Genomic DNA, 56,629 nt, shown 5'->3' with positions numbered 1-56,629 from the left:
TGCGGCCCCGCCCAATGCCCTGGCCCGCGAGCTCATCCGCCGCCAGAAGCTGACGCGCTTCCAGGCCGGGCAAATCTTCCAGGGTCGCGGGCGGACCCTGGTGTTCGGCGATTATCTCGTGCTCGACAAGTTGGGCGAAGGCGGCATGGGCCAGGTCTTCAAGGCCGAACATCGCCGCATGAAGCGGATCGTGGCCCTCAAAGTGCTGCCCCCGCAGGCCACCCATTCCAAAGGTCTGGTCGAACGGTTCTATAAAGAAGTCGAGCTGGCCGCCCGGCTCTGCCATCCCAACATCGTCACCGCCTACGATGCCGGCGAGTCGCACGGACTGCACTACATGGCGATGGAATACGTCGACGGTTGCGACCTGTCGAGCCACATCAAAGCCAGCGGGCCGCTGTCGGTCGAGCAGGCCATGAACTGCGTGGTGCAGGCCGCACGCGGGCTGGAATTCGCCCACGCCGAAGGAATCATCCACCGCGACGTCAAGCCCTCGAACCTGATCGTCAATTCGCGCGGCGTGGTCAAGCTGCTCGATCTCGGCCTGGCCCGCATCGAGCAATCGTTTGCCGCTCCGGTCGCCGCCGGTCAGGCCGAGCTGACCACCTCCGGCCAGGTGCTGGGCACCGTCGATTACATGGCGCCCGAACAAAGCTACGACAGCCGCACGGCCGACCACCGTTCGGACATCTACAGCCTCGGTTGCACGTTATATCGTTTGCTGATCGGTTCCCCGCCCTATGTGGGCGAGACGATGCTGCAGAAGCTGCTGGCCCACCGAGAGCAGCCGGTCCCCTCGTTGCGTGAGGCGCGCGGCGACGTGCCTCCCGCGCTGAACGAACTCTATCGACGCATGATGGCGAAGTCGCCCGACGAGCGGCCGCAGTCCATGCGCGAGGTCATCGTCGCGCTCGAAGCGCTGCTGTCCGGCGCCGCCGACGACGACTCCGCCGTCACGAATCTGGAAATACCTCGAACGGAGGACGACGGTTTAGACAGCTTTTTGCAGCGCATGGCGGGCAGCTCGGGCATCGGCTCCGCCGTGACCGGCGGCAGCAGCTCCGACACGCCGTCGCCGGACAGTTCCAAGACGCTGCGGACCGAGCCGGGGTCGGGAAGCGGCCGCGGGCGCGTTGCCAAAAAGCCTCCGGTGCCGGTGATCTGGGGCGCCGCCGCGGCCGGCGTGGCGGTCGTGTTCGTGGTGCTCGGCTTACTGATGTCGAAGCGCGGGCCGGACCTCGGCGAAAAGCAGAGCCTCGCCAAGGCGGGCCCGTCCGACGCGCCGTCAGCGAGCCAGAAGAATCGCACGCAACGCCCACTCGGCGAAATCCCCCCGACCGTCGCCGAGAAGACGGCTGCAAACCCTTACGGCAGCACCGCGCCCCCGTCGAGAACAACTTCGTCTGGACCGCCAACCGCGAGCGACGAAAACTGGTTGGGCGATCTATTCGCGTCGAAAGCGAAACCGAGCTCGCCGGAACCCCAACCATCGGCGCCGCCTGCCAATCCTGCCGCTCCAGCGACACCGGCGCAAGGGACACCCCTCAAGATCGATCCGCTTTCCGGTCCGCTCGACTTGCTGAAAAAGATCGACGCCACCGCCGCCGTCGGCGCGCCCACGCCGGGCGAGAAGGGCCTCTCGGGAGACGCCGTGCTGTGGTTCGACGTCGTACCGCCCGACGAATATGACCTGACGGCCGTCATCGACGACCTGAAGCTGGAAGGCGAGTGCGACTTCGGTCTGCCCGTTCAGGACCGGGCGACCACCGTCTCGATGTTCCGCACATCCACGGCCGGATGGTCGCTGGCAGTGAGCCAGCCGAACTGGCCGGTGCAACGGGCAATGACGCTGCCCGACGGCCCCCTGACGATCGTCTGCGCGGTGCGCAAGCACCGGGTACACGTGGCCTTCGAGGGGCAAACGGCGCTCGATTGGACCGACCAGCCGGGTGCGCCGCCGCTGGAATCGAAGCTGGTCGACGCCACCCACCGATTGGGTCTGCGAATCAGGTCGAAGTTTCACCTTGTCCGCCTCGACCTCGGGCCGCCGAGCGCACGCTTGCCCGCCTACGGGGTTGCCAATTTGCTGGCCCAGGCGGACGTCGCGCGCGATGCCGCCAGCGGCGCAGTCCACGCCGATCACGGTCGCCTGGTTCTCGACGCCACGACGGACAAGGCTGGGTCGTGCGTCGGCTTCTCGCACGAACGGCCGAGCGAGTATACGCTGACGGCGGTCGTCGAGCGCATTTCGGGCAGCGATCAATTCGACCTTGGCCTGCCGGTCGGCCGGAGCCGGGCGCTCGCCTCGCTGGACGAATTGACCGGCACGTCGGAGCTTGTTTCGCTTCAGGCCAATGCGAATATGCCCGACCGCGTGCTGTTGACGCCCTGGCGGCTGCACACCGTGACGTGCCGTGTGTCCGGCGGCGAGGTGTTGCACCTGGCCGTCGAGGTCGATGGCCGCGAACTGGTTCATTACGAAGGCCCGCTGAACCGGGTTCCCTTTTTCGAGGGCGCCAAAGATCCCGCGGCCTTCTTCGCGCGTTCGATCGCCACGTCGGCATTTCGCGTGCATCGCTTCGACGTGGCGCCCCTCGATTGGCACAAACCGCCTCGGCCCGCGTCGGACGCGTTGGACTCGGCCCGCCAGGCCGTTGAGTCGATGGTCTCGTCGCTGCGCAGCCAGCGTGTCAAGCCGGGCGAGAAGCCGTCGCCGGCCCACAAGCTGTGGCGCGAAGCGGCGCAAAACGTCGACGATCCGGCGCGGCATTGGGTGCTGCTCGACGCCGCGGTCCAGCAGGCCGCCGCGGAAGGCGACCTGGCGCTGGCCTGTCAGGCGGCAGCCGATCTGGCCCGCAACTTCGACGCGGATCTCGAATCGTGGAACGCGAAATGGCTGTCGACCGTACTGAAGAGCGCCAAGAATCCTGCCGCCAGAAAGGCCATCGGCATTGAACTGCTTCGCCAGATCGAGGTGGCGGTGGCGCTCGAAGAGTTCGCCTTGGCCGAGGCGCTGGTTTCGGCCGGCTCGGCCATGAAATCGTTGCCCGCCGAGGTGCTCAAAGAGCTGAAGATTCGTGGCGTGGAAATCGGCTTGTGGCGCGCTCAAACCGCGGCCGGACAAAAAGCGTTGGCCGCGCTGGCCGCGTCGCCCGACTCGCAAGACGATCATCGGGCCGCGGGGCTGTACTTGGCGGTCGTTCGGGGGGATTGGCCGGCGGCGGCGGATCACTTCGGGAAATGCGGCGAGGCCGACTGGGCCGGGCTGGCCGCTCAGGAGGCGAAAGCGGAAGGGGCCGACGAACCGGTCGCGGTCGGCGAACGGTGGTGGGGCCTTTCGGCCAAGGCGGAAGCGCCGCTGAAGTGGTGGTGCCTGGAGCGCGCCGCTCGCTGGTATCGCCTGGCGCCGCGGAACGTTTCAGCCAAGACCAAGGCCACGCTTGAGAACCGGGCCAAATCGCTGGGCCGGCAGCGAAAGACCGCGTCGGACGCCTTCCGCCCGCGGCATCCGCTCGACGCCCGGCGGATCGGCGACCGCTGGTACAAACTCTATGACTCGCCGGCCACCTGGGCCAGGGCCGCCTTCGCTTGCGGCGCCATGGGCGGGTCGCTGCCGATCGTCAAGACTCTGCAAGAAAATGAGGCCCTGGTGAGTTTGTTGGCGTCGGCCACCGGCGGCAGCGAGCGCCGCTGGTGTTGGCTGGGCTGCACCGATCAATTGATCGAAGGCGATTTTCGCTGGCCGGACGGTTCGGCCGTGGCCTCCGGCTTTGCCAATTGGCACCCCGGCGACCCGGACAACGCGGGCGGCGGCCAGGACGTGGCCTCCCTGTTGGTCGTTTTCGAGCAGGGCAAGATCAAATCGGAGTGGTACGACGAGGCCGAAACCACCGCCCACCCCTTCATCTGCGTCTGGGACGACTGAGCCGTGGCTTGGGAAGCTCAGCCGGGCTTCGCCATGGCTCTAAGGCCCGCGCCGATTGCCAACTCGACGACGCCAGGTTGAGGATGGTCCTCGGTGATGAAATCGCGAAAGGCGCAGAACGCCTCCAGCACGCGGGCCTTGGTCAAATAGGCGGGCACGTGCGTCTCGAAGTTGTACGCCGGCAGCTCGAACCGCGCCAGCAGATCGGCGGTGTTCGTCGCCGTCCGGGTAGCTGGGCAGGAAGAGGGGAAAAGCGGAAACTCTGCTCGCCCTCGAAGCCCAAGGTCGCTAGAATAATCTGATCCAAGTCAAGCAGAATGCAGTCCTTCACCCGGACGCGGCGCCAGATGGCGGGGCGAAGGCCGCGGAGCCGGAGGGAGAACTGGTAGGCCGAGAAGCGAGGTTTGAGTCGAGGCGGCATGACTCAAGATCCAACACTTATCGAATAAACGATTTGCCGCCACCCGCGGAGATTGAAGTAGCCGACGCAGAAGTCGGCACGCTCGGCAACGGCGAGGGTTTCGCGGAGCGCGGGCAGCATCGACGTCTCGATATTGTCGAAAATGCGAGGCATGGCGAGTAACTGGTTTTTCTCGTGCCTCTGGGCTTCCTGCGATGATCGCGCCGCTCGACGGTGCAGATCGTTTACGCAAAAAGTCTATCAGACGCTATTGGCGGCCGATAGTGGCAGCCCCTATCAAGGGTTAACTAAACTGGACTGCGCCAGTCAAGCAAATAAAGGGGCAAAGAGGGGAAAGCGCCGGTGAAAACCGGAGGAGAGTAGCGGATGAAAGAGCCGCACGAACAAGGAGCAGCGAGTCCCATGACCGCGACCGTGTTCGAAGGATAGGGCGAGCAACGTGGTCATTCCGCAGCAGTTCAAAACGCCCATACTATAGTCGGAGTGCCGAGGAGCCGGCAAGCCGGCCCGTGCGGTCGGCGGCCGTTTTGCTCGGCCCGCGGCGCTGGATAGGCTGGCTCAGCGCGGGTTCCCGATGAAAACACAGACGCAGGCGGCTGCGCAGGCGCCCATTGCTGCACGCGCATCGCACCGCGGTTCTCTGCCGACGCGGTACACCGTTTCGGGCGATGGTTTCGCTGTGCAGTGGGGCGGTGTGGCGGGAATCGAATCGAAAGCGACGCCAAGGCCCTCACCCCGCCCCGGGGCGCCCGCTCGCGGGGCGCGGAGGGAGAGGGAGCGTGCGAGTCGTGCGGGCCGATTTTCGCTTTCCGGGCCTTCGACCCGGCTCGCGGCGCGTAGTTCCCAAGATCGAGCTCGGGCCGTTCGCCGCGCTGGCGACGGGCAAAGAACGACTCGGCGATCCACTCGGGGCGCGTGTTGTGCCGTTGGCCAATTGATCCAGCCTCCGCTTAGCGCTCGGGCAGTTTCACGGTGTGGAGAGCGCGAAGGAGGATTTCGGCGCGCACGCTGGTCGGCAATCCGGGCCGTTCGGTCGGCGGCCGCCTTGCTCGGCCCGCGGCGCTTGACAGGCTGGCTCAGCGCGGATGCGCGATCTGGAACCGCCAGGGGATTGACCAAAGAGCAGTCCATCTGTACCCTGCCCCAAAGAGTGCGGTTGGCGTCATGAGTCGGGCTAAATGGACATCGAACGGCGGAAACAGCTTGGAGCCTATTACACGCCGGATGGCGTAGCCCGGTCGCTGGTCCGATGGGCCGTCGCCGCTCACACCGACCGGCTTCTCGATCCCGCATGCGGCGACGGCCGGTTTCTCGCCGCGCACACCAACAGCGTCGGTGTGGAGGGCGATCCCAACGCGGCCGCTGCCCTTCGAAAGCGGTCGCCCAAATCGCTCATCCACGCGGGTGATTTTTTCTCATGGGCGCTGGATACGAGCGAACGCTTCGAATGTGCCGCCGGCAACCCTCCCTTCATCCGATATCAGCGATTTAACGGTGCCGTGCGGTCGACGGCGCTCGCGCTGTGTGCCATGCGGGGCGCGAGGTTCAGTGCCTTGTCGTCTTCCTGGGCACCGTTCCTCGTGGCGACGGCGTCGCTCCTCAAGCCGGGAGGCCGCATGGCTTTTGTGGTGCCGGCCGAAATCGGCCATGCCCCCTATGCCGCGCCCTTGCTCGATTACCTGCTGCGAAGCTTCAGCACCGTTCATATCGTGGCGGTCCGAGATAAGCTGTTTTCCGATTTATCGGAAGACTGCTGGCTTCTCTATTGCGAAGGTTTCGGGGGGAAGTCAGGCGGCTTCTTGTTCAGCGCTCTGGCCCGGTTCGACGCTTGCGAGCATCCGCCGACCGGCGGCCGCCGCGTTAGCCTGGCCCAATGGCACCGCTCTGGGCGGCGGCTGCGTCCGTTTCTTTTGCCTGACCGCACCCTCGACGTTTACCGCGCGCTGGCGGAGTCTGACACGACGTTCCGCCTCTCGGATGTCGCGCGGGTAGGCATCGGCTACGTCACGGGTGCCAACGATTTTTTTCATCTCAGGCCGAGTGTCGCCAGGTTCCGCGGAATCGACGATCGGTTTCTGGCTCCGGCGGTCCGCAACGGCCGAGATCTTGTTGGATCGACCATCAATGCATCGACGGTCGAAAAGTGGTTGCGGAATGACTCGGCAAACTTTCTGCTGCGTCTTGATGCCGCACAAGAGGTTCCGCAGCCGGTCAGACGGTACCTCGACTCGGACGACGGCCACGCGGCGCGCGAATCGTACAAGTGCCGAAACCGAACGCCTTGGTACGCGGTGCCGGACGTTTGTGTGCCCGATGCCTTCTTGTCATATATGAGCGGCGAAACTCCGGCCCTCGTCGCAAACCATGCTGGTTGCGTGGCAACGAACTCGGTGCATGTCGTCCGCATGAAGGAGGCTTTTAGCGTTACGGAACTGCAACGGCGATGGAATGATCCGCTGACCCGACTTAGTTGCGAGATTGAGGGCCACCCGCTTGGCGGCGGGCTGCTGAAGCTGGAGCCGCGTGAGGCAAACCGCGTTCTAGTCCGGAAGGAGCTTGGTGAACTCCACGATCACGAAAGCGAGCTGCAAGAGGGAATCGATCTAATGCGTTGCTGGAGGCACTATGGCTAGAGATGCCTCCAGGTGCCAATGGCTGACAAGGAAGGAGGCGCTCACCACCTTCGTGGAAAACGTGGCGGGGCACCAAGGTTCAGAGCACATAAAGCCGCTTCATTGGTATGTCGCCTGCCGGCTTGTGATCGAGGGCGGTTTTCGACCTGACGAAGTGCGGCCCCGACCGCCGTTCGAGGTCAAGAAGGATGGGAAACGCTGGATCCTCGATTATTCAGAGCTGGCGGGAGGCAGCGACGAAAGGACCGTCTTCGGAGGATTGAAGACAAAAAGCGTCGATGTTGTGGTTACCAAAGATGGAATCGGGCCTGTGCTCGCCATTTCCATGAAGGGCACGTTGAACGCTTTTCGCAACCTCACAAACCGGATGGAGGAAGCGGCTGGAGACTGCACGAACCTCCACATTGCGTACCCGGCGCTCGTTTACGGCTTTCTCCACGTGCTCCGCGCCAACCGGGAAGGCGAGGGCATTGCCCCCAATGACGTCGCATTCACAAAGGACGGGCACGTCTCTGACGGCATCCTACGCTATCACGACGTGATGGCTCGGCTCGCTGGCCGCAACGATATCCGCGATGCGGTGACCAAGTACGAGGCCGTTGCGATTTGTTTGGTCGAAGCGCGCAGTAATGCAATCGGCACGCTTGTGGCTGGTTTTCCGCCTGCCGGCAGCGAGCTGAGCTTTGCGACCTTCTTCGACAAGCTCTATGGGCAGTACGATACGCGCTTCGTCTACGCTGCCCCCGGTCTCAAGACCGTCACGCGGCGGCTTGAATGGGCACCCGATTCGCCAGCGGTCATCGACGCCAGGATTGCCGAATACCGGCCCCGGATCTCCTAAGTCGCTTAACCTCCGCTGGGCGTCTCTCGTCTCGATCAATCTCCCACTGGAACAATAGTCATCCTGTCCTGATTGCACGAGAGCGACCAGCTCGAGTCCACGGCGGCAGTCGGCGCAGGGCGGCGCGTCGCCCGCATGAAATCAGGGACGCGCGGTTTTGCTCGCAATCCAGTCGCCGATGATTTCGAGCGCTTCGGGGGCCAAGGTTTCGTCGATCTTGCTGTATTCGGACGGCGAACCGGTCTGGCAGTGTTGCAAGAGATGGTTCAGGCCCGCTAACTCTCGGACCTCAAAATCTGGGTTGCCGCCGTCCTTCAAAGCGGCCGCGATGGGAGGCAGGTTTTGCTTTGGGTCGACCTGCAGGTCTTTTTCGCCGTTGAGCACCAGCGTCGGGCATTTCACCTTTCGCAACGCCGGCTGTGGATCATAGGTCAAGAAGTAGCGAAACCAGGGCGACAGGCCGAGCTTGAGTTGTGCCTCCATCGCCGCCTTTGCAGCCGGGCCTTGCTCTTCGCCAGTGGCCGACTTGGCCAGCTCCTCGGCGGCAATATCTCGCACGCGCTTTTCCGCCTCGGCGGAGTCGGCCGATTCCTTGATGGCTTTGATCATTCGCTCTTGAGTGCTTCGCGAGGCGGCCCGTGCGGCGTCGTCGGCGCCTTGCGCCTTCGCGATCAGCTCGGCCTGACGGTAAAGAATTTGCTCGCCAGCAACGCCGGTTCCCGCCAGCATGACAATGAACGCCACGTCGTCGCTCAGACTGGCCGCCAGCGGAGCCACCAATCCACCCTCGCTGTGACCGAGCAAGCCGATCTCGCGGCTATCGACCTCCTTGCGCGACTTGAGGTATGCGACGCCCGCCAGCGCATCGGCCGCCATGTCGGCGGTGGTCGATGTCATCGTGTTGCCCGTCGACCCGCCGACGCCGCGGTCGTCGACGCGGAGCACCACGATGCCGCGTCGCGTTAGATAATCAGCCAGGATCCAGAACGGCTTGTGGCCCATCACGGTTTCATTGCGGTCCTGCGGCCCCGACCCGGAGATCAAGAGCGCGGCCGGGGCCGGCTTGTCCGAGGCGAGGTACGTGAGCGTTCCGGCCAGAGTGATGCCGGCGGCATCGTTCTTGTAAGTCACTTCCTCTTCGACGTAAGGATACGGCTTTTTTGGTTCCTGCGGGCGGCTGTAGTCGGGCTCCTTTTCCAGACGCTTGAAGTCGAGCGGCAACGTTCCGGCCTGTGTCCATTTGCCCTGGATCGTCTGACCATCCTTAGTGAGCTTGCCGTCGAACGAGGCTTTGATCGCCTTTAGTTCCAGCTTGACGTTGTCGCCTTCCAGCGTGATGCGATCGAACGGAATTCCCTTTGCGCCTTGATCGGGGCTGTCGAGCGTCGCCTTATAGCGGTCGCCTTCGGCCACGATGCGCAGCACGACCCGCAATTCGATGGACTGAACTTTAATGATCCCTTGCCACACGCCGGCCAGAGACGGCTTGGCGTCTGGTTTCGTTTCGGCTGCGGTGCCCGCGGTGTGCCACGGCAGGGCAGAAGCGACCATGACCGTCAAAAGGATGCACCATCGAATAAGACTGCGTCGCATGGCGGTCCTCTGCTTTGAATCACGAGCGGTATAATTAGTTCGCTCGCCCGAGCGAACTATTTTGTTGACACTTCTGGTTATCCGAATTTCGTTGGGCAAAGTCAATAATCCGCTGCCAGACGCTAGCCCTTCACAAATGCCAGGTGCTTCCGCCAGTGGGCGTTGTCGAGCGAGGGAAAGTCGGTGCGGAGAGATGGACGCCGCGGCTTTCCTGACTACACTCCGGGGTCGCCATCGCATCGAAACTTTGACGTGGCCCGTGCCGCAACCCCACGGCCTCAAGGATCGGTTCATCCATCGGCATGACGTTAGCAGCCCTATCGTAGTGGGAACCGTAGGCGAGGAAAAGTGACCGACGTACCTCGCTGTTTGAAGAACAAACCGAGGCGGCGGCGTCAGCGGAAGGCAGGCTCGACCATCTCGCCGTCGAGCTTTTCCCAAACGCGCAACAGCGCTTCCCGCCGCTGGGGTTCGGCGGCGGCCAGATCTTGCTCCTCGCCGAGGTCAGGGGCAAGATCGTAAAGCTCCCACGGGCCGTTCGTCGAGCCGCGGCCGTGACGCAACAGCTTCCAGTCGCCCACGCGCACCGCCGTGTTGAGCCCCTGGCGCCAATAGAGCGTTTCGTGCGGCCGCCCGGACGATTCGCCCGACAGGTACGGCATGAGATTCACGCCGTCGAGCTTTCGCCCGTTTTTCGGCGCCGCGCCGGCGACCGCCGCGGCGGTGGCGAAAATGTCGGTCGACGAGACGGGCAGGTCATACCGCGCGCCGGCGGGCAGCCGACCGGGCCAACGCACCATGAAGGGGACACGGAGGCCGCCTTCGTAGACGCTCCCCTTCTCGCCGCGCAGCGGCTTGTTGCTGCTGGTCAGCTCGCGCGTCGGCCCGCCGTTGTCGCTGAGAAAGAAAACCAGCGTGTCGTTCTCCAGGCCCGCGGAACGGAGCTTGTCCAGAATCGCCCCCACGCCGTCGTCGAGGTTACTCAGCACGGCGGCGAAGATGCGGCGATGGATGTCGTCGATCGAGGCGAACTTCTTCAGATAGGCGTTGGCGCCTTGCATCGGACTGTGGACGGCGTTGTAAGCCAGGTAGAGAAAGAACGGCTTGTCGCGTTGGCGGTCGATGAAACCTAGCGCTTCGCGCGTGAAGGCGTCGGTCAGATAGGCCGCTTCGGCCTCGGGCTGGCCGTCGCGCAGCAGGGGGTTGTTGGCGTCGTATTCCGGTTCGTAGTAGCCCATGTGCGTCGAATAGACCACATCGCCGAATGCCCGGCGTCCCTGGCCGCCGCCGGGCAGCGTGCGGCGGCGGAGCATCGTGGTCACGCCCGGCCAGGGCTGCGGCACATAATAGTGGCCTTCGTGCAAAAAGCCGAAGAACGATTCGAAGCCGCGGCGGTGGGGATCGTACATGGCTGTGCCGCCGAGGTGCCACTTGCCGACGGCGCCGGTCACATAACCGGCGTCGCGCAGCACGTCGGCCAGCGTCGTCTCGCCCAGCGGCAGGCCGAACGCCGGGTCTTCGTTCTTCGCACCGATCGGATTGAACTCATGTCCGAAGCGAGTGCCGTACCGCCCCGTGAGCAGGCCGGCCCGTGAAGGGCTGCAGTTCGGCCCGGTCACATAGCCGGCCGTGAAGCGCACGCCCTCGGCCGCGATCGAATCGATGTGCGGCGTGGGAATCTCGCGATTGCCCTGGCAGCCCAGCTCGCCGTAGCCGAGATCGTCGGCCAGGATGACCACGATGTTCGGCGGCCTTTTCTGTTCGGCGGAAAGCGCGGCTGAAGTCAAGAAACCGACGATGGTAGCGGCTGCGACCGCATGGATTGTCGTCGGCGCGCGTGGCAAACGCCCGCGACCGAAAGGGCAACACGGCATTCGAGGCGATGGGATTTTCATTGGCGGCTTCGTCGATTTTGGCAAGCGAGGCGGAAAGCGGCGAGATCCGTATCCACCGGCCAAGTATCGGCGCAAGAATGTCAGCGGTCAACAAGTTTCACCACACCACTTCCTCCGGGGCGACCGGCTGGCGATTGACCGTCGTTTCCACCACCTCGCCGCTACGGAGGCGGATAATGCGGTCGGCGACTTGCGCGATGGCCGAGTTGTGCGTGATGATCAGCACCGTCTTGCCGAGCCGCTCGCGGACCTCGACCAACAACCGCAGCACGCGCTTGCCGGTTTCGAAATCGAGCGCGCCGGTCGGCTCGTCGCAGAGCAGCAGTTGAGGATTGCTGGCCAGCGCTCGGGCAATGGCCACCCGCTGTTGCTCGCCGCCTGACATTTGCGAAGGGAAGTGTTCGGCCCGGTCGGCCAGCCCCACCATGTCGAGCGTTTCGTCGACGTCGAGCGGGTTGCGGCTGATTTCGGTCGCGGCCAGCACGTTCTCGCGGGCGGTGAGGCTGGGCACGAGGTTGTAGAACTGAAACACGAAGCCGACCGTGTCGCGGCGATAAAGCGTCAACTCGCGCGAACCAAGTTGTGCCAGGTCACGGTCGCGGAACCAGACGGAGCCGGTCGTCGGCTTGTCGAGTCCGCCGATCAGGTTCAAGAGCGTGCTCTTGCCCGACCCGCTGGGTCCGACGATGGCCAAAATCTCAGCCCTGCCGATTTCAATGGACACGTCGCGCAGCACCTCGACGGCGACTTCACCCATGAAATAGGTGCGGCCGACGCGATCGAGGTGCAGCAGCGGTCGGGAATCAGCGCCGTTTTCGCGGGGGTCCATCGACTCCAGCTTGGCGACTCAGACTCCGGCCGGCAAGGTTTCCAGCCGCGACCGCGACAAATCGGGCCCGCGCAGCTCGCCGCGGGCAATCTGTACGTCGTGAGGCGCCTCGATGCCGATGCTCACGCGGTGCCCGGCCACGCGGTTGACGGTGATGATGATGTTGCCGTCAATCACCAGTTGCTCGCCCGCTTTCCGACTTAGCACTAACATGATCGCTCCTCCTTGAATGCCTGGATGCACGATGCGTGGCGTCGATCCGGGTGACCGACGCAAAGGTCGGCAGCTTCGTGCTGGGAATTGTCTTAGTGAGCAAATTTTGCGCCGTCGTTACAGTCGACCTTGCTTGGCAGAGCCGCTTATCGTGCGTAACCTGCTTGTGTCATTACGATTAGGAAAGAAGAGGGCCCATCCGCACGCCGCGTGCCGCTGGACAGGAGGTGGACAACCCCTCGCTATTATGAGTCAAAGTGGCTCATTGCGAGACACCTGGCACAGTTCAAAGCAGCGTATAGCCGCCGTCGATGACGAGCGCGGCGCCGGTCATATAGCGAGACGCATCGCTCGCCAGGTAAACGGCCAACGGCCCCAGATCTTCTGGCTGGCCAAAATCGCCCAGGGGAATCTCTTTTTTGAAGGCCTCGATGATCTCGGGCCGCTCGCGGGACCAGCGGATGTTGGGCTCGGTCATAAAGCCGCCCGGACAGATGGCATTGACGGTCACTCCGAACGGCGCCCAATCGACGGCGGTGGCACGCGTGAACTGGATTACGGCGGCCTTGGCGGTTTCGTAGCTGCGGCCGCCGATGCCCCGGTTGGCCACCATTCCCGAAATCGAGGCGATATTGATCACACGTCCTGACCGCCGGTCGATCATCGGCTTGCCGAGCACCTTGGTGCAGACGAACGTGCTGGTCAGATTGAGGTCGATCAATTCCTGCCAGGTGTCGAGCGGCATGTCGACGGTGGGCGTGGGGACGCGCCGGCCGCCGACGTTGTTGATGAGAATGTCGATGGGGCCGTGCTGCTCGATGGCCTGCCGGCAAACGGCTTCGCACTCTTTCGGCTTGCCGACGTCGGCCTGCATCGTCAACGCCTGCCGTCCCAGGGAACGGACATCCGCCGCGGTCTGTTCGAGACTGGCGGCGTCGCGGCCGACGAGCACGGCATCGGCACCCGCCTCGGCCAGGGCCAGGGCCATGGCGCGGCCCAGGCCGCGCGAGCCGCCGGTGATGAAAAACCGCTTTCCATCCAGCCGAAACCGATCGAGGACGCTCATACCAGTTTCTTTTTCACCGCCCAGACCGCGGCCTGCGTGCGGTCGGTGGCGTCGATTTTGCGCAACAAGTGCTGCACGTGCTCTTTCACCGTCTCGATGCTGATCGAAAGAGAACGGCCGATCTCCTTGTTGCTCAGACCGAGCGCCAGATGGCGCAGCACCTGCGTCTCGCGTTGGGTGAGCGTCGGCTCGGCGTCGTTCTTCTGACGCGTGGCCATGGCCCCCGCCACGCGGCGCATTTCGCCGAAGGCCGACGGAGCGTCGCCGGCGGCCACGGCACGAATCGCGTTCAAGAGCTGATCGCGGCTCGAGCCTTTCAGCAGGTAATCGCTGGCGCCCATGGCGTTGGCCCGCGCGATGTAGGTCGGATTGTCATAGGTCGAGAGTATCACCACCCGGCAATTCGGCGCGGCCTGCCGCAGCTCCTCCAAGGCCGTCAGCCCGTCGCCGTCGGGCATGCGGATGTCGAGCAGCACCAGGTCGGGCTTCTTCGACTTGACGACCTGCAGCGCTTCGGAACCGTTGGCGGCCTGTCCGACGACTTTCACTTCCGTGTCCTCGAACAGGCTGACGATTCCCGTCCGCACGACTTCGTGATCGTCGACGATCACCACTTTGATGCCCATCCCAGTTTCCCTCTTTGACTTCTTTGTTTTCTTTGCCATTTCGCCGGCTTTCTGCAACGTTGCTGGCCCACTTGTGAGAATAACCGACCCCATCCGACCGGGCAATCACTGCTGACACGTTTCTCGGCCGTTCCACCGCGTTGACGGGCGGCAACGGGTGACCTAAATATCCTACAGCAACCGACTTTTTACGTTCAAGGGGGCGGTTGCGCCGATTTTCCAGGCGGACCACAGCTTCCAAAACGTGATGAAACGACATTCCCTGCTACTTGTCGACGACGACCGTCATCTGCTCGATTCGATGGCCGATTGGCTGCGAGAACAGGGCTATCAGGTCGATACGGCGGGCACGGCCGCCGCCGCCGTGCAGGCCCTCGAACGCAAGACGTTCGACCTGATCCTGGTCGATGTCCGGCTCGGCGACGGCGACGGTTTCGACGTACTGGCCTACGCACGCCGGGAGCGGCCTCAATCGACGGTCATTCTGATTACGGGCTATGGAACCGTGGAGACGGCCGTGGAAGCCATCCGCGCTGGCGCCTTCGACCTGCTCACCAAGCCGCTCATCGACGAAGAGCTTCATATTTCGATCGAGCGGGCCTTGAATCAGCGCAAGGTGGTCGAAGAAAACAAGCAGCTCAAGGCCCAGCTCGACCGGCGCCTGGGGCTGGAGAACATCATCGGCCACGATGTACGGATGCGAAAGGTGTTCGAAATCATCGACAGCATCGCCGACACGAAGGCCACCGTGCTGATCACCGGCGAAAGCGGCACCGGCAAGTCGCTCATCGCCCGCGCCATCCATCGCCGCAGCGGCCGGCGCGACCAGCCGTTCGTCGAGGTGGCCTGCGGGGCGCTCAGCGAGACCCTGCTCGAAAGCGAGCTGTTCGGCCACGTGACCGGATCGTTCACGGGGGCGCATCAAGACAAGGTGGGCAAGTTCCTGCAAGCCGACGACGGCACGATTTTCCTGGACGAGATCGGCACGGCCAGCGCCGGCCTGCAGGTGAAGCTGCTGCGCGTCTTGCAGGAGTTCGAGTTCGAGCAGGTGGGCGGCAACAAGACCTACAAGGTCAATACCCGCGTGATCCTGGCGACCAACGAGAACCTGGAATCGCTGGTGGCCGAGGGCCGCTTCCGGCAAGACCTCTATTACCGCGTCAACGTCATCAATCTCGAATTGCCGGGCCTGCGCGACCGCGTCTCCGACATTCCGATGTTGGCTCAGCATTTTCTGCAGCGGCTGCGCGAGGAGACCGGCAAAAAGGTGGCTGGCTTCAGCGAGGACGCTTTGGCGGCGATGGAGCGCTACCGTTGGCCGGGCAACGTGCGCGAGCTGCAAAACGTCGTGGAGCGGGCCGTCTTGTTGGGAAAGAGCGAATTGATCGGCGTGGCCGACCTGCCGCCCGCCGTCATGGCCATGCGGGCCCTCAGCGTCGATCCGGTGGGCAGCCACACGCTCAAGCAGGCGATGGCCAGTCCCGAACGGCAGATCATTCTGGAAGTGCTGGAAGCCCACCACTGGAACCGCAACGCCACGGCCGACGCGCTGGGCATCAACCGCACGACGCTCTATAAGAAGATGAAGCGGCTTGGTTTGGAGGACCTGGAGCCGCACCGCGCGGGGGCCTAATTGTAGGCGGCCGGGCGCCGGCAATCGAGGCAGGGTGGGCTCACCTGCACGCGATGGACGTTGCCGGAGGTCCACAGCTCGGCGGCACTCGATAATGCACCGCCAGTCGTACTATAATTGAGGAACCGGCGTGGGACGGAAGCGAGACATACGTGATGTGGACGCCGTCGCCCGCGACTTCGAGATGGATCCGGCCCAACGGCGGCGATTCGGCGATTACTTGGAGCAGTGCAAGCGGTCGGGCAACGTCGGCACGCGCAATGACCGTGGCGACTTCACCTGGGACGAAATGATGGAAAAGGCCCGTGAATTTATTGGTGAAAGTCAGGAACCGTAACGTCATGCGAGGGAAGTATGCTTGGCACGCTTGATTTTCGGAGCGTTCAACAAAAAACGACCGATGTGAGGGGGCTGCGGGCGTATTTGCAACAACTCGTCGGCGAGCCGTTCCTGCACGTGCGCTTCTCTTATGGCGACGAACTGACACTGCACTTCGGCGAACCACAAAAGCCAAAACTGAAAAAACTGGCCCACCTCACGGAAGGCAGCTACGTCGTGACAGCGCGTGCGTCGTCGTGGTATTTCAAGACCGCCAGCGGCATCGCGGTGACCATGGCGGCGAGCGCCGCCGATACAGGCCTGCCCGATGGCTTCGTTCCCTTGAGCGCCGAACAAATCGAGCGTGGCCAGTTGGCGCAGCCGGGCGCGAGGGTCATCGCGGCGGATGCCAGCGCTATGCGGAGCGGCACCACTGAATCGGTCTTCGCCTGTTCGCTGCTTTTGGCGGATGGATCGTCCATCCTGATCGTGCCCGAGCCCAGTAGTGATGTGAACGGAGATGGCGGCACGGACGACGTCGCCGATTGGGAAGTCTTCACACCCTACGATCGCTACCTTCGCGTCGGTCCAGGTTTGGGTTGGGCGTACCTTCCGTCACGAGGTCCGGCGAGCTCACTGTAGCGAGTGCCGGTCCACCGATGCCGCCAGCATTGTTTGAGCGACGACGTCGTTTACGGTGGGCCGGCGCTCGCAAGCTCGCTGGTCCCACCCTACGTCCCCGGCACTTCTCGAAACTGCTCGCTCAGCAGACGGCGCAGCGTCTCGGCGCCGACCGGCTTCACCAGGCGAGCGTGCCGCGCACTTGCCCGTGCATCCGCAAGGGGACCGCCAGCAGCGAGCGTATCCCCTCTGCCCGATATGCCGCTTTGCGATCGGCCAGCAGGGGCAAAGCGAAGACGTCGTCGGCCACCACCGGCGTTTCGGGCATCCCCGGCGACTGTTCCAAGACGGCCACGACGCCCCGCTGAAATTCCTCAGAGAGATTTGCCGCCGCTGCGATCTGCCATTGGCCGGTCCGCGCGTGCAGCCGCCAGATAGCATAGGCGTCGGCGGGAAACAGCCGCTGGGAGAAATCGAGGAGCGAGGCCAAAACGTGGGATGGATCGAGCGTGTCGGTGAGCGCGGCCGAGACCCGCACCAGGGCGCTCAACTGGTGCTCCGTGCGTGAATGTCGCTCGACTTCCTTCCGCAACCCGACTTCGGCCCGCCGTCGCTCGTCGACTTCCTTGGCCAGCTCTTCGACGCGCTGCTTGAGCGCGGCGATGAGGTCCGGCGCCGATTCCGATTGCGAGAGCAGATCGGCGGCCGTCGAAGAGGGATCAGCGTTCATCTTTTCAAGCGTTCCGGAAACGTGTGATATGCCCCCGCGCGACCCGACGGCATGCGGCGAGCCGAGCAGGGCACCGCACACCTGGAGAAATGCCGCACGACAAGAGTTGGCTGTCCGGGGTCGTCCCGATCGCGAACGGCGGCGGTCACAGACACGCCTCGACCGCCCCTGACCTCGGGGCGGCGGCTGTTTTGATTGTACACGCGATCCCCGCAGGGAGAACAGCGAAATGCGCGATCGGCTCGTCGCCTATGGCGAGATGTTGAACCAACGCCGACGGCGATTGACGATTTTCGGGCATCGGTTAGAAGTGAAACGAGCGGGGCGACATCACCAGAAAGGACAAGCCATGAAACGGACAGCATCAGCGGCGTGGTCGGGCGATTTGAAACAAGGCAAGGGTACGCTCACGACTCCCAGTGGCGTGCTGAAGGAAACGCCCTATTCGTTCACGACCCGCTTCGAGCAGGGCGCCGGCACAAACCCGGAAGAACTGATTGCGGCGGCCCATGCCGGGTGTTTTACGATGGCCCTCTCAGCATCTTTAGGCCGCGCCGGGTTCACGCCCGACAGGCTTTCGACCAAGGCCTCGCTCGACCTGGAACAGATCGACGGCAACTGGACGATCACGGCCATCCAACTCGATCTGACCGCCAAGGTGCCGGGCATCGATGCGCAGCGATTCAACGAGATTGCGGCCGATGCCAAAGCCAACTGCCCGGTCTCGCGCGTGCTGAACGCCAAGATCACGCTCGACGCCAAGCTGGAGTCAGCCTGAGCCAAGCGCCAGCCAGCCGTAAACAAGGGCGAGGATGGCGAAGGCCAAAGTCAAACTGTGGTGGCCGATCTTGAAAAACCGGCTGGTCAGATAGGCCCGGCCGTCGAACAGCATCCATTGGATCGCCAAACGAACGGACCAGAAGACTGCCACAAACCCGCAGATTGTCCGCGCCAGCAAGCTGCCGTCCGCGAGTTGCGCCGCCTCGCACAGCGAGACGAGGCCCATGGCGGCGATCGTGAGGACGATGTATCCGCCATGCACCCAGATCAATTGCCGCGAGAGGGGCGGCAGTTTGCCAAGCTCCGCCCGCCATTGCAATTTGCCCGGCACCAGCGCGCTGGCGGTGAGGATGGCGAGTTGAATCACGCCACCCATGCGTAATAGTGCTTCGTTGTTCATGCTATGCTCCCAAAACGTTCAAGAATGGTATGACGACGCGGCGGAGAAAGGCGGCATGAAACAGGAGTGAAGCGGGGGCCAAGATCATTGTCGCCGCGAACATCCAGCCTCGCACGCCGCCGCGTAAATGCCATCGCCGTCCCAGCGCCGATCGTTCAATCTCCACTCCGATCGCTTGCAAGAGGAAGTAAAGCGTGGGCAGACCGTAACCGGCCCGTGCGGGAACGGAGATCGCCAGATCGTGCAGAACGCCCGAAAACAGGAACGCGGCGGTCATAGCCCGGCGTGCTCCCCAGCGTCGTGCCAGCGGACGAAAGATCAGTTGATACGCCAGGTCGCGGAACGCCGTGTTCCAGCGTCGGCCCCAGAAATCGGCGAGTGATGTGGCGGACGCTGGCCGCTGCATGATTGGGGTTGCATAGACGCCGGCCCGTTGCCAGGCGAGCGACAGAAGTTGCAGTATACCGAAGTGTAGCCATAAGCCGATGCCCACCAAGCCGGCCCAACCCGCGGCGCAGGGTTGCCGCGGTAAAAAACGGCCAGCGATCAGCCAGACAAGTGCCGTGCCGGTCAGCACATTCCGAACGCCTCTCAGCCACTCCACGCCGTTCGGCCGCTCGACCTTGGCGGCCGACAAGAACCGTGTGGCGTTCATGCCCGGCCAAAGAAACAAGTACGCGAGCGACCGGGCCAGCGGCGGTCGCATCAGCCGCAGTTCGCAAACCGCCCGCTGCCACGTCAGCCATTTGAAACCACCGTAAAGGGAAAGGGCCATCAGCCACATGCGTGCCCAGCCGGGTAGGCGTGTCGTGGCAAGCGCCGACAACATTGTCGTCGCTGCAAGAGGCCCCCAAACTACAATCAGCTCATAGCCGCGCCGTGCTCTGCAAGTTAGGGTTAGGGATGTCGCACAGTGCATGGTCGGGCCGGAAAAGAAGTACAATGATCGTTGCCTGGCTCTGCCCTGAAAGCGAACCGTAAGACTGGTCACGGATTAACATGAACTACCGTCTTGCCACGCTCGACGACATTGCTCTTCTTGCTGCGATGAACCAGGAATTGATTCGAGACGAAGGTCACCGCAATACGATGTCTCTTTCTCAACTGCAAGACCGCATGCGAGGATGGCTTCAGGACGAGTATCGGGCCGTGATCTTCGAAGACGAAGGCGAAGCGGCGGGCTATGCACTTTTCAGGCACGAGTCCGATTGGACGTATCTGCGTCAGTTTTATGTCTTGCCGTCAAAACGTCGCCGCGGTATCGGTCGAAAAGCCGTGCAGTGGTTGCGGGAAAACGAGTGGAGCCGCTCACCGCGTGTTCGGCTGGAGGTGCTTATCGGCAATTCGGTGGCCATCCAATTCTGGCGATCGCTCGGTTTTTCTGAGTACTGCCTTACGATGGAGCGCGACGCTCGATCGGCCCTCCCTCCTTCCTAGTTCCACTTGCTCGCTTTTCGAGATTCTTCTTCCGCAGCCGGTTAATCCCGCCGGTTTCCTTCGGTCAGTATCGTGGCCAGCACGCCGCCGTGCCTGATTACGACCACCGACCTCGAACGAAGGAGATCAACGATGTCTCGCGAAACCCACCGCGCCAGCTTGGCCGCCGTCGGCCTTTCGCTGCGCGAACCCGAAGAATTCGCGCTTGTGTGGCAGCGCGAAGGCACGCCGTATGGCTTGGCCGTCTGGCTGGCACTGGCGGCCACCGCATTGTTCGGCGTGCTCGTCTACGGCTTGACGATGGGCATCCACGCTGGACCGCAAACCATGCTGGCCAAGTCGCTATTGTTCTCGATCGCCGCTGGATTGGCCTGGGTCATCCCATTGCCGGCGCTCTACATTCTCAACAGCCTGAGCGGCTCGCGCTTGCGGGCGAGCAGCACGCTGTTGGCCGCGCTGGTGACCGTAAGCTGGGGCGGACTGGCGCTGATCGCGTCGGTGCCGATCAACTGGTTCTTCAGCGTCGCCGTGCCTTCGTTGCCGGCCGAACTGGTTGGTCCGCGCTGGGCCGCCTGGCTGGTTGCCGCGGTGAACTGGCTGGTGCTGATCGGCGTGGGTGTGGCGATGGCCGACGTGTTTTGCCGCATCGTCGAACGCTTGGAACCCGCACGCGGCCGGCAGCCCGGTTGGATTCTGCTGCTCGTGGGGGCCATCGGCTTTCAGATGGCCTATGTCTTCGGATTGCTGACGCCCGTCGGTTGAGAACCACCGACCACTTTCGCTCAATTGCGCATTCATTTCGGTAAAGGAAACTTTATGTCTACCAACTGCGTTGCCGACCTGGCACGGCCTGAAACGATTCGCGGCAGCGAGCAGACTGCCGACCGCGACGATGTCTCGCTCACCCAGCTTTTGGACCTGTTGCTCAAGGACCGCTCGACGCTCGAACAACTGTTGCGGCGGCCCGACCGGCAGCGGCGGCTGGTGCCACGGCTGCTGACGCTGGGACTCATCGGCTTCGCCGTCTATGGCGTCGCGGCCACGGTGATTCTCAACTCCGTGTACGTTACTTGGAACTTCTGGCCGCCGGGCGTGCCTCGCGCCCATTGGAACGATGCCTCGCTGGCCAATCTGTTGCTGGCGTATTGCCTGGGACTGGTCGCGGCCAACGGCGTCTGTCTGCCCAGCTTTTACTTCTACGGCCTGCTGGCCGGCGTGCGTACCGGCATGCTCGGCGTAGTCGCGCACGCCATGAAGGGCATGACCTCGGCGGCCGTCGCGCTGGTCGGCGTGTTGCCGATCTACGTGGCGACGGCGCTGGCCGTCGTGGTCTTCCCGGTTCCGCGCGTGCTGATGCTCACATGCGTGGCGTTCGGGCTGCTGCTGCCGTTTGTGGCCGGTCTGTGGGGCGTGAAGACGCTCTACGACGGCTTCTTGACCCTGCGCGACACGATCTGTGCCGAGCGGCGCGAGTCGCGGGCCTGCCTGTTGCGGCGGCTGCTGTTGGCTTGGTGCGCCTGCTACACCGCCGTGACGCCGCTGATGGTCTACGTGTTGTGGAACTTCTTCGCAACGCACGTTTGAGACGAGGGGAGGCAAACCATGGGACTCGGTGAAACACTGCTGCTCTATTTGATTGCCGGTTTCGCGGTGGCCGGCGCCGTTTATCTCAGCGGCGACGGCGATCGCGGCTGGCTCCCGTTGGCCACCGCCACCGTCTTCTGGCCGCTCTATTTGCCGGTCTTGCTCTCGCGTCCGGAGACTCCCACGAAATTCGATCGCGCGACGAGCCACGCTGCCGCCGACGAAATGGCGGAAGCAATCGCCCAAGTCGATGCCGAACTCGACACGGCCTTTTCAAGCCTGGACGGCTGGGCCGAAAACGTGCTGGCCCGTGAGAAAGACCGGCTCGTCGAGCTGCGTTCGGCGTTGGCGACGCAAGCTGCCCGGATTCGCGAAATGGACGCCCTCATGGCACGAACGGAAATCGAAGCCGGCGGCGTCCCGGAGACGGTCGCGGAAGACGGTCCCCTCGTGGTCGACCGCCGAGCATTGAGCGAGCAGGCGCGCCGCAAGAACCTCGGCCGGCTGCGCGAGGTGCGGTGCCGCGCGTACGACGACCTGATGGGCACGTTGGCCTGGATTCGCGAGTTGGTATCGATGATCCACTTGGCCAAGTTCACCGGCGCGCCGGCCTCACGCGCCGAGGAATTGGTGGCCCAGATCGCGGCAGCGGTGGAAGGTATTTCGGCGGTGACGTGGCAGGATGCAGGGGAAGAACAAGAGGAGCGCAGGGGCAATACGTCGGCGGCGTGAGGGATCAGGGTTCGGGTTCACGATTCAGGGTTCAGGATTCAGATTCAGGAGTAAACCATGACACTTTTCGGACGCATCAACGATATTCTCACGGCGAACCTAAACGATCTCGTCGATCGCTTTGAAGACCCGGAAAAAATGTTGCGGCAAGCGGTGCGAGAGATGGACGACACGATCGCCGCGGCCACCAGCGCGGCCGCCCGCTCGATCGCCTGCGAGAAGTTGCTGGGCAAGGAAATCGAGTCGCAGCACGGCCAGGCTTCGCGTTGGCAACACAGAGCGGCGGCAGCCGTCTCCGCCGGCGACGACGACCATGCCCGTCGCGCACTCATGCGGCGCCGCGAGCATGAGCGGCTGGCAGGGGTGTTCGAAGAACAACGTGCGGCGGCCGAAGATGCCAGCGCTCGGCTGCGCCGCCGCATCGATGCCATGAAGGTAAAACGTGCCGAGGCCGGAAGGATGATGGTCGCATTGGCGGCACGCCAATGCGTGGCGCAGGCCTACCGCCGCCTGGGCGCGCACGCGAGTGGCGACGCGGGGCGCTCGGTCCTTGATCGTTTCGAGCGATTGCGGCAGCGCGTCGAGCTGGTCGAATCCGAGACCGAGGCGCTTTTGGAGCTGGCCGAGCTCGATGAGTCTGACGGGTGGCAGGACCGTGAAGCTGCCGCTGAGATCGCGGTGGAACTGACGGCGCTCAAGGGGAACGACCGAGGAACTCCAGGGCCGATCGGACCGTAAATTGACCATCCCCCTCTTTCGGTGAACTGACAGAATCTGTCAGTAGATCAGAATCGTCCCTTCGCGCGCCGCCGTGACCGCGGGCGGTTGGCGGCCGTAACGCGGCCCTTCAACGAACTTTCGCTGTCGGCTGCGAAAGAAGGAAAGAGCCGAGCGCGGCGGGCCGTTGGCGCGGATATTCACCGGCCCTTATAGAAACAGCGCACCGCGTGTAGCAGAATTCGTGTCCCGGCGCGCCGGGACCGGCCACGACTCGCGCGGCGACTAGACTCAATACCGTTCGTCTTTGCGCAAGTCACAGCCTCCTGATAACTTATGTTTGGTCAATAACCAAGCATCAAGGAGGCTGTGACGATGGAAGAGCAAGGATGCTCAACGCTGGCAGCGGGAGTAGATGGCCGTATTTTGGATCGGTTGACCCTGGCGATGTGTTTCCGCGAGACCTTGGTTTATAATGGCCAGGAAAGCCGTCGGCCCCGTCTTTCTGCACGTGCTGCGGCTGCAAGACCGCCTTCCATAGCCATGCACAAAGACGCATTGATCTGCCCGGTTTGCCGCCAACGATGCTCGTTGCTTGACGTCGTGGACTTCAACAAGTCATGCGAGGAACGAAGGGGCACGTTTCTCAGTCCGGCCGGCGTTCCAATCTACTACGCTTTCTGCGGCGGATGCGGCTTCTGCTTCGCCCCGGAGATGTCAACCTGGTCCTTAGAGAAATTCGAAGACAAAGTATACAACGACGACTATGCCGTCGTGGACCCGGATTACAAGGAAGTGCGGCCTCGCGGAAATGCCGGCACCTTGGTTTCTCTCTTCGGCAGTTTACCTCGGTCAGTCCGACATCTGGATTATGGTGGCGGAAACGGAGTTCTCGTCGACCTTCTGCGCACGTCAGGTTGGAATTCGATATCCTACGACCCCCTGGTGAACCGAGACGTCAGTGCCGAACAGCTTGGCCGCTTCGAGCTGATTACAGCCTTTGAGGTCTTCGAACATGTGCCTGATGTCCAGCAGTTGATGTCCCATTTGCGGTCGCTGCTCGCTCCGGATGGACTCGTGTTGTTTTCCACCTTATTGTCGGACGGGAGCATTCACCGCAACCAACGACTGAGCTGGTGGTATGCCTCTCCCCGAAACGGCCACATCAGCCTGTTTTCGAGAAACAGCCTCGCCCTTCTGGCGCAAAACCACGGGTTCCATTTTGGCAGCTTTTCGGTTGGCTGTCATATTTTGTTCTCGAACATACCGCCTTGGGCCGCTCACATTATTCGGGTGTCCAATCGCTAGTGCAGGTTTTGGGCCTGCTCCAGCTTCTCGCGCAGCGCGGCCGCCATCCGCTCGAAGACTTCCGGCCAGTCGTCAAAACGGCGCTGACGGAACAGTCGCATCGTCGGATACCAGGGCGTATCTTCGCGGTCCAGCATCCAGCGCCAGTCGGGCACGGTCTGCACCGCCACCCACACCGGCTTGGCCAACGCGCCGGCCAGGTGGCCGACCGACGTGTCGCAGCAAAGCACCAGGTCGAGATTCTCGATCACCGCCGCGGTGTCGGCGAACGTCTCCAGCCGCGGCGACAAGTCGACAATCCGCTCGCCGAAGCTGACCTGCCCAAGCTGCTCCTGCCCGTCGTTCTTTTGCAGACTATAGAGCCGCACGCCGCTGATCGCGGCCAACGGCGCGAAGTTCGACAGCGGGACCGACCGCCAACGGTCGCCGCGATGCGCACGGCTGCCTTGCCAGGCAATGCCGATCTTGAAGTCGCGCACCCCGCCGAGTTCGTCCCGCCAGAGGGCCACCTTCTCAGGATCGCCCTTGAGATAGGGAACGTCGGCGGGCACGGTGTCGAGCTTCGTGCCCAGCACGCAGGGCAGGCTGAGCAGCGTGATATAGGTGTCGAAATCGGGCAGTTCCTCGCCCTGCACCAGCAGTTGGTCGATGCCCGGACAACTGCTCAAGATCGGCTTCAACAGCCGCTGGACCTCGGCCAGCACGCGCGCCCCGCGCTGGCGCAACAGCGGAGCATAGCGAATGAATTGAATGGTGTCGCCCAGCCCCTGCTCGGCCGCCAACAAGATGGTCTTTCCCTCCAGCGGCGAACCGTCCCAGAGCGGCTGCGGGCATTGGCGCGGCTTGAAGTTCTTCAGCTTCCAGCGCCATTCATATTCGGCCCAGCCGTGCTCGAAGTCGCCCGACAGCAGCCACACCAGCGACTGGTTCCAGTGTGGATCGGCATAGTTGGGCTTCAGGTCGGCCGCCTGGCGATAACATTCTTGGGCGGCCTGCATGTCGCTCTGGTCGCGCAACACGTTGCCGAGGTTGTTGTAGGCCTCGGCCATTTCGGGCATCAGGTCGATCGCGCGGCGGTAGCTGTCGGCGGCGTCGTCGAAGCGGCCCAGATACCAAAAGGCGATGCCCAGGTTGTTGTGGGCCTTGGCAAAGTCGGGCTTGATCCGCAGCGCCTCATTCAACACGTCGATCGCTTCCTCGTAGCGGCCGACCTCTTCCAGCGCGCTGCCCAGGTTATTGTGCGCTTCCGGCAGCTCCGGTTTGAGCCGGGCCGACTCGCGGCAACTCGCCACCGCGGCCTCGCCCTGTCCCGATTGGCGCAGGGCGATGCCCAGGTTGTTATGGGCCTCGGCAAAGGCGGGCTTCAAAACGATCGCCCGGCGATACGACGCGATCGCCTCGTCCACTTTGCTCTGCGAGGCCATCACCAGGCCCAAGTTGTTGTGGGCTTCGGCCAGGTCGGGCTTGACGAGCAGCGCTTGACGAAAGGCCTCGGCGGCTTCATCGAGCTTGCCCCCCTCGTAGAGCGTCAGTCCCAGGTCGTTGTGGGCCTGGGCCGAATCGGGCTTCTGCCCGACCGCTTGACGCTGGCTGGTAAGCAGCTCTTCGAAGTGCCCCAACTCGCGCAGCGCCCGGTGCAGGTTGTGCCGGGCCTTGACATCGTCGGGATGCAGCTCCAAGGCGCGCTGGAAGATGGCGATGGCCTCGTTGGCCTTGTCTTGCCGCAACAGCGCCAGCCCCAAGTTGTTCAGTATCTCGCCATTGTCGGGCTTCAATTCGAGCGCGCGTCGGAAGCTGGTGATCGCATCGTCGACCGAGGCTTGCTGGGCCAGCACCACGCCCAGATGGTTGTGCGCCTCGGCGTGCCGCGGATTGACGCAGGTGGCCTGCCGCAAGCTGCTGCGCGCCTCATCGAGCTGGCCCAACTGCATCGAGGCCGCGCCCAGCAGATACCACACCTGGGCATTGTTCGGCTGGGCCAGCAGCAGTTGGCGATAGAGGCCGACCGCCCTCTCGACGTTGCCGGCCTGGTGCTCGCGCCGCGCTTCGTCCAAAGTCGCCGGCGTCCCGGCTTTCGAGGTCGTCGCACCGCGGGCCGGTCGCGGCAAATGTTCCATGCCGAACTGCTCGGGCCGGATGGGCGACGGCGACTCGACATGGTGAGCGCAAACATTAAGTGAAACGATCTTGGGGAAGATATTCTCGCGATTGGCTGCAAAGTTGGCGGGGTTATAGAGCGGCGGTTGATGAACGTAGAGCTGATAGCCCAGGTCGAACATCAGCGCCCGCAAATCGGCCGATGCTTGAGCGCGGTCGTCTTCGACGTACAGCAGCGGCCGAAAGCGACGAATCGTCTGCGCGGCCCCGGTCAAAACTTGCCGCTCCATCCCCTCGACATCGACCTTGATGAAATCACATGCGGCCAACTGCAAGTCGTCGATCCGCAGCAGTGGCACCGGTTCCGTCACCACGGACGAGGGCAGGTTCGTCAACCGAATGCCGCCGTAATCCTGTTCCCTGTCGGCATCGACTTCCGGCACGGCGATCGTGCCGGCACGCTCGCCGACCGCCGCATGATAACAATGCACCTGGTGCAGGTTATTGAGGGCCATATTGCCGCAGAGCATATAAAACAAGCCGCGTTGCGGCTCGAAGGCCAGCACCTTGCCCGTCGGCCCCACCAACTTCGCCAGGGGCACCGTGTGCGCGCCGATATTCGCGCCCACTTCGAGCACGGTCTGTCCAGGCCGCACGAGGGCCCGAAAGAGCTGCACTTCCGACTCCGAGAACTCGCCGTAAAGCTCCAGCGAGCGGCCGACATAGGTGTCGTTCGGACGATAGATCATCTCGCCATAGCGGCATACTTTGGTTTTATTCACGAGGGCACTCAGCCTCCAATTCGTAGGGTGGGACCAGCGAGCTTGCGAGCACCGGCCCACCAGCATCGGCAAGGTCGCTCTCGGTGGGCGGGCGCTCGCAAGCTCGCTGGTCCCACCCTACGTGACTCAACTTTAGGACACTACCCATCGGCGCTGCGACATGCTCGGCCAGCGCCGAGGCCATGCGCGCGAACACCTCGTGCCAGTCGCCAAGACGATGCTGGCGGAACAGCCGCATCGTCGGATACCACGGAGTATCTTCGCGGTCCAGCAGCCAGCGCCAATCTGGCACGGCCGGCACCGCCACCCACACCGGCCTGCCCAACGCGCCGGCCAGGTGGGCGACCGACGTATCGCAGCAAATCACCAAGTCAAGGTTCTCCATTACTGCCGCGGTATCGTCGAACGACTCCAGCCGCGGCGACAAGTCGACAATTCGCTCTCCGTAGCTGACCTGCCCAAGCTGCTCCTGCCCGTCGTTCTTTTGCAGGCTATAGAGCCGCACGCCGCCAATCGCGGCCAACGGAGCGAAGTTCGAGAGGGGGACCGACCGCCAACGATCGCCGCAATGCGCGCGGCTGCCTTGCCAGGCAATGCCGATTTTGAAGTCGCTCGCGCCGTCAAGTTCGTCCCGCCAGCGGGCAACCTTCTGAGGATCGCCCTCGATATAGGGAACATCGGCCGGAATGTTATCGAGCGTGGTGCCAAAGATCCGTGGCAGGCTCAACAGCGGCACATGGACGTCGAAGGGTGGCAATAGGTCGCCCTGCGCCAAAACCTGCTCGACGCCTTCGCAACGACTTAACAGGGCCACCAGCGGGGGCTGACAAACGAGGACCACGCGGCCGCCGCACTCGTGGACCCGCCGTGCGTAGCGGATGAAGTGCAGCGTATCGCCGAACCCCTGCTCGGCCTGGAGCAGGACCGTTTTGCCCTCGAAAGGCGAACCGTCCCAAAGCGGCTGCGGAAACGGCCGCGCTGAAAACTCGGGGCACTTCCAACGCCATTCGTATTCGGCCCAACCTTCGGTCAGCTTTCCTTCGACCAGCCACAGCAGCCCGCGGTTCCTTCGCGCGTCGGGCAGGTCGGGCTGCAACTCCAGCGCCTTTTCCAGGCAGGCCAGCGCTTCCGCCCGGCGGCCCAACTGCCTCAAGATGAAGCCCGCATACAGATGAGCGCTGGCCAGATGGGGCCGCAGCCGCAGCACCTCGCGGCAGCTCGTCAGCGCGCCGTCCAGGTCGCCTCGTTGCGCCAAGGCCATCGCCAGCTCGCCGTGGGCCTCGGCGAAATCGCCTTTGAGCCGCAATGCTTCGCCGAAGCTGGCGATCGCTTCATCGGTACGTCCCAGCTCCCGCAGCGCACTGCCCAAATACCGGTGCGCCTCAGCGTGGCCCGGACGCAAAGCGATGGCCTGTCGATAGCTGACCGCCGCCTCTTCCCAGCACCGCTGCGCAAAACGGGCCGCGCCGAGGTTGAAATGGCCGTCGGCCAAGTCGGGCTTCAAACGCAACGCCTGCCGGCAGTTGTCGATCGACTCGTCAAGCTGACCGAGCTCGCGTTGCACATTGCCCAGATTGTTGTAAGCCTCCGCGAAGTCGGGCTTCAGCTCGACGGCCCGCTGGTAACACGCCCGTGCTTCCTCGCGCCGCCCTTGCTCCAGTAGGGTGTTGCCTAAGTTGTTGTGCGCCTGCGCAAAATCCGCTTGCGCGCGGACCGCGTCGACAAAGCACTGCTCCGCCTCGCGCGTGCGGCCCTGTCGTGCCAAGGCCACGCCCAAGCTATTGAGTTCGCTCGCGGTCACGCACCTTCTCCTTCAAACGAGAAAGCGTCGTTTATCAGCCCCATAAGCCGGCGGTGGCGCTCGCGTTCAGCATAAGCCGTGCGGGCAAGTTCGACGAACTGCGGGCCGAAATCGCCGCCGCGCCGGCACTCGTCGATCTGACGCTCGGCCGCGCTAAGAGCCTCGCACGCCGCCTTCAGTTCATTCTTCAACTCGGCCACCTGCGGAGCACGGCGAAGCAAACGCGACAGGCTGTTCTCCAGCGTCACGAGCTCCTCGCGATTGCCGCCACCCGCAGCCCCGCCCTGGTCCAACGCGATCTCCAATCGCGCGACGCGATCGATCAGTTCGCCGGGCCCGATGCGGACCATCGTGCTCAAATCCATCGGCGCGCCGATCAGCTCGGCCAGCGCCGACGTGATGCGCACGAACACGTCGTGCCAGTCGCCGCGGCGGTGCTGACGGAACAGCCGCATCGTCGGATACCAGGGAGTGTCGTCGCGGTCCAAAAGCCAGCGCCAGTCGGGCACGGTCGCCACGGCCACCCACACCGGCCTGGCCAACGCGCCGGCCAGATGGGCCACCGACGTGTCGCAGCAGATCACCAGGTCGAGGTTCTCCATCACGGCGGCGGTATCGACGAACGACTCCAGCCGCGGCGCCAAGTCGATAATCCGCCCGCCGAAGCTGACTTCTCCGAGTTGTTCCTGCCCGAAGTTCTTTTGCAGGCTATAGAGCCGCACGCCGCTTTGGGCCGCCAACGGAGCAAAGTAGGAAAGCGGGATCGACCGCCCGCGGTCGCGGCGATGCGTGCGGCTGCCTTGCCAGGCGATGCCGATCTTGAACTCGCTCACGCCGCTCAGCTCGTCGCGCCAGCGGGCAACGATTTGTGGGTCGCTGTTGAGGTACGGCACGTCAGCGGGAATGTTGTCGAGCGTGGTGCCAAAAATCCGCGGCAGGCTCAACAGGGGCGCGTGAACGTCGAAGGGCGGCAACGGATCGCCCTGGGCCAAAACCTGCTCGACGCCTTCACAGCGACGTAACAGGGTCACCAGCGGGCGCTGGCAGACCACGATCACGCGGCCGCCGCGCTCGCGTACCAGCCGCGCGTAGCGGACGAAGTGCAGCGTGTCGCCAAATCCCTGCTCGGCGTGCAGCATGATCGTTTTTCCGTCCAATGGCGTACCGTCCCACAGTGGCTGCGGAAACGGCCTTTCCGGAAGCTCCGGACACTTCCAACGCCATTCGTATTCGGCCCAACCTTCGGCCAGCTTGCCCTCCAGCAACAAGACCAGCGAGCGGTTCTTGCGGGCGTCGGGCATGTCGGGCTGTAGCTCCAGTGCCTTTTCGCAGCAGGCCAGCGCTTCGGACCGGCGGCCCAGCTCCGACAGGATAAAGCCCATGCTCAGATGCGCGCTGGCCAAGTCGGGCCGCAGCCGCAACGCCTCGCGGCAGCTCTCCAGCGCGCCGTCCAAGTCGCCTTGTTGCGTCAAGGCCATGGCCAGCCCGCCGTGCGCCTCGGCAAAGTCGCTCTTGAGCTGCAACGCCTGGCGCAAGCTGAGGATGGCCTCCTGGATGCGGCCCAGCTCGCGCAGCGCGTTGCCCAGGTTGCTGTGCGCTTCGGCGTGGTTGGGACGCAAAGCAATGGCCTGGCGATAGCTGGCCGCCGCTTCCTCCCAGTGACGCTGGGCGGAGTAGGCCGCGCCGAGATTGTTGTGGGCATCGGCCAGGTCGGGCTTCAAACGCAGCGCTTGCCGGCAGTTGGCAATCGCGTCGTCGAGCTGGCCCAGGTCCCGCTGCACGTTGCCCAGATTGTTGTACGCTTCGGCAAAGTCGGGCTTCAGGGCCACCGCCTGCTGATAGCAAGCCAGCGCTTCGTCCCGCCGCCCTTGCTCTTTCAGCGCGTTGCCCAAGTTGTTGTGGGCGTGCGCAAAGTCGGGCTGAGCGCGGACCGCTTCGGCGAAGCACTGCTCCGCTTCCTGCGAGTGGCCCTGCTGCGCCAGGGCAATGCCCAAGCTGTTTTGGGCCTGGGCGAATTCGGGCTTGAGCGTCACCGCCCGACGGTACGCGGCCACCGTCTCGTCCGGCTTGCCTTGCGGTTGGCAAACCGAGCCCAGCAGATACCAGATTTCGGCGTTGGCCGGTTCGAGCGCGAGAAGCTGACGGTAGCCGGACTCGGCGCGCGGCAGATCGCCGGTTTGCTGGCATTGTCGGGCGGCGGAAAGTAACTCGCTGGCGGTCATGCAATTTTGGATTTTCGATTTTTGATTTTTTGATTTTGGCCGGCCGTAAGGTGGGACCAGCGAGCTTGCGAGCGCCGGCCCACCGTTTGCCGCGTCGCGCACTCAACGGACGCCGTAGCCCCGTCCGTCGTCGTTTACGGTGGGCCAGCGCTCGCAAGCTCGCTGGTCCCACCTTACGATTCTGGCTTGACAACGCCAATTCTAGCTTGCAAGTGCGTTCATGGCACCTCAAAGCGTCTCACCGCCCTCTTCGACCGCTCCCTCGACCGGCGGAACGACCGGCGGAGCGGCCTTTGCCAGCCGGGCGGGCGGCAACGTGCCAAGCTGGAAAGGGGATTCTCCGACGATTTCCCTGCCTCGCGGCAAGAACACGCGCACGCGGACGCACCAACAGATTTTAACGATCACGCCTTGATAACTCAGCGGGCTGGCAGGCAAGCGCGTGCTGAAGCGCTGCGGCCGGCGAAAGTCGGTCCCGCCACGTTCCGCCGCCTCGGTCCGGTCGAAGTAGTGTACGGCCAGGTCTTCGTCTCCCTGGCCTTCGGTGTGCCAGAGCACCGAGATCTCGACGGCAGTCGGATCGATCCATCTCAGCGAGTCGACTTGATAGGCGCCCGACAACAAATCGCCCGGTTGGTATACGCGACGGTTGCCATCGAGCAAGATGCGGACCGATCCTTCGCTCATGCGGCATGGCTCTCGAACCGACAGGGATAAACGTGCAGCAGGAAGCTGCGTTCGAAGTCGCCGCGCCGGGCGACCTCGCCGCTGACCACAAGCTTCCAGCACACTTTATTATGCTCCGAGCGGAACGAGTGCATAGCGCAAGCGGGAATCTCCATGCTGGTCCGCAGCCGCAATCCCGGCTCGTGCGGCTCCGGGGAGGCCTCGCGACAGTAAATCTCGTGCTCGTAGACCCTCCGCGTCGCCGTGCGTGCGTCGGTCCCTTGACGGTACGTGGCTTCCTCTTCACAGACGAGCACGACGCGCAGCCGCTTGACGGTCAGCTTGCCCGATTGGTCGATGAACAGCTCGAAGGTGCCGCCGGGGTACAAGGGATGTTCCGAGATTTCCACGATCGTCGGTCCCACGCTGCCGGCCACCAACAATTGCCGGAGGAACAGCGCGACCAGCCCCGCGCCCCCCACGGCCAGCGGCGCTACGAGCAGGGCCAGCAGCCAGTCGGGGCTGCCGCGGCGGTAGCCGTCCACGGCCATCCATAAGAACGCCGCCACCACGCCGTTCCAGACGATGCTCAACAGCAGCAACCCCGCCAGGTTCCAGCCCGGTTCGCCGCTCGGCAGCCGAAAGGCCAGCGTCGTGCCGGGACTATCGGTGACGTCGCCGGGACTGGGCACCGAAGGGAAGGGCGGTTCCTGCCCGGTCAGCTCGATTTGTTCCCGCCGCGCGGTCTCTTGCGCGAGCACCGCCCGCCGCTCGGCCGATTTGCCCCATGACCAGATCAAGAATGACAAGCCACCGGCGCCGACGGCGATAAACGGCACGGGCACCACGAGCATCAGCCAGGCGAACCAGGAATAGCCCCGCGCCAGCACGACGCGCTCGGGATTCTGGGGGTCGTACCAACAAGCGTAGTCTTGACCGGTCTGAAACTCGGCCAACAATTGCTCGCTTCGGTGCCGGTCGCGCGTGTGCAGGTCGGTCACGTCATAGGGCGCCCAGGGGGAGAAACGGCGACCCTGCACGGTGAATTGCAAGCGGAAGCGCGGGGCATAGAGCGGACCGTCGCGGGCCGGCTGCTCCTCCAGGCGCTTGTCGATCAAACGCGCCCGATGTTCGACAAAGTCGCGGTTGACTCGCAGCTCGGGAACGGTCAAAGCGGCGAAGAAGTAAAACAGGGCCGCCAGGCCGATGCCGAGCGAAACCGCGCAGAAGCAGCCCGAACCAAAGCTGCGGACCACGTTCGAGCCGGTGTGGCGTCGGCCGCGCTTCTTGCCGTAAAATCGAGTCAGATACCGGGGCACTGCGTCGCTCGCAACCGCGTGAACATCATGCTTGTCTTAGCCGCCGCACGGCCGGGTGGCAAGGGGCGGGCTGGAGCAGGTTCCGCGATCGAAAGAATGGGACTATCGCCGCGCGGTTTATCGGCGACTGGCCGAGCGATTGGGCGGCGTCGCGCAAAAGGCCTACGACCGGGTGTTCGCCTTGGAGACGACGGCTTGCTGAGCGCATGCTTCTCAACCAGGTTAGCATTGTCCGGTCTTTTCGCGATACCGCAACCGGCCCTAATCACTAACCACTTCTGTCTTCACTTCACCGGCAGCAACGTGGTGACCCAGAGCAGCGGCTTTCCGCCGTCGTCGAGCCGCCACTCGCCTTTCAGGCCCGCCCGGTGAAGCAGCTTGTCGACGAGCTTGTAGTACCAGGTTTTGCCGGGAGGAAACGTCGCGATCGCTTTCTGCAGTTCGATGCCTTGCCGGGCCAGCGCGTAATGATCGTAAAGCACCGGGGCTTTGAGCCGTTCGCCAACCACCGTATCCAGCACGTCCGTGAGCGGAATCTCTTCGATCTCGGCGTTCAGGGTCTCAAACAGCTTTGGCATGACATCGCCTGGCTTGCGATCTTGCAGCGGCCAGCCCACCGGCCAGGTCGTTTGCCCGGCGCTCGGTTTGAGCACGGCGTACTTGGGTCCCTTGCCTCCGGCCGGGGCGGGCAACAAGCCCAGACCCTCCGAGCGCAGCACGTAGGCGATGGCCGTCCCGGTGGACAGCCCTTCCAGCTCCTCGCCGATCGGCCCGGCCTGGCCAAGCACGCGGCGCGTTGGCGCGTCGAGCGACAACCTATAGGTCAAACCCGCGGCCAGTTTGTCGAGCAGTTCAACTGGCGGCATTCCTTGGGTGCTGAACGCAACGCGCTTTGTCAGGTCGGCATGAATGGCCGCAAAATCTTTGGTCGCCAGACCAAACGGCAAGTTGCCGGCGCCGCCTCCGGACGAAGTTGGCCCCTCGGTGCGGAGTTTTTTCAGCCATTCGGCCAGCGGACCGCGATCGCGCGGCGAAAAGCGTCCGCCGGGCAACACCAATTCGTTGCCCGAAACGAGCAGGCCGACCACGCGATAAACCGGCGATGCCTTGCTGCCGGCCACTTTCACTTCGGCCTTGTCGCCGCTGCCGGCTTTGCGGATGCGCAACCCGTCGACTCCCAGTTCCGACAGCAGGTTATACCACTGCTGCTGAGCGGTGGCCGGAAACTGGGCCCCCGTCACCAGTTCCAACTCGACGCGCCCTTCCGCCGCCGCTACGACACCGCAACCGGCGAGAGCCAGGGCGAGCACGATTGTGGTCCAGCGGGGAAACATTCGACATCTCCAGAGCACTGTAGGTTAGAGGCGTTGGGCATTGGGCGTTGGGCGTTAGGCGTTGGGCATTGGGCATCAAGTGGAACAGCGCGCCTAAAGCCTAACGCCCAGAGCCTATCGCCTCCCACCTCACGATTATATCACGCCTTCGTCCCCGCGCCCCTGTTCCCTGTCCTCGGATCCCTGTAACCTATACGCACCAGTGCCTCGCCCCTGAACCCTGAACCCTGAACCCTGAACCCTGAACCATGCCTCGCCCCGTTACCTTATTCACCGGCCAGTGGGCCGACCTGAAGCTCGAAGACCTGGCCCGCCAGGCACGCGAGTTCGGCTATCAGGGTCTGGAGCTGGCCTGCTGGGGCGATCACTTCGAAGTCGACAAGGCGCTGGGCGACGAGACCTATTGTGCCGCGCGGCGCGACCTTTTGGAGCGGCACGACCTGCAGCTTCACGCCATCAGCGCGCATCTGGTCGGGCAGGCCGTGCTCGACAACATCGACGAGCGACACAAGGCGATTTTGCCCAAGCACGTCTGGGGCGACGGCAAGCCCGCCGGCGTCAACGCGCGGGCGGCCGAGGAGTTGAAGAACACCGCGCGTGCGGCCCAGAAGTTGGGCGTGGGCGTGGTCAACGGCTTCACCGGTTCCAGCATCTGGCACCTGCTCTATTCGTTTCCGCCGGTGCCGCAAAACATGATCGACCGCGGTTACGAACTGCTGGCCGAGCGGTTCAATCCGGTGCTCGACGTGTTCGGCGAGTGCGGCGTGCGGTTCGCGCTGGAGGTGCATCCGACGGAGATCGCCTTCGACCTGGTGAGCGCCCAGCGAGCGCTCGATGCCCTGGAACGGCGGGAAGAATTCGGATTCAACTTCGATCCCAGTCATTTGCACTGGCAGGGGGTCGATCCGGTGGAGTTTTTGCGGGCGTTTCCCGACCGCATCTATCACGTCCACATCAAGGATGCCGTGGTGACGCTCAACGGGCGGAGCGGCATTCTGGGCAGCCATTTGAATTTCGGCGATCCGCGTCGCGGCTGGGACTTTCGTTCGCCCGGCCGGGGCGGCGTCAACTTCGAAGAGATCGTGCGGGCGCTCAACGCGATCGGTTACGAAGGGCCGCTGTCGGTGGAGTGGGAAGACAGCGGCATGGACCGCGAGGCGGGCGCCAAGGAAGCCTGCGAATTTGTGAAGCGGCTCGACTTCCGTCCCAGCGCGGCGGCCTTCGACGCGGCGTTTGCAAAATAGCCGCCAGCGGTCATACGCCAAGCAGGTGCTCCAGAATGTGCAGGTCCAGCCCCTCATAGTCCCGCTCGCGCCGAAACGCCTCGACCTTGTTCGCGTCCACCGTCCGCGCGAGCTTCAAGAGATGCTGGAACATCCGCAGACTGTTGGCCAGGTGCCGGGTCTCGTCGGCCTGCTTCGTGGTGCGCATGGCTTTGATGTCGAGGCCGACCACGCCGATGTCGTAATAGCCCGCCCGGTCGAGCACCCAGACCTGATTGAAAGCCCGCCGCAAATCGACGGAACCGAACGTCTTGTCCTGGTCGTACTTCAGGCCGTTCTGGTCGTTGAGATGAACGCCCCACAGCTTTCCGTGCCAAAGCGCGTAGGCCATGTCGTCGGAGGGGTCGAGGCCCGCCAGAATGCTATGGGCGCTTTCGATCAACACGCCCACGCGGCTGGGGTCGCTGGCGCGATAGCACAGGCCCATGAAATGACCCACGGTCGGGCAATAGGCCTGGTCCATCGGCTCGTTGGGCTTCATTTCGCCCACGATGCGAATTTTCGGGTCGTAGTCGAGCATGTCGTTCACCGCGTCGACGAGCAGCCCCACGGCCGCCGTGGCGTCTTTCGATTCGCGGATGTATGTTCCTTCGCGGGCCGGCCAGAGCACCATCAGGTCGATGTCGAGCATGTTGGCGATGTCGATGGCCCGCCGCGTGCGATCGCGGGCATAGCGCCGGGCCGCCGCGCTGTTCGACGTGTAGCCGCCGTCGATGGTCCGCGGGTCTTCCCACAGCCGCGGCGCGATGAACTCGCCTTTCAGTCCCTCGCCGCCGAGCAACTGCTTGACCTTGGCCACGCCGCGGGTCGTTTGCGTGGCGTCCCAGTCGGCGGGCACCACGTCGTCGTCGTGCAACTGCACGTAGTCGAAGCCCATCTTCTTGTACTCTCGGATCTTCTTGGCAAAGGCGACGTCCTTGCGGACCGCCGGGCCGAACGGATCGGACCCCATCGAAATGTTCCAGGGGCCGAAACTGAAGCGATACGTGCCAGGCTTTTTGGCCATTTGAAAACGACTCCGTGGGGCGTGACTGATTGGCGTGCAACGAGAGTCCGTAGTGTAAGAACGCCGCTTGCGAGTGGAAAGGGGAGGGGAATGGCAAATTGGCGTTGGCGATGGTTTTTGTTCTGGGTTTGGCAACGAACGTAAGGTGGGGCCAGCGAGCTTGCGAGCGCCCGCCCACCGTAATCGACGTCGCCAGCGGTGGGCCGGCGCTCGCAAGCTCGCTGGCCCCACCTTACGACTTGGCCGACGCCCTCCTGAACCCTGAACCCTGAACCCTACCCGCTCTTCAGCACGAACTCGCGGGCCGCCAACACATAGCGGACCAGGTCGTGCATCTGCGGTGCGTCGGTGAACGGCGAGAGAACGTACGATTTCAAGGCCGCTACGGGAACTCCGTGATCCGAATGCCGATAGCAATCGGTCATCGAAATTGCGATGCCCCGGCCCGCCGTCGCCTCGGCCCACACCCGGCGAAACACCCGCCGGTTGAAATCGTTGATGCCCTCCACCGCAGCCTGAAAACTCGGATCGTGGAACTCGCGCTCGACCACGCGCTTGTCCACATCGGGCGGATAAACGCGAAACAAGGTCACCGGCCCGACGTTTTCACCGTTGAGCACCGCCAGTTCCGGCTGGCCGTCGATCGCTCGCCGCAGCACTTGGGCCATTTCCACCGCGTGGCCCAGCAACACTCGCAGGCCCTCCTTGCCCAGCAAAAGCAGGTTGGCCAGCGCCGACATCGGCCCCGTGCCGCTACGGGTGGTTTCCAGCGTGAATGTGCCCGGATGGTGTTCGCCCGACTGAAACAGATACGGCATGGTCGACCGCGGCCGCCGAATCAGGTCGAGGTCGCTGCGCCGGCGAAACAGGGCCAGCGACGACACATAAGGCACATAGCCCGTCTTGTGAAAGTCGATGCCGATCGAATCGGCAAGCGGCAAACGGCGCACGGCGCCGGCGGCCTTCGACAAAGCAGCCAGCGTGGCGGAATCGAAGCCGAGGGGGTTGCCGGCGAAATCGTAGTCGGCGAACACCGACCAGGCCCAGCCGATCACCGCGTCGGCATGGATGTGCGGCGAATAGTCGAGCGAGAATTCACGCACCAGCTCGTCGCGCAACCTGCCGATCGCGTCCAGATCGTCGATGCCGAACGCATCGGTCGTGCCCAGGGTGGCGACGATCGCGGCGATCCGTCGGCCGTCGCGCAGCACCTGCCGGGCGGCGTCGGCCAGTGCATCGACCAAAATCGCGTTGTCGGCGGCCGTGGGCACGCGAACGACGTGCTGCTGCCCGATGCCCAGCCAACCGGCCACGTTCACCGCCGAGTAGTGGCTTTCATCGGAAGCCAGCACGACGGCCGGCGCGGTGATGCCGGCGTGCGACGAGCCGGGCAACGCCTTTTCCAGGCCGACCTTCACTCCATATAACAGGCAGCCGGTGCCGCCGAAGGTGAAGACTCCGCCCGCCGAGCCAACCTCGTAACCCAGCAGGTCGGCGGTCATGGCAATCACGCGCTCTTCGGCCGCCGACACGCCGCGCGCGCTCTCCTCGCTGCACAGATTCGGATTGAACATGGCCGCCAGCAGCACGCCCAGGATGCCGGCAATCGAAGGCGGCGGCACGACGTTGATCTGGCTCAGCGGGTGGCCCCAAATATGCATGCCTTCCAGGTGCTTGACCAACTCCGGGATGACCTCCTCCAGCGGCCGGCGTTGTGGCTCGAACCGGGCGGCCCGTGCGGACGCGAAGTCGGGCTCGACCGGCAAGCCGAGGACCGGCGTCTGGCCCTTCAGGCGATCGACCTGATCCAGCGCTCGCAGCACCGAGAACGCGACGTAGGCGTCGTGAACCGGATCGGAGACCGGCTGCGGGAACTGCGTTCGCAGCTCAGCGAGGATGTGGCCGTAGTGGGGCATGGGGAGGATTCAGGGTTCAGGAGTCGGGGTTCGTAAGGTGGGGCCAGCGAGCTTGCGAGCGCGACGTGATTTTGGATTTTGGATTTTGGATTTTGGATTGGCAATCGAAAATCCAAAATCCAAAATCCAAAATTGCACATGGGCCTAGTCATCCTCAAAGGGATTACTGGGACCCGGCGGCGGCGCGCGCAGCGCTTCCAGCTCGGCGTCTTCTTCGGCCACGCGCTTCGGCTTGGCGATCCGCACCTGGTGTACCGCGGCCACGATGGCCGGCACGTTCGCCAAGAAAACCAGCGCCGCCGCTATCGGAACAACGATCAGAAGCACCACGACGTCCGCGTCGAAATCCCCGGCTTGGATCACCTCGTTCAGCGAAAAAAACGGGTTGCTGATTTCGATCAGCGAATAACCGCTGCGGATGCTGGGCGTCATCAAGTGGATCGAAACCGGAATGCCGCTGCCGGCCATCACCAACAGCACTTGCAACAACACTGCCAAGGTCAGCGTCACCGGCGTCACGCGCCGCAGCAGGCCGATCACCAGCCGCGCCAGACCCAAGTAAAACACGATATAGGAGAGTTCGAGCAGGCCGAAGGCCATCACGACGCTGCGCGGCACCGAGATTCCGCGCACGCCCGCCCCGCCGCCGCGGAACACGTAATCGCCCGCCAAGAAGGCCCCGCCCACGGCGGTGGCCGCCAGCAGGTTGGCGACGATGAACATAAAGCCGGTCGCCGGGCCGGGATTGAACCAGGTGAAGAACGCGCGGCCCAAAAGGCTCTGCGGAAGCTGGCGCTTGACGCGCAGCGACATCTCGCCCAACTCGCCGTTGATGAGCGCGCCCATGGCCGCCCAATGAATGCCGACAAAAACAAAGTACACGATGCCGATATCCGGACGGGCTTGCTCTTGCAAGAAACCCCAACCGAACCAGCCGATCAGCAGCGCCTGCTGCACGACCATCACCATCCGCAGCGCGGTGGAGCGATTATCGCTGGCAAAGGTAAGCTGGGCGCTGGCGGCGCAATAGAACAGCGCGAAGTAACTGACGTAGGCCGTCAACATGATGGCGTTGACGATCCAGAACTCGCGGTCTTGAAAAGCCGGCGTCCCGGACTGCATCATCAAGGCGAACGCGATCGTCAACGCGTTGAACAGCAAGAACGCCAGACCGAACAAGTACAGCACCGACAGCACGATCTGCCAGTGCTTGTCCTGCGTCAGCGTGGCGACCACCAGTCCGATCACCGATGCCCCCAGCGATGCCAAAAAGAAGCAGCAGATCACGTAGACGATGGTGGGCGCGTCGATGCCTCGCAGCATGTAGGTGAAGGCCAGGCAGGGGGCGACGGCCGACAGATAGACCAGCATCTGCAAGACCGCGCTGCCCAGCTTGCCGCCGACGATCTGCCGCGGCCGCAAGGTGGTGATCGAAAGCATCTCGAACGTGCCGTCTTCGCGCTCCGAGGCCAGCGAGCGAAACGCCCCGAACGGCACCACCACCAACATGGGAACGGCCAGGATCGCGTAGTAGCCAAGAAACATGTCGAAGCCACGGGCAGCGTAGAAGATGCTCGGCCCGATCAGCGAGACGCCGAGGATCGACCAGATCCAGGCCAAGACCAGCACCAACGCGAAGGTGATCACGAATTGCCGGCTCTTGAGCGCTTGCCGCGTTTCTTTGACCAGAATCGGGTTCAAGCGGTCGCCCACCCAAACCAGGGCGCGTTCCAGCCGCTGCCAACCGGTGTCGGCCGGGACCGCGGAAGCGTCGACGTTGAGCTGGGTCAAAGACATCATTGCACGTGTCCTTCGGTGACTTGCATGAAAACTTCTTCCAGCGTCTTGGTCTGGCTGCCGAAGGCGACGACGCGAAAACCGGCCTCGATCATGCCGCGCAGGAGTGCCGCTTCGACCTCGGCGTCGGCCTCGTGCGCGAACAGGGCGGCGTGGCCCTCGGTTCGAATCTGGTCGATGCCTTCGCGCTCGGCCAGCCAGGTTGCCAGGCCGGCGGCGTCATCGAGCAGGCGCACCTGAATCCGCGTGAAATGACGCGTCTGCTGTCCCCGTTGGATCTCGGTTACCGAGCCCACGGCCAGCAAGCGGCCGCGCTCGATGATGCCGACCAGATCGCACATCTCGGCCAGCTCGGTGAGAATGTGCGAGCTGACCAGCACCGTCTTGCCGTGCGCGGCCAGTGCCCGGATCATCTCCCGCAACTGAATCCGGGCACGCGGATCGAGCCCCGCGGCCGGTTCGTCGAGCACCAGCACCGCCGGATCGTGAATCAAGGCGCGACCGAGACACAGCCGCTGCTTCATCCCTTTCGACAGGCCGTCGATCGGCTTGTCGGCCAGCAGGTCGAGCTTGGTGAAGCTCATCACATAGCTCAACGCCCGCGTGCGTTCGCTTCCCCGCAGGCCATAGGCGCGAGCGTAGAAATCGAGATACTCGCGAACATTCACGTTGGAATAGGTGCCGAAATAATCGGGCATGAAGCCCAGTCGCCGCCGCACGCGGTCGGGATCGTTGACCACCGAAAAGCCGTCGACCAGGGCGTCGCCGCAAGTGGGCTGATCGAGCGTCGCCAGAATGCGCATGCTGGTGGTCTTGCCCGCTCCGTTCGGTCCGATATAGCCGAACACCTGACCGCGCTCGACGGAAAAACTCACGTCGAAGACCGCCCGCGTGCGGCCGAAATAGCGGTGCAGGCCGCGCAGTTCAATCATGGGCTGCATAGTTCGCTTTCAGGTTCTGCCCCAGCCACCGCCAATGTCTCATGCTCGGCTGCGTAAAGTACAAGTGAATGACTACCATTTTCCAACCACAATATGGAGACTGTCTTCTTCGCGCACCTGATCGACGCCGAACACGACTTCGGGCGACCGCTCGACGACCGCCAGATAGCTTCTTGGGGCCAACGGAAAACCGGTCGGCTTCGACAAGGAGACGTGTTTGCCCGGCCCTAGCACAGCCTCGCGGAGATTCGCTTCCAACAGGCCGCTGGCGAGCGACGCCCCGAGCAGCGAGTTGTTCGTCGCCGCGTACATAAAGCGCCGCCGGCCTGCGAAAACTTGCGCCGACGGTGCGACAAACCCCTCCGGCACGCTGGGCTGACGGTCTTTGACGAACTCGTAGATGGCCGCTTCTTCGTCGGCCGGACTGGCCGCTTCGAGCTGCCCACGGGCACCGGCCGCAAGATCGACCGCTCGAAAATGCCGGCCCTGTTCGTCGCTCAACAATAAGCGAACGACCCGCGTACCGAGCTGATTCTCGACCTGCGGTCCGGCCTGGCCGCGCGGCGGCAGCAGCCGCAGCCCCGCCTGGCTGGTGCGCGAGCGGACCGTGACAAACTGCATCGGCGTCCGCGAGGCGAGCCAGCCGGAAACGAGGTGCTGCTCGTGCTGCGACCAGGCCAGGCTTTGGCGGCGGGCCATGTCGCTCTCGCCGCTGTCGTTGGCCGTCAGCGGCGACACGACCACGTCGTCGGGAAACGTCAGTCCGCCGGCCGGCGCCAAGCCGGCGTAATACGATAGCCGCGACCAGCAGACCGCCTGGCCCGAACGCTGGTCGATTTGCGTGAAGGTGCGGGCACGCACGCGAATGTCGAGGCCGTCGGCCAGCACCGCATATCCGAACAGGCCGAGCGTGACTGCCATCGCGGCCAGCGGCACAATCACCACCAACAAGTGCAACCGGCCGCGGCGGCGCAGCCAGAAATAGTTGACGGGTCCAATGGCCAACACAAAAACGGTGATCAACACACGAAACTCCGTCACCGGCGCCAGCCCGACGCCGCGGACCAGCCAGTTCCAGAAGTCGGCGTTTTTCCGTTCCCGAGACAAACCGTGGCGCCGATACCAGAGCCAGCGGTCGGGACCGAGCGAGTTCAGCATCCAGGCCCAATTCTGTTGAGGCTCTTTGAACAGGTCGTCGGCGGCAACCGCCACGACCATGCCGGTGCCGAACGGATGCAACAGGAAAGGTGGTTCGGAAGCAAGCGGTGGCGATCCGGCCACCGGCGCGTCGACGACAACGGTTCCAAAGCCGCTGTAAGGGCTGTTCAGCCGATTGCCGAAGTCAGCCGGATTGGGCTTCGTCCATTCGCCCGCCGTGTCATCGCCGCGTGGCAATTGCAGGGCGTCACTGATCTCGTCAATGCGGTCCAGCTTCGCACCGACACCGAACACCAACAGGTTTCCGCCGGCCGCCGCCCAGCGGCGCAGCGCCTGCCACCGCTCCGGCTCAGCGCCCCGCAGCGCCGTCAGGTCGGCGAGCGACAAGCAGACGATATCGAGGCTGCTGAACTCGATCCAGCGTCGCGGCAAATGGTTGTAGGGCACCGTGATCAGCGTAGGCAGGGACGGGGCGACCAGCGTCGTGCCGGCGGGGGTCGTCGTGGCCACCGGTCTGCCGTATCCATAACCCTGCTGTTGCACGAGCTCGTCGGGAAAGATGCCGGCCAGCACCGAGGAATCAGGATCGGCGACCATTGCAATCGTGAACGGGCCGGCCGGTGGCCCCAGGGTCAAGGCGCCGCTGACGATCAGAATATTTGGCAGCCCCTCGGAATGCAGGCCGCTTACGCCTACGGGTGCGTTTTGCGTCAGCTTTGGCTTATGGACGCCGTCGAGCCAAACCTCGACCTCGCACCACTGGAAGGCGAACTCCTGCGGAACCGCAAGGGTGTCGGTCACTTGCGTGCTGCCCGCCGGAATTTCAATGTCCTGGCTTACGAGGATTTGGCGAGGGGGATACGACCGTTCCTGGGCCTTGAACTCGACGTGCAGCGTTTGATCGGCCTTGGGCGGCGCGGCGGGCAGAACGCTGACCTGCACCGGACGGTAGCCGCTGCCGTCGAGCCATTGCGTGGACACCACCAGCGTCAGTCCGTAGGCGGAGCTTTTCGTCATCGTACCGGTCGACGCCGCCTGGCTTCGGGTCGCAACGGCCATCCATAGCGCCGCGACGGCGCCCACGAAGCACCACCGCGAAAAAAAGCATGTGCGACGCCGTGGTGGCTTGTTCATCGGCTTCCTGGCGACGGTCCGCCCGCAAAAGGTGATTGGCCCTGGCCGGCCGCGCGGCGGCCGGGCAAAATCAGCGAAAACAGCCACATTATAAAGAACATCAAGGCGTGAACGATCAGGATGAGCGCCAGGGCCGCCAAAGCAAGCATGATCGCGCGGGCCCACGGTGTGCCACGCACGGCCGCCGCGCCAATCAATGAGACGAATCCGCACACGGCTGTGACGGCCAGGATCGTTCGTAGAGAGAATTGCGGCGCGATCATGCGCTGATTGTGCCATTCTTCGCGGCCACTTTCCAGCAAAATCCCGAAACCGACGCCAGAGGCACACCGATTGCCGCATAGTAGGTCGGCTATTCCAGCGTGGCGCCTTCAGGCGGGAATACCCGATCTACGGTAGAATATAAAGAAGAGCAGACTTTGCGAGAAGTCTGGTGGCGTGCCACGTGAGTTGCTTGAACGAAAGGAAGTGGAACCATGAAGCCAGTCAACCAGAAGCACGAATTGCGGATTCAGCTCGACACCAAGCAGTGCAGGCTTTCGGCCCGCCAGATCAAAAAGATGGAGGATAACCTCGGCACGTTGCGCACGCGGGCACAGGCGTTCCCCATTTCCGACCTTTATGTGACCGTCAGCCGCTTTCCGCGCACGGGCGATTTCCACGTGAAAACGAGCCTGGTGCTGACCGGCCGCACGCTTTTCACCGGCGACCGCGACGTGCTCGTTCATCCCGCTTATCTTCGCTGCGTCCATAAGCTGGTCCACAAGCTCGACGCCTACATCGAGGCCCTCGGCAACAAGGCTTCGATCGCCAAGCACGAGGAAGGGACGCAGTTCGACGTGATTCCCGTCGGCGTGCCCAACCCCGATGTGCTCGAACGGGCGGCGGCCGAGGGCGACTATGCCGCCTTTCGCCGGGCGGTCGACGTTTATGACGAGGCGATGCACCGCCGCGTGAGCCGCTGGATCAACCGCTATCCGGCGTTGGCGGCCCGCCTGGGCGACACGTTGTCGATCGACGACGCGGTGGAGGAGGTCTACCTGAACGCCTACGAACGCTATCAAGACTGGCCCCGTTCGTTGCGTTTCGGCCAATGGCTGGAAGACCTGATCGACCCATCGTTGCGCGCTCTGCTTGAAAACGGCGACGAAGAGTTGACCTCGATCAGCCTGGCCCGCACGCTGCAAGAGATGGACCTGGGATCGTAGCGGTCAATTTCGGAACGCAGTCGTGCATCGGCATCGGTCGACTCCGCGGCAAAGTCTGCCTGCCCACAGCGCATAAAAAACGCTGAAGCGAAACGCACAAAGGAGGTTTGGCGCTCCGGCAAGCCGGATTGAAGCAGCTTGGCTGCCTGCTCTGACGCCCCGGCCTGTGGCCGGTACTTGAGCCAGTGCTGGATCGCTTCAGCGACCCAAGTATATCACGCTGTGCGGCCCGCGGCAAATCTCTCGCCAGGCTCGATCGGGCGCAGGGGCCGGTTTGCTCTGTAGGGAACGGACTCCGTGCCGTTCCGCGCGTACCGAACGACCGTCGATCGGCGGAACGGCACGGAGTCCGTTCCCTACAGATCCTTTCGTTGCCCGCACGGCCGGACCCGCCCCATCAACAGCGGACCTGGGCACCGCCCGCCGCATTCATTAAGTTGGTGGGCAATGCCCGCCCTACGTGATTCCGCCGAAACGTCAACCCATACACAAGCGAGCACAGATCTTCGGCCGGTCACGTTCGCTGCGGCCAGCCTGGCGGTGCTGTGCGCCGTGCTTTGGGGCGGACTGGCCGTGGCGGTGCGTGCCACGCAGGACGGCATTCCACCGTTGGCCACCGCCGGGCTGCGGTTTGCCATCGCCACGGCCCTGCTGGCGCCCACGGCGCTCTGGCAGGGCGCATCACTGGGTGTCGATCGTCGGCAGCTTACGGCGATTCTGCCCGTGGGACTGCTGCTGTTCGTTCAGATCGGCTCGTTCCACTACGGCATGGCTCACACGAATAGCGCCCACGGATCGGTGATGATCGGCTCCTATCCGGTGTTCGTGGCCTTGGTGGCGCACTTCTTGTTGCACGGTGACCGCGTTTCGCCGGGCAAGCTGCTGGGGCTGATGGTAGCCTTCGCAGGGCTGGTGGCGATCGTCGCGGGCGTTCGGCGAGAGACGACCTCGACCGGCGAGTCGGCGACGTTGTTCGGCGATGCGGTCGTGCTCGCCAGCAGCCTATTGATCGGCGTGAACACCGTGATGAGCAAACGGGCTTTGGCCGTGGTCGGCGTCGCCAGTCTCCTATTCTGGAGCAACCTGCTGGCGACGGCCCTCTTTTTTACGACGAGTTTGACCCTGGAGTCCGATTCGGCGTGGCGATTTACGCCGGCGGTTTGCTGGGGACTGGCCTATCAATCGGTCGTCGTGGCGTGGCTCTGCTTCTTGATCTGGACGGCCCTGCTGCGGCGTCACCGGGCCAGCCAGATTGCGGTCTTCGGGTTCGCGCAACCGCTGTGCGGCATGGCTTTCGGCATCTGGCTTCGCGGTGATGCCATGCACGTCAGCCTGGCCGTCGGCGGCGCGGCGGTCGCCGCCGGAATCGTGCTGGTGACGCGAGCGGAATAAAACCAATGCCGAGTAGGACGACGGGCCGAGGAAGCGGTGGCCGACGGCGCGGCACTAGTGCTCCGTCAGTCGTCCATTGAGGGATGGCGCGAAATGCATCGTAGGGTGGGACCAGCGAGCTTGCGAGCGCCGGCCCACCGATGGCTGGTGTCCTCCGTGGTGGGCCGGCGCACGCAAGCTCGCTGGTCCCACCCTACACTCGGCCTGAACCAATCAATCGACGGCTGACAGAGCGCTACAGGGCAACCGGTTCCAGGACCACGCCGGCCGGTTCGTCGGCGACGCAAGTCGGGGCCGCGGACGGCGACCTGACGTAGCCCAGACCACGCAGCACCTCCAGCACCTCGCTGCAGGTGGGAAACATGCGCCCGCTGGTGCGCTTGTAGTGATCGAGCGCGTTCATGAACTCGACCTCTTCGACCGAATACTCGCGCTCGCACGTGGTCGGATCGATCTGGCGACGGCGGCTGACTTTTTCGCGACGTTCGAGCTGGCGGCGTTCGACCGCGACCGGTTGCTCCGCGGAGCGCCGGTCCTGCGTCCGCCGGTCCGATTCTTTTTCTTTGGCCCGCCGGTCCAGATGGACATCTCCCGCCTTTTTCGCTTTGGCCACGCTACCGTCTCCTCTCGTATTCTCGTGCCGCCGGTTACGAACGCCGTAAGATGGGCAATCTGCGCCGAGACAAGCCTAGCATCGGAAGCACGGCCAGGCGAACTTGGGCGAATAGAAAAAAGGGACATGAAAAGCGCGATTTCCGGCCAGGCAAAGCCTTGCGGAAAAGCAGGTTTATATCGGCTCAACGGGAAGCAGCGGCTTTAACGATGGTGCGTGGGGACCGAGTCATAGCGGCCTGATCTTGACGTTCTTCCAGCGGCACTTGGCGCCATTGGGCCAACTCTTGCCGCCGTGGACCTGCACCGCGATGCTTCCCTCCGGCCCCAGCAGGTCGGCCACCTTTTGCCGGTCGTAATTGGCGGCCGTACACGTCTGGCCGTTGAACTCGCTGATCTTCACGCCGTTGATCCAGGCAGCGGCGGCTGACGAGCCGGGCAGCAACAGACAGGCGATCGCGAAAGAAAGCAGAAGCTTCATGGTCTTGATCCAATGATGTTTACTCGATTTCATAGATCGCGCCGCGCGGATCGCGGGGCACGACGCGCTCAGCCTTGCAGTCCACGAGAAGCATGATACGCGGACAGGCTCGAACGAGCAATCCGCTCAGGCGCGGCGGCCGGGGATAGCCGCCTCGGCGTGCGGCTGGGTAGAATGAATCGACTTTGGTTGATGGATGGTATCCCAGCAGGAATCGTCACACGTGAACGTAATCTCTCGCCGCGAACTTCTCTCTCGTGCCGGCTGCGGTTTCGGGCTGATCGGCCTGGCCGGCCTGCTGGCCGAGGAAGGCCTGCTCGGCGCAGCCCGTGCCGGCGATCTCGGCACGCGCTTGCTCAACCCGTTGGCCCCGCAGCCGCCGCACTTCGCGGCCAAGGCCACGCGCGTGATCTGGCTGTTCATCAACGGCGGACCCAGCCACGTCGACACGTGGGACTACAAGCCGGCCCTGGCCCGCTGGGACGGCAAGTCGATCCGCGAGTTCGACCCGGAGTTCAAGAACACCACCGGCTTCTTCAAGAACGCCGTCGGCAACCTGATGAAGTCGCCCTTCGAGTTCACTCCCCGCGGCGAGTGCGGCAAGCCGGTGTCGTCGATCTTTCCCAATCTCGGCCGGCACGCCGACAAGATGGCCTTCATCCATTCGGGCTTCACCGAGTCGAACAACCATTCGCCCGCCCTGTTCGCCATGAACTGCGGCGTGCCGCGGATGGGCCTGCCCTGCGTCGGAAGCTGGGTCAGTTACGGCCTGGGCAGCGAAAGCCGCGACTTGCCCGGCTTCGTGGTGATGAGCGACCCTAAAGGCCGCGGACTGCCAAAGGGCCAGGCCGCGAATTGGAGCGCGGGCTTTCTGCCGGGCGTCTTTCAAGGCACGCACCTGCGGCCCACCGGCGATCCGATCGACAACCTGCATCGCCCGGCCCAGCTCACCGACGCCGCGCAGCGCAACCAGCTCGATCTCGTCAAGCAGCTCAACGAAATCCACCACGAGCATCTGGCGGCCGAGTCGGAACTGACCGCCCGCATCGAGAGCTTCGAGCTGGCGTATCGCATGCAGACGGCGGCGCCCGAAACGCTCGACCTGGCCTTGGAGCCGGAGCACGTTCAGCGGCTTTACGGCATCGGCGAGCCGCAGTGCGACCATTTTGCCCGGCAGTGCCTGATGGCCCGGCGGCTGATCGAGCGGGGAGTGCGGTTCGTGCAGATTTATTCGGGCGGGATGGAGAACCAGCGTTCTTGGGACGGGCACAACGACATCAAGGGCAACCACGAGCAATTTGCCGGCGAGACCGAGAAGCCGATCGCCGGGCTGCTGACCGACCTATCGCAGCGCGGCCTCTTGGACGAGACGCTGGTGATCTGGTGCGGCGAGTTCGGCCGTTTGCCGATCGCCCAGCTTTCGGAGAAGCCCGGCCGCGACCACAACCCGCACTGTTTCACGGCCTGGCTGGCCGGCGGCGGCGTGAAGGGCGGCGTGAGCCACGGCGAGTCGGACGAAGTCGGCTACAAAGCGGCGGTGGACCGCGTTCACCTCAACGACCTGCACGCGACGATTCTGCACCTGCTGGGCATCGACCACACGCGGCTGACCTACAAGTACAACGGCCGGAATTTCCGGCTGACCGACGTGGGCGGCGAGGTGATTCGCGAGATTCTCGCGTAGGTCGACGATGAGATCATCGAGCTATGAAAACCATTGAAATCTCTGAGGCGGCCGCCTCGCTGGTCGAACATGCGCGTGGCGCGGGCAAACAGCCTCTGGTGTTGACCCTCGACGGGCAACCTGTGGCTGCGCTCGTCGGCCTGGACAACCTTGATTTGGAGACTTTGGCGCTGAGCAACAATCCAGAATTCCTTTCCTTGATCGAAAAAGCGAGAAGACGCTACAAGGCCGAAGGCGGCGTTCCGTCAGACGAACTGCGCCGTCGCCTGAAGAAGTCAAGGGATTCTGCTCCCAGGTAGATGACTGATCCGCCGCCGCTATTCCGGCGAACACGCACGGCGAAGTGAGCGACGGCTCTGCACCAATCTCGGTGGGCCGGCGCTCGCAAGCTCGCTGGCCCCACCCTACTCTTTCTTCTCCTGCGCCGGCCTGGGCGTGAGCACGATCGTCACGGGCGTGTCGATGGGCGGAATGCGTTCGGTGAAGGCATTGAACAGAAGCTGCCCGGCTTTGTCGGAGCTTTCGATCGGCAAATCGAGCATGGCGGAAGGGAAGTTCGAGACGCAGATCAGCTCTCCCTGGTTGGCCATGTATGATTCTTTGCCCGTCTGCTCGTCGCGCCAAAAACCGCTGCCGGCGAACACCCAAGGCTGGTCCAGCGCTTTGCCGGTGGTGGAGTCTTGCACCCAGTCCTGCGCCCAGGCGCTGCGGCGTTTGCCCGCATCGTCGGTCCAGTAAAGACTGACGTCGATGATGCTGCCCGTCGCGCCCCTGTACTTGGGCTGAAATTGCACCGGACGGCCCGGCGCGGCATCGACCGCCAACAGCGCCGCATGCACCTTTTCGGCCGCGACCGGAACCGAAAGGACCGATTCGTGCTCCTTGGTTCCTTCAGGGCAGGCGAACATTTCGAGCTGTCCTTGCCGCAGGCAGACTTTGCCGACCATCACGACGCGCTTCTGGGCCTTGTCGATCCAGACCCGCGCCTTGGGATCGAGGGGCACCAGAGCCGGCTGGTCTTCGGCTGTTGCCGATGGGGTTTCGTCAGCCCGTATTGCCGACGACGCCGCGCCGGCCAGTGCGCCGACAACCACGAGCCGTGCCATATGCCGATGCCATGCCTTCGTCCGCATTTCGAGGTCGCTCCGGTTACTGTTCACCTTCAACGCTCAGCATAGCGGGACAACGGGTGTGGGAACAGCCGTTGACGATTTGCAACCGGCCGCGTCGCGGTTTACACTCGGCGCGTCGCCCATCATGCCGCACCTAGGAGAAAAACCATGCGACGCATTTTGCCGCTTGCCGCCACGATTCTGATCGTTCTGTCATCGCACGCCCGCGCCGAGGAAACAAAAATGGTCCGAGTCGGCATCATTGGACTCGACACGTCGCACGTCGTCGCTTTCACCAACCTGCTGAACCGGCCCAACAACGAAGGCGATCTTGCCGGGGTGAAGGTGGTCGCGGCGTTTCCGGGTGGCAGCCCCGACCTGCCCGCCAGCCACGACCGCGTGCAAGGTTTCACCAAGGAGCTGCGAGAGAAACATGGCGTGGAGATCGTCGACTCCATCGAATCGCTGCTGAGCAAGGTTGATGCCGTGCTGTTGGAGAGCGTCGACGGCCGTCCGCACCTGGAGCAGGCGAAGCCCGTATTCGCCGCCAAGAAGCCGCTGTTCATCGACAAGCCGGTGGCCGCATCGCTGGCCGATGCGATCGAGATCTACCGGCTCAGCCAGGCCAGCGGCACACCCTGCTTTTCCAGCTCTTCGTTGCGTTTCAGCCCAGGGATTCAGGCCATGCGCACCAGCGACAAGGTGGGCGACGTGCTGGGATGCGATGCCTACGGCCCCTGTTCGCTGGAACCGCACCACCCCGACTTGTTCTGGTACGGCATTCACGGCGTCGAGGGGCTGTTCACCATCATGGGCACCGGCTGCGTCTCGGTGGCACGCACTCAAACGAAGGACACCGAGCTGGTGACGGGCGTTTGGAGCGACGGCCGCATCGGCACCTTCCGCGGTCTGCGGTCGGGTAAGTCCGACTACGGCGCGCTGGTCTTCGGCAGCAAGGGCATCGCGCCCAGCGGCGGGTACGGCGGCTATGAACCGTTGGTGGTGGAGATCGCCCGGTTCTTCAAGACCGGCAAGCCGCCGGTGTCGGCGGAGGAAACGCTGGAGATTTTCGCCTTCATGGAAGCCGCCGACGAGAGCAAGCGGCAGGGCGGCGCGCCGGTGACGTTGGAAAGCGTGCGGGCAAAAGCGATGCGGGCGCTGAACGCCGGCGCTCGCTAGGTTTATCCCCCACCCCGCTCGACGAACTCGCGCATATCTTCCGGACAACTCTCCCACGCCGCCCGGTAGGTCGATTCGAGCGGCACGCGCACATAGCTGTCCAAGTCGAGATAGGCCGGCATGTAGGGCAACGGATCGCCGATGCCCACCGGTTCGACGTAGGCCACCTTGGGGAAGCTAGCCACGTAGGCGACGAGCGTCAACCGCTTTTCGGGCGGCAAGGCAAAGGGTTCGTCCTGAAACTCGTCCCAGCGTCCACGCCTGGTGAAAATGGTGAAACAGGTTCGCATCGACGCGCTTCCAATCGTGAATCGGCATGCTCGACATCCTCCCTGGAACGGCCCGCTTCCATTATAGCAATAGGCTGCCCTACTTTTCGCCCAGACGCATCAGGGCCAACGCCAGCATCTCGCGCAAACTCGGCTCGGTAAGCAGCTCATGGGCCTCTTCCACAAGCGCCCAGCGGCGGCGGCGAAGGCCCTGCTCCAACCACGTGTCGTGCGCCGTCGCCACCGACATGGCAAACACGGTGACACGCAAGGGAACGTTCCATTTGAAATCGCCGTATTCGCCCAGGGCCGGTTGCAAAATCTCGCCCTCGATGCCGGCCTCTTCCCGCGCCTCTTTGAGCGCCGTGGTGACGTGCGTCTCGCCCGGATCGACGACCCCCTTGGGAAAGATCCAGCGTCCGCGCCCCATCGAGGTAATCAAGCAGACCTCCGTCCCGTGCTCGCACAGGCGCAAGGGGACGGCGCAAGCCTGGTCGATCGGTGAGCGATTGAGGGTCCCGGCAGACAAATCCATAACGCGAATGTAGTTTCGCGTCGGCTGCTCGTCCAGGCAAACGTAGGCAACCGCGCCATAAGGTGGGGCCAGTCCCGGTGCGCCGGGAGTGATCGCCGACCCACCAACGAAGGCGATAGGCGTTGGGCGTTAGGGCGCCCTTAGAAGATCGTGCCTAAAGCCTAACGCCTATCGCCTAATGCCTCGATCACGGTGGGCCAGCGCTCGCAAGCTCGTTTGTCCCACCTTACACCTGCTCGCTCGTCCAGGCTCAGGCGGGCAACTGAACTTCGAGCTGGTTTTCGACCTGCTCGACGCCTTCCAGTCTGAGCAGTGCTTCCTGCGCCATCAGTTTTTGATAATACGAACGCACGACCCCTTTGAGAATAATGTGCCCGTCTTTGGTCTCAAACCGCAGGTTGCGGTGCGGAACGTGAGGGTTGTTTTCCAAAATCGAGTTGACGCGCTCGGCAAGCTGCATGTCGGCCATGATGGTTATGCAAAGAAGACGGAACGAACGAAGAAGCAGTGGCGACACCGTGCGAGCCACGTGCCCGGCCGCCGCCAACCAAAGGTGCAGCGCGCCGCTGCCCCCGACAATCTCTGTCGGCCGAGAACCCTTCGCCGTTAAAGGAAAACGACTGGGCGAAGCCGAGATTCTACAGAACGCTTGCGGCGCGTGACGGTCGTGACGGATCAGCCTTGCAGCCACGGCGGCAGTTCGCCGGCCGCGGGCAGCTCGATCACGCTCACGCTCAGAATATCGGGATGGGCCGAAACCTCGCGCAGGGCTTCGGCCGGCGGCCGGCTGTCGAGGTTCAACACGCCGATGGCGTCGCCGCCCGGCTCCGCCCGGCCGACCGCCATCTGGGCGATGTTCACCCGGTGCAGGCCGAAAATCGTGCCGACTGTGCCGATAATGCCGGGCACATCGCGGTGCGTGAACACCAGCAGGATGCCGTCGAGATAGGCATCGAGCCGATAATCGCCGATCTGCACCAGCCGGGCCATTTGGTGCCCGAAGAAGGTGCCGGCGACTTTATAGGTGCTCGACTGCGTGACCAATTCGGCCGTGACGACCGAGCTGAACGCTCCGCGCTCGCTGGTCGATTGCTCCGACAACTCGATGCCCCGCTCGCGCAGCAGCACTTCGGCATTGACGAAGTTGACCTCGTCTTCCAGCGACCGCTGCAGCAGGCCGGCCGCCACGGTGGCGGTGAGCAGCTTGGTGTCTTTGCCGGCCACCTCGCCGCGGTACGTCAGCCGGCAGGCCTTGGCCGGCGTCCGGTCCAGTTGCGCCAGCAGCAGCCCGAGTCGATACGCCACGTCGAGATCGTCCCGCATGGCGGCCAACTTTTTCGGATCGATCGACACCACGTTGACGGCATGCCGGATGGCGCCGCTGGTGAGAAAATCGACCAGCAAGTGCGCTCCCTCCTCGGCCACCTGCGTTTGCGCTTCTTCGGTGCTGGCGCCCAGGTGGGGCGTGCAGAGCACGTTGGGCATGCCGAACAGCGGGCTGCTGGTACACGGTTCTTGCGTGAACACGTCGAGCGCCACGCCGCCCAGCTTGCCGCCCTTCAACCCCTCGACCAGGGCCGCTTCGTCATAGATGCCGCCACGGGCGCAGTTGATCAGCCGCACGCCGGGCCGCATCAGTTCGATTTCTTTCGCGCTGATTAAATTGCGGGTTTCGGGCGTCAGAGGAGTGTGGACGGTGAGGTAATCGACGTGCGGCAGCATTTCGGGCACGGTGGCGAACATCTCCACGCCCAACTCTCGGGCCCGCTCCTGCGTGACGAACGGGTCGTAGCCGAGCACCCGCATCTCCAGGGCACGGCAGCGGACGGCCACGGCCTGGCCGATGCGGCCCAGGCCGACGATGCCGATGGTCTTGTCGGCAAGCTGGCTGCCCATGTAACGGTTCCGCTCCCAGCGGCCCTCCAGCAGGCTTTGATAAGCGGAGGCGATGTTCCGCGAAAGGGCCATCATCATGGCGATGGTGTGTTCGGCCGTGCTCAGCGTGTTGCCGGTGGGCGTGTTCATCACCACGATGCCCAAGCGGGTGGCGGCGGCCTTGTCGATATTGTCGGTCCCCACGCCTGCCCGAACGATGGCCTTCAACCGCCGGTTGCCCGCCAGGCTGTCGGCCGTGATCTTCACACCGCTGCGCAGGATCGCGCCGTCGAACTCGGCCAGGGCGGAGTGCAGAGCGTCGCCCGACAGGCCGGTGCGGACTTCGTATTCGATGCCGGGCGCGGCCGCGAAGAGTTCGAGACCCTCGCGGGCCAGGATGTCAAGCACAATAACTCGGGGCATATCGAGACTTGGGGGGCGTGGAGCGGGCGGCAAGAGACAGCTAGTGCTCTGTCATTCGTCGATTGATGGATGCAGCGGTAGGGTGGGACCAGCGAGATTGCGAGCGCCGGCCCACCGATACCGGCGTCGTTTTCATGGTGGGCCGGCGCTCGCAAGCTCGCTGGTCCCACCCTACGAAGGTTGGCGCCGTCGATCAAGGGAGGGCTGACAGCGTGCTAGCTGATCTGCCGGCCCAGCCGGACCGCCTCGGCCCGCAGCAACAACTCGATCTCCCAACCCTCGGTGCGAATGCGCAAGTCGAGATAGCTTAAAAACCGGACGATCGCAAAATAGCCGAGCACCAGCCACAGCGCCGCCGGCAGCCAAACGGTACACTGCGGAGTCACGTCGTCGAGTTGGCCCGTCAGCACTTCCGCCAGAAACCACAACGACCGCCAAAACACGAACAGCAGAAGGGTGCCCAGCATGACCGACCCCATCCATCGAGTGAGCAACTCGCCGCGGTTGCGGCCGTGCATGTTGCCGCTGCGGCTCAGGGTGCTGGTGCCGGCCGGCAAACGCTTTCGCCAAGGATTGCGTTCCAGCAAAATAATCTCGCCCAAATAGGGCCACCCCAGAAATGGCACCGGTAGCGTGATGAAGAGCGGTATGAACAGGACACGCGGCGCGAGTTGATAGAGCACCATCTGCGGCAAGGAGGTGACGAAGTCCCTGATTAAGCGGGCGGCGCTGGGCCGCTCGACGAACAGGGCCTGACCCAGGTAAAGCGTGACGGGCGCCGTCGCCAACGGCATCTCCAAGTAAACGAGCAGCGCCATCAAGAACAGATACCAGACGACCTCGGACCCGCTTTCGGTCAGCAAGCCTTGCAGCAACCAATGGTTCAGGAGCGCGGCGGGCACGGCGCCGGCCAAGAGAGCCAGTGCCAGCGGCCCGGCGTGTTGGCGCAATACCGACAAGGCCAGGTCGAGAATGTCGAGAAAGCTCCGCTCGCGAATGGCGATGCGCGTCTTATCGAGTTGCATCGCGGCCGCCTCGCGGATATCCCAAGACCACCAGGTAGATCAAGAGCAGTCCCGCCGACGTGACGGCCACCGATGCCTTGGCGGAGTATGGCAGCGAGGACGGCGAAATATACGCCTCGATAAACGCGGCCAGGCAGAACAAGAGGACGCTCAAAGAGACGCTCGTCACGGCTTCTTTGGCGGCCAACCGCAGCGAGGCCCCGCGGGTCATGCCCTTCGTATCGATCATGGCGAAGCCCAGCCGCATGCCGGCCGCCGCCGCCAGCACGATGGCCGTCAGCTCGAACGGCCCGTGGGCGGTGACGAAGTGAAAGAAATTGGTCCGTTGCGGCAGCGCGGCCATGTGCCCGAACACGGCGCCGAGGACCGCCGCGTTGGCCACGGTGATGAACAGCCCTCCCACGCCCAGCAGCAGCCCGGCCGCAAAACATTGCAGGCCGATGCCGGCGTTGTGGCGGACGTAAAACCCCGCCATGAAAGAGCTGGTGTCGCCTTCGCGACCTTCGGCCGGCTTGTCGTACATGGCTTCCATGTGCCGCACCATTTGTTTGCCGATCACCTGTTCGGCGAAGTCGGGCGACTGGTAGGCGCTCGTCGCCGCCGCCAGAAAAGTGCCCCAGAACAGCACGAAGGCCAGCCGCACCGACCGGTCGCGGAACAGTCGTTGCGGGACTGCCGCCAACAACTCGTGCGTCCAAGAGTCGAACTCGAAGGCGCGGCTCGGATAAAGCTGATTATGCGCCCGGCCGACCAATTGGTGCAGGTAGTGGACGGTGTTGGGGGGGAGTTGATAGGAGTCGGCCAGGGCCAGGTCGGCGCAGACCGCGCGGTAGAGCGAGCCGAACCGTTCGATGGTCGCGGGTCCCAGGTTTTTCACGCGCCGATGTTCCAGCAGGTTGCAGTGCTTTTCCAGTTCCCGCCAGTTGTCGCGGCGCGATTGCAGGAAGTCGGCTACTTTCATGGAGGGATGAGGGATGAGGGATGAGGGATGAGGGATGAGGGATGAGGGATGAGGGATGAGGGATGAGGGATGAGGGATGAGGGATGAGGGATGAGGGATGAGGGATGAGGGATGA

Annotated in this window: 53 protein-coding genes (1 of these 53 cut by a window edge); 21 read left to right on the top strand and 32 right to left on the bottom strand. The window is 63.7% G+C overall.

Going from position 1 to position 56,629, the window contains the following annotated elements:
• Positions 1-3,925, top strand: partial view of a protein kinase gene (locus VNH11_19180; protein HVA48496.1) — the 3' portion only. 98 nt of this gene lie to the left of the window's left edge; the window shows 3,925 of its 4,023 coding nt (coding positions 99-4,023); the start codon falls outside the window, past its left edge; the stop codon is at positions 3,923-3,925.
• 17 nt (positions 3,926-3,942) lie between these two features.
• Here VNH11_19180 and VNH11_19175 read toward each other — a convergent pair whose 3' ends face one another.
• Entirely contained in the window at positions 3,943-4,083 is a 141-nt protein-coding gene (locus VNH11_19175; GenBank protein ID HVA48495.1) for a hypothetical protein, read from the bottom strand.
• 266 nt (positions 4,084-4,349) lie between these two features.
• A complete protein-coding gene (locus VNH11_19170) occupies positions 4,350-4,499 on the bottom strand; it encodes a hypothetical protein (GenBank protein HVA48494.1) in 150 nt (49 codons plus the stop codon).
• Between the two features lie 626 nt (positions 4,500-5,125).
• Here VNH11_19170 and VNH11_19165 point away from each other — a divergent pair.
• The 3 genes from VNH11_19165 to VNH11_19155 all read left to right on the top strand — a co-directional run bounded on the left by VNH11_19165 (position 5,126) and on the right by VNH11_19155 (position 7,820).
• On the top strand, positions 5,126-5,284 hold the full coding sequence (locus tag VNH11_19165) for a hypothetical protein (protein HVA48493.1): 159 nt from the start codon (positions 5,126-5,128) through the stop codon (positions 5,282-5,284).
• Positions 5,285-5,524: 240 nt separating this feature from the next.
• Positions 5,525-6,979 carry an N-6 DNA methylase gene (locus tag VNH11_19160; GenBank protein HVA48492.1) on the top strand — a complete coding sequence of 485 codons (1,455 nt, stop codon included), beginning with the start codon at positions 5,525-5,527 and terminating at the stop codon, positions 6,977-6,979.
• Positions 6,972-7,820 carry a hypothetical protein gene (locus VNH11_19155; GenBank protein HVA48491.1) on the top strand — a complete coding sequence of 283 codons (849 nt, stop codon included), beginning with the start codon at positions 6,972-6,974 and terminating at the stop codon, positions 7,818-7,820. The genes VNH11_19160 and VNH11_19155 overlap by 8 nt, the downstream gene beginning before the upstream one ends.
• Before the next feature lie 141 nt (positions 7,821-7,961).
• Here the strand turns inward: VNH11_19155 and VNH11_19150 are convergent, their stop codons facing one another.
• From VNH11_19150 to VNH11_19125, 6 genes are all read right to left on the bottom strand, one after another.
• On the bottom strand, positions 7,962-9,413 hold the full coding sequence (locus VNH11_19150; GenBank protein ID HVA48490.1) for an alpha/beta hydrolase: 1,452 nt from the start codon (positions 9,411-9,413) through the stop codon (positions 7,962-7,964).
• A 395-nt stretch (positions 9,414-9,808) separates the two neighbouring features.
• Positions 9,809-11,200 (bottom strand): sulfatase-like hydrolase/transferase, encoded by a 1,392-nt coding sequence (locus tag VNH11_19145; GenBank protein HVA48489.1) that lies wholly within the window; start codon positions 11,198-11,200, stop codon positions 9,809-9,811.
• Between the two features lie 205 nt (positions 11,201-11,405).
• Positions 11,406-12,137, bottom strand: a complete 732-nt coding sequence (locus VNH11_19140; GenBank protein ID HVA48488.1) for an ABC transporter ATP-binding protein — start codon at positions 12,135-12,137, stop codon at positions 11,406-11,408.
• 18 nt (positions 12,138-12,155) lie between these two features.
• Positions 12,156-12,350, bottom strand: coding sequence for a carbon storage regulator (locus tag VNH11_19135; GenBank protein ID HVA48487.1), 195 nt, complete (start codon positions 12,348-12,350; stop codon positions 12,156-12,158).
• A 286-nt stretch (positions 12,351-12,636) separates the two neighbouring features.
• A complete protein-coding gene (locus VNH11_19130) occupies positions 12,637-13,416 on the bottom strand; it encodes an SDR family oxidoreductase (GenBank protein ID HVA48486.1) in 780 nt (259 codons plus the stop codon).
• On the bottom strand, positions 13,413-14,042 hold the full coding sequence (locus VNH11_19125; GenBank protein HVA48485.1) for a response regulator transcription factor: 630 nt from the start codon (positions 14,040-14,042) through the stop codon (positions 13,413-13,415). Before VNH11_19125 ends, VNH11_19130 begins: the two co-directional genes overlap by 4 nt.
• Before the next feature lie 247 nt (positions 14,043-14,289).
• On the opposite strand from VNH11_19125, the gene VNH11_19120 reads away from it, so the two are divergent.
• From VNH11_19120 to VNH11_19110, 3 genes are all read left to right on the top strand, one after another.
• Positions 14,290-15,675 carry a sigma-54 dependent transcriptional regulator gene (locus VNH11_19120; GenBank protein ID HVA48484.1) on the top strand — a complete coding sequence of 462 codons (1,386 nt, stop codon included), beginning with the start codon at positions 14,290-14,292 and terminating at the stop codon, positions 15,673-15,675.
• Between the two features lie 130 nt (positions 15,676-15,805).
• The gene (locus VNH11_19115; protein ID HVA48483.1) at positions 15,806-16,012 is read left to right on the top strand and encodes a hypothetical protein; all 207 of its coding nucleotides are present in this window, start codon (positions 15,806-15,808) and stop codon (positions 16,010-16,012) included.
• 17 nt (positions 16,013-16,029) lie between these two features.
• Positions 16,030-16,635 (top strand): hypothetical protein, encoded by a 606-nt coding sequence (locus VNH11_19110; GenBank protein ID HVA48482.1) that lies wholly within the window; start codon positions 16,030-16,032, stop codon positions 16,633-16,635.
• A 157-nt stretch (positions 16,636-16,792) separates the two neighbouring features.
• Here VNH11_19110 and VNH11_19105 read toward each other — a convergent pair whose 3' ends face one another.
• On the bottom strand, positions 16,793-17,344 hold the full coding sequence (locus VNH11_19105; protein HVA48481.1) for a GAF domain-containing protein: 552 nt from the start codon (positions 17,342-17,344) through the stop codon (positions 16,793-16,795).
• 349 nt (positions 17,345-17,693) lie between these two features.
• Between VNH11_19105 and VNH11_19100 the strand changes: the two genes are divergently transcribed.
• Entirely contained in the window at positions 17,694-18,122 is a 429-nt protein-coding gene (locus VNH11_19100; GenBank protein HVA48480.1) for an OsmC family protein, read from the top strand.
• Here the strand turns inward: VNH11_19100 and VNH11_19095 are convergent.
• Together VNH11_19095 and VNH11_19090 are read right to left on the bottom strand one after the other, a co-directional pair.
• The gene (locus VNH11_19095) at positions 18,114-18,524 is read right to left on the bottom strand and encodes a hypothetical protein (protein HVA48479.1); all 411 of its coding nucleotides are present in this window, start codon (positions 18,522-18,524) and stop codon (positions 18,114-18,116) included. The genes VNH11_19100 and VNH11_19095 overlap by 9 nt on opposite strands.
• A gap of 1 nt (position 18,525) precedes the next feature.
• Positions 18,526-19,299, bottom strand: coding sequence for an MBOAT family protein (locus VNH11_19090; protein HVA48478.1), 774 nt, complete (start codon positions 19,297-19,299; stop codon positions 18,526-18,528).
• 224 nt (positions 19,300-19,523) lie between these two features.
• On the opposite strand from VNH11_19090, the gene VNH11_19085 reads away from it, so the two are divergent.
• The 6 genes from VNH11_19085 (at position 19,524) to VNH11_19060 (ending at position 24,302) form a co-directional block, all read left to right on the top strand.
• On the top strand, positions 19,524-19,961 hold the full coding sequence (locus tag VNH11_19085) for a GNAT family N-acetyltransferase (GenBank protein ID HVA48477.1): 438 nt from the start codon (positions 19,524-19,526) through the stop codon (positions 19,959-19,961).
• Positions 19,962-20,093: 132 nt separating this feature from the next.
• Positions 20,094-20,723, top strand: a complete 630-nt coding sequence (locus VNH11_19080) for a hypothetical protein (GenBank protein ID HVA48476.1) — start codon at positions 20,094-20,096, stop codon at positions 20,721-20,723.
• Between the two features lie 54 nt (positions 20,724-20,777).
• Positions 20,778-21,545, top strand: a complete 768-nt coding sequence (locus VNH11_19075; GenBank protein ID HVA48475.1) for a hypothetical protein — start codon at positions 20,778-20,780, stop codon at positions 21,543-21,545.
• An 18-nt stretch (positions 21,546-21,563) separates the two neighbouring features.
• Positions 21,564-22,277, top strand: a complete 714-nt coding sequence (locus VNH11_19070) for a hypothetical protein (GenBank protein HVA48474.1) — start codon at positions 21,564-21,566, stop codon at positions 22,275-22,277.
• Positions 22,278-22,334: 57 nt separating this feature from the next.
• Positions 22,335-23,015 (top strand): PspA/IM30 family protein, encoded by a 681-nt coding sequence (locus VNH11_19065; protein ID HVA48473.1) that lies wholly within the window; start codon positions 22,335-22,337, stop codon positions 23,013-23,015.
• 354 nt (positions 23,016-23,369) lie between these two features.
• On the top strand, positions 23,370-24,302 hold the full coding sequence (locus tag VNH11_19060; protein ID HVA48472.1) for a class I SAM-dependent methyltransferase: 933 nt from the start codon (positions 23,370-23,372) through the stop codon (positions 24,300-24,302).
• Here VNH11_19060 and VNH11_19055 read toward each other — a convergent pair.
• The 5 genes from VNH11_19055 to VNH11_19035 form a co-directional block, all read right to left on the bottom strand.
• A complete protein-coding gene (locus VNH11_19055) occupies positions 24,299-27,181 on the bottom strand; it encodes an FkbM family methyltransferase (protein ID HVA48471.1) in 2,883 nt (960 codons plus the stop codon). The genes VNH11_19060 and VNH11_19055 overlap by 4 nt on opposite strands.
• Entirely contained in the window at positions 27,174-28,982 is a 1,809-nt protein-coding gene (locus VNH11_19050) for a tetratricopeptide repeat-containing glycosyltransferase family protein (protein HVA48470.1), read from the bottom strand. The genes VNH11_19055 and VNH11_19050 overlap by 8 nt, the downstream gene beginning before the upstream one ends.
• Positions 28,979-31,204 (bottom strand): tetratricopeptide repeat protein, encoded by a 2,226-nt coding sequence (locus VNH11_19045; protein HVA48469.1) that lies wholly within the window; start codon positions 31,202-31,204, stop codon positions 28,979-28,981. The genes VNH11_19050 and VNH11_19045 overlap by 4 nt, the downstream gene beginning before the upstream one ends.
• Before the next feature lie 228 nt (positions 31,205-31,432).
• On the bottom strand, positions 31,433-31,891 hold the full coding sequence (locus VNH11_19040) for a hypothetical protein (GenBank protein HVA48468.1): 459 nt from the start codon (positions 31,889-31,891) through the stop codon (positions 31,433-31,435).
• A complete protein-coding gene (locus VNH11_19035) occupies positions 31,888-33,189 on the bottom strand; it encodes a DUF3592 domain-containing protein (GenBank protein ID HVA48467.1) in 1,302 nt (433 codons plus the stop codon). The genes VNH11_19040 and VNH11_19035 overlap by 4 nt, the downstream gene beginning before the upstream one ends.
• A gap of 55 nt (positions 33,190-33,244) precedes the next feature.
• Between VNH11_19035 and VNH11_19030 the strand changes: the two genes are divergently transcribed.
• Positions 33,245-33,391 (top strand): hypothetical protein, encoded by a 147-nt coding sequence (locus tag VNH11_19030; GenBank protein ID HVA48466.1) that lies wholly within the window; start codon positions 33,245-33,247, stop codon positions 33,389-33,391.
• Between the two features lie 82 nt (positions 33,392-33,473).
• Here the strand turns inward: VNH11_19030 and VNH11_19025 are convergent, their stop codons facing one another.
• Entirely contained in the window at positions 33,474-34,523 is a 1,050-nt protein-coding gene (locus VNH11_19025) for a hypothetical protein (protein HVA48465.1), read from the bottom strand.
• 248 nt (positions 34,524-34,771) lie between these two features.
• Here VNH11_19025 and VNH11_19020 point away from each other — a divergent pair, with 248 nt between their 5' ends.
• Complete coding sequence (locus VNH11_19020; protein ID HVA48464.1) at positions 34,772-35,767, top strand: sugar phosphate isomerase/epimerase family protein; 996 nt, start codon at positions 34,772-34,774, stop codon at positions 35,765-35,767.
• A gap of 10 nt (positions 35,768-35,777) precedes the next feature.
• Here VNH11_19020 and VNH11_19015 read toward each other — a convergent pair whose 3' ends face one another.
• From VNH11_19015 to VNH11_18990, 6 genes are all read right to left on the bottom strand, one after another.
• The gene (locus VNH11_19015; protein ID HVA48463.1) at positions 35,778-36,812 is read right to left on the bottom strand and encodes a TIM barrel protein; all 1,035 of its coding nucleotides are present in this window, start codon (positions 36,810-36,812) and stop codon (positions 35,778-35,780) included.
• 275 nt (positions 36,813-37,087) lie between these two features.
• Positions 37,088-38,728 (bottom strand): pyridoxal-dependent decarboxylase, encoded by a 1,641-nt coding sequence (locus VNH11_19010; protein ID HVA48462.1) that lies wholly within the window; start codon positions 38,726-38,728, stop codon positions 37,088-37,090.
• A 144-nt stretch (positions 38,729-38,872) separates the two neighbouring features.
• Positions 38,873-40,528, bottom strand: coding sequence for a hypothetical protein (locus VNH11_19005; protein HVA48461.1), 1,656 nt, complete (start codon positions 40,526-40,528; stop codon positions 38,873-38,875).
• Positions 40,525-41,457: an ABC transporter ATP-binding protein gene (locus VNH11_19000; protein ID HVA48460.1), complete on the bottom strand. Its 933-nt coding sequence runs from the start codon at positions 41,455-41,457 to the stop codon at positions 40,525-40,527. Before VNH11_19000 ends, VNH11_19005 begins: the two co-directional genes overlap by 4 nt.
• An 81-nt stretch (positions 41,458-41,538) precedes the next feature.
• Positions 41,539-43,641 carry a hypothetical protein gene (locus VNH11_18995; GenBank protein HVA48459.1) on the bottom strand — a complete coding sequence of 701 codons (2,103 nt, stop codon included), beginning with the start codon at positions 43,639-43,641 and terminating at the stop codon, positions 41,539-41,541.
• Between the two features lie 113 nt (positions 43,642-43,754).
• The gene (locus tag VNH11_18990; protein HVA48458.1) at positions 43,755-44,021 is read right to left on the bottom strand and encodes a hypothetical protein; all 267 of its coding nucleotides are present in this window, start codon (positions 44,019-44,021) and stop codon (positions 43,755-43,757) included.
• A 213-nt stretch (positions 44,022-44,234) separates the two neighbouring features.
• Here VNH11_18990 and VNH11_18985 point away from each other — a divergent pair, with 213 nt between their 5' ends.
• Positions 44,235-44,966 (top strand): hypothetical protein, encoded by a 732-nt coding sequence (locus tag VNH11_18985; GenBank protein HVA48457.1) that lies wholly within the window; start codon positions 44,235-44,237, stop codon positions 44,964-44,966.
• Between the two features lie 447 nt (positions 44,967-45,413).
• Positions 45,414-46,358, top strand: a complete 945-nt coding sequence (locus VNH11_18980) for a DMT family transporter (GenBank protein ID HVA48456.1) — start codon at positions 45,414-45,416, stop codon at positions 46,356-46,358.
• Between the two features lie 235 nt (positions 46,359-46,593).
• Here VNH11_18980 and VNH11_18975 read toward each other — a convergent pair whose 3' ends face one another.
• Both VNH11_18975 and VNH11_18970 read right to left on the bottom strand, forming a co-directional pair.
• Positions 46,594-46,971 (bottom strand): hypothetical protein, encoded by a 378-nt coding sequence (locus VNH11_18975; protein HVA48455.1) that lies wholly within the window; start codon positions 46,969-46,971, stop codon positions 46,594-46,596.
• Between the two features lie 228 nt (positions 46,972-47,199).
• On the bottom strand, positions 47,200-47,451 hold the full coding sequence (locus tag VNH11_18970) for a hypothetical protein (protein ID HVA48454.1): 252 nt from the start codon (positions 47,449-47,451) through the stop codon (positions 47,200-47,202).
• Between the two features lie 223 nt (positions 47,452-47,674).
• Between VNH11_18970 and VNH11_18965 the strand changes: the two genes are divergently transcribed.
• Positions 47,675-49,135 carry a DUF1501 domain-containing protein gene (locus VNH11_18965; protein ID HVA48453.1) on the top strand — a complete coding sequence of 487 codons (1,461 nt, stop codon included), beginning with the start codon at positions 47,675-47,677 and terminating at the stop codon, positions 49,133-49,135.
• A 23-nt stretch (positions 49,136-49,158) separates the two neighbouring features.
• Positions 49,159-49,434: a hypothetical protein gene (locus VNH11_18960; GenBank protein HVA48452.1), complete on the top strand. Its 276-nt coding sequence runs from the start codon at positions 49,159-49,161 to the stop codon at positions 49,432-49,434.
• A 105-nt stretch (positions 49,435-49,539) separates the two neighbouring features.
• Here VNH11_18960 and VNH11_18955 read toward each other — a convergent pair whose 3' ends face one another.
• Positions 49,540-50,241: a YdjY domain-containing protein gene (locus VNH11_18955; protein ID HVA48451.1), complete on the bottom strand. Its 702-nt coding sequence runs from the start codon at positions 50,239-50,241 to the stop codon at positions 49,540-49,542.
• 174 nt (positions 50,242-50,415) lie between these two features.
• Between VNH11_18955 and VNH11_18950 the strand changes: the two genes are divergently transcribed.
• The gene (locus VNH11_18950) at positions 50,416-51,426 is read left to right on the top strand and encodes a Gfo/Idh/MocA family oxidoreductase (GenBank protein HVA48450.1); all 1,011 of its coding nucleotides are present in this window, start codon (positions 50,416-50,418) and stop codon (positions 51,424-51,426) included.
• 2 nt (positions 51,427-51,428) lie between these two features.
• On the opposite strand, the gene VNH11_18945 is transcribed toward VNH11_18950, so the two are convergent.
• The 6 genes from VNH11_18945 to VNH11_18920 all read right to left on the bottom strand — a co-directional run bounded on the left by VNH11_18945 (position 51,429) and on the right by VNH11_18920 (position 56,514).
• The gene (locus VNH11_18945) at positions 51,429-51,716 is read right to left on the bottom strand and encodes a hypothetical protein (protein ID HVA48449.1); all 288 of its coding nucleotides are present in this window, start codon (positions 51,714-51,716) and stop codon (positions 51,429-51,431) included.
• A gap of 79 nt (positions 51,717-51,795) precedes the next feature.
• Positions 51,796-52,230, bottom strand: a complete 435-nt coding sequence (locus tag VNH11_18940) for an NUDIX hydrolase (protein HVA48448.1) — start codon at positions 52,228-52,230, stop codon at positions 51,796-51,798.
• Positions 52,231-52,480: 250 nt separating this feature from the next.
• Entirely contained in the window at positions 52,481-52,699 is a 219-nt protein-coding gene (locus VNH11_18935; protein ID HVA48447.1) for a BON domain-containing protein, read from the bottom strand.
• A gap of 206 nt (positions 52,700-52,905) precedes the next feature.
• Positions 52,906-54,528 (bottom strand): phosphoglycerate dehydrogenase, encoded by a 1,623-nt coding sequence (gene serA, locus VNH11_18930; GenBank protein ID HVA48446.1) that lies wholly within the window; start codon positions 54,526-54,528, stop codon positions 52,906-52,908.
• A 215-nt stretch (positions 54,529-54,743) separates the two neighbouring features.
• Complete coding sequence (locus VNH11_18925) at positions 54,744-55,553, bottom strand: hypothetical protein (protein ID HVA48445.1); 810 nt, start codon at positions 55,551-55,553, stop codon at positions 54,744-54,746.
• A complete protein-coding gene (locus VNH11_18920; protein ID HVA48444.1) occupies positions 55,540-56,514 on the bottom strand; it encodes a stage II sporulation protein M in 975 nt (324 codons plus the stop codon). The genes VNH11_18925 and VNH11_18920 overlap by 14 nt, the downstream gene beginning before the upstream one ends.
• Positions 56,515-56,629 lie beyond the last annotated feature (115 nt).

Source organism: Pirellulales bacterium, from assembly GCA_035533075.1.
Classification (GTDB): Bacteria; Planctomycetota; Planctomycetia; order Pirellulales; family JAICIG01; genus DASSFG01.
The sequence above is the reverse complement of the archived record's forward strand: the minus strand, read 5'-3'. Positions and strand labels throughout refer to the sequence as shown.

What these genes read in the sequence shown, in the direction of transcription:
- VNH11_19170 (HVA48494.1), bottom strand. Translation starts at nt 4,499, where the DNA reads ATGCCTCGCATTTTCGACAATATCGAGACGTCGATGCTGCCCGCGCTC.
- VNH11_19160 (HVA48492.1), top strand. Translation starts at nt 5,525, where the DNA reads ATGGACATCGAACGGCGGAAACAGCTTGGAGCCTATTACACGCCGGAT.
- VNH11_19155 (HVA48491.1), top strand. Translation starts at nt 6,972, where the DNA reads ATGGCTAGAGATGCCTCCAGGTGCCAATGGCTGACAAGGAAGGAGGCG.
- VNH11_19150 (HVA48490.1), bottom strand. Translation starts at nt 9,413, where the DNA reads ATGCGACGCAGTCTTATTCGATGGTGCATCCTTTTGACGGTCATGGTC.
- VNH11_19140 (HVA48488.1), bottom strand. Translation starts at nt 12,137, where the DNA reads ATGGACCCCCGCGAAAACGGCGCTGATTCCCGACCGCTGCTGCACCTC.
- VNH11_19135 (HVA48487.1), bottom strand. Translation starts at nt 12,350, where the DNA reads ATGTTAGTGCTAAGTCGGAAAGCGGGCGAGCAACTGGTGATTGACGGC.
- VNH11_19130 (HVA48486.1), bottom strand. Translation starts at nt 13,416, where the DNA reads ATGAGCGTCCTCGATCGGTTTCGGCTGGATGGAAAGCGGTTTTTCATC.
- VNH11_19125 (HVA48485.1), bottom strand. Translation starts at nt 14,042, where the DNA reads ATGGGCATCAAAGTGGTGATCGTCGACGATCACGAAGTCGTGCGGACG.
- VNH11_19120 (HVA48484.1), top strand. Translation starts at nt 14,290, where the DNA reads ATGAAACGACATTCCCTGCTACTTGTCGACGACGACCGTCATCTGCTC.
- VNH11_19110 (HVA48482.1), top strand. Translation starts at nt 16,030, where the DNA reads ATGCTTGGCACGCTTGATTTTCGGAGCGTTCAACAAAAAACGACCGAT.
- VNH11_19105 (HVA48481.1), bottom strand. Translation starts at nt 17,344, where the DNA reads ATGAACGCTGATCCCTCTTCGACGGCCGCCGATCTGCTCTCGCAATCG.
- VNH11_19100 (HVA48480.1), top strand. Translation starts at nt 17,694, where the DNA reads ATGAAACGGACAGCATCAGCGGCGTGGTCGGGCGATTTGAAACAAGGC.
- VNH11_19095 (HVA48479.1), bottom strand. Translation starts at nt 18,524, where the DNA reads ATGAACAACGAAGCACTATTACGCATGGGTGGCGTGATTCAACTCGCC.
- VNH11_19090 (HVA48478.1), bottom strand. Translation starts at nt 19,299, where the DNA reads ATGGCCCTTTCCCTTTACGGTGGTTTCAAATGGCTGACGTGGCAGCGG.
- VNH11_19085 (HVA48477.1), top strand. Translation starts at nt 19,524, where the DNA reads ATGAACTACCGTCTTGCCACGCTCGACGACATTGCTCTTCTTGCTGCG.
- VNH11_19080 (HVA48476.1), top strand. Translation starts at nt 20,094, where the DNA reads ATGTCTCGCGAAACCCACCGCGCCAGCTTGGCCGCCGTCGGCCTTTCG.
- VNH11_19075 (HVA48475.1), top strand. Translation starts at nt 20,778, where the DNA reads ATGTCTACCAACTGCGTTGCCGACCTGGCACGGCCTGAAACGATTCGC.
- VNH11_19070 (HVA48474.1), top strand. Translation starts at nt 21,564, where the DNA reads ATGGGACTCGGTGAAACACTGCTGCTCTATTTGATTGCCGGTTTCGCG.
- VNH11_19065 (HVA48473.1), top strand. Translation starts at nt 22,335, where the DNA reads ATGACACTTTTCGGACGCATCAACGATATTCTCACGGCGAACCTAAAC.
- VNH11_19060 (HVA48472.1), top strand. Translation starts at nt 23,370, where the DNA reads ATGGAAGAGCAAGGATGCTCAACGCTGGCAGCGGGAGTAGATGGCCGT.
- VNH11_19045 (HVA48469.1), bottom strand. Translation starts at nt 31,204, where the DNA reads ATGACCGCCAGCGAGTTACTTTCCGCCGCCCGACAATGCCAGCAAACC.
- VNH11_19040 (HVA48468.1), bottom strand. Translation starts at nt 31,891, where the DNA reads ATGAGCGAAGGATCGGTCCGCATCTTGCTCGATGGCAACCGTCGCGTA.
- VNH11_19025 (HVA48465.1), bottom strand. Translation starts at nt 34,523, where the DNA reads ATGTTTCCCCGCTGGACCACAATCGTGCTCGCCCTGGCTCTCGCCGGT.
- VNH11_19020 (HVA48464.1), top strand. Translation starts at nt 34,772, where the DNA reads ATGCCTCGCCCCGTTACCTTATTCACCGGCCAGTGGGCCGACCTGAAG.
- VNH11_19015 (HVA48463.1), bottom strand. Translation starts at nt 36,812, where the DNA reads ATGGCCAAAAAGCCTGGCACGTATCGCTTCAGTTTCGGCCCCTGGAAC.
- VNH11_19010 (HVA48462.1), bottom strand. Translation starts at nt 38,728, where the DNA reads ATGCCCCACTACGGCCACATCCTCGCTGAGCTGCGAACGCAGTTCCCG.
- VNH11_19005 (HVA48461.1), bottom strand. Translation starts at nt 40,528, where the DNA reads ATGATGTCTTTGACCCAGCTCAACGTCGACGCTTCCGCGGTCCCGGCC.
- VNH11_19000 (HVA48460.1), bottom strand. Translation starts at nt 41,457, where the DNA reads ATGATTGAACTGCGCGGCCTGCACCGCTATTTCGGCCGCACGCGGGCG.
- VNH11_18995 (HVA48459.1), bottom strand. Translation starts at nt 43,641, where the DNA reads ATGACGAAAAGCTCCGCCTACGGACTGACGCTGGTGGTGTCCACGCAA.
- VNH11_18990 (HVA48458.1), bottom strand. Translation starts at nt 44,021, where the DNA reads ATGATCGCGCCGCAATTCTCTCTACGAACGATCCTGGCCGTCACAGCC.
- VNH11_18985 (HVA48457.1), top strand. Translation starts at nt 44,235, where the DNA reads ATGAAGCCAGTCAACCAGAAGCACGAATTGCGGATTCAGCTCGACACC.
- VNH11_18980 (HVA48456.1), top strand. Translation starts at nt 45,414, where the DNA reads ATGCCCGCCCTACGTGATTCCGCCGAAACGTCAACCCATACACAAGCG.
- VNH11_18970 (HVA48454.1), bottom strand. Translation starts at nt 47,451, where the DNA reads ATGAAGCTTCTGCTTTCTTTCGCGATCGCCTGTCTGTTGCTGCCCGGC.
- VNH11_18960 (HVA48452.1), top strand. Translation starts at nt 49,159, where the DNA reads ATGAAAACCATTGAAATCTCTGAGGCGGCCGCCTCGCTGGTCGAACAT.
- VNH11_18955 (HVA48451.1), bottom strand. Translation starts at nt 50,241, where the DNA reads ATGGCACGGCTCGTGGTTGTCGGCGCACTGGCCGGCGCGGCGTCGTCG.
- VNH11_18950 (HVA48450.1), top strand. Translation starts at nt 50,416, where the DNA reads ATGCGACGCATTTTGCCGCTTGCCGCCACGATTCTGATCGTTCTGTCA.
- VNH11_18945 (HVA48449.1), bottom strand. Translation starts at nt 51,716, where the DNA reads ATGCGAACCTGTTTCACCATTTTCACCAGGCGTGGACGCTGGGACGAG.
- VNH11_18940 (HVA48448.1), bottom strand. Translation starts at nt 52,230, where the DNA reads ATGGATTTGTCTGCCGGGACCCTCAATCGCTCACCGATCGACCAGGCT.
- VNH11_18935 (HVA48447.1), bottom strand. Translation starts at nt 52,699, where the DNA reads ATGGCCGACATGCAGCTTGCCGAGCGCGTCAACTCGATTTTGGAAAAC.
- serA (HVA48446.1), bottom strand. Translation starts at nt 54,528, where the DNA reads ATGCCCCGAGTTATTGTGCTTGACATCCTGGCCCGCGAGGGTCTCGAA.
- VNH11_18925 (HVA48445.1), bottom strand. Translation starts at nt 55,553, where the DNA reads ATGCAACTCGATAAGACGCGCATCGCCATTCGCGAGCGGAGCTTTCTC.
- VNH11_18920 (HVA48444.1), bottom strand. Translation starts at nt 56,514, where the DNA reads ATGAAAGTAGCCGACTTCCTGCAATCGCGCCGCGACAACTGGCGGGAA.